Source organism: Sphingobium sp. AP49, assembly GCF_000281715.2.
Taxonomy (GTDB): Bacteria; Pseudomonadota; Alphaproteobacteria; order Sphingomonadales; family Sphingomonadaceae; genus Sphingobium.
Map to the genome: position 1 here is coordinate 4403997 of NZ_CP124576.1, position 57289 is coordinate 4461285.

Annotated in this window: 52 protein-coding genes (2 of these 52 only partly in view); 20 read left to right on the forward strand and 32 right to left on the reverse strand. The window is 65.3% G+C overall.

Annotated elements, in window-relative coordinates; genetic code table 11:
• Positions 1-1592: the 3' portion of a PD40 domain-containing protein gene (locus PMI04_RS20790; protein WP_007704313.1), read on the forward strand. 268 nt of this gene lie to the left of the window's left edge; the window shows 1592 of its 1860 coding nt (coding positions 269-1860); its start codon lies off the left edge, out of view; it ends in the stop codon at positions 1590-1592.
• 3 nt (positions 1593-1595) lie between these two features.
• Here the strand turns inward: PMI04_RS20790 and PMI04_RS20795 are convergent, their stop codons facing one another.
• Positions 1596-2510, reverse strand: a complete 915-nt coding sequence (locus tag PMI04_RS20795) for an acyl-CoA dehydrogenase family protein (RefSeq protein ID WP_283184826.1) — start codon at positions 2508-2510, stop codon at positions 1596-1598.
• The gene (locus PMI04_RS20800) at positions 2510-3655 is read right to left on the reverse strand and encodes an acyl-CoA dehydrogenase family protein (RefSeq protein ID WP_007712413.1); all 1146 of its coding nucleotides are present in this window, start codon (positions 3653-3655) and stop codon (positions 2510-2512) included. Before PMI04_RS20800 ends, PMI04_RS20795 begins: the two co-directional genes overlap by 1 nt.
• Before the next feature lie 143 nt (positions 3656-3798).
• Between PMI04_RS20800 and PMI04_RS20805 the strand changes: the two genes are divergently transcribed.
• The 4 genes from PMI04_RS20805 to PMI04_RS20820 all read left to right on the forward strand — a co-directional run bounded on the left by PMI04_RS20805 (position 3799) and on the right by PMI04_RS20820 (position 8546).
• Positions 3799-4113, forward strand: coding sequence for a non-heme iron oxygenase ferredoxin subunit (locus PMI04_RS20805; protein WP_007712414.1), 315 nt, complete (start codon positions 3799-3801; stop codon positions 4111-4113).
• A 107-nt stretch (positions 4114-4220) separates the two neighbouring features.
• Positions 4221-5414 carry an acyl-CoA dehydrogenase family protein gene (locus PMI04_RS20810; RefSeq protein WP_238535959.1) on the forward strand — a complete coding sequence of 398 codons (1194 nt, stop codon included), beginning with the start codon at positions 4221-4223 and terminating at the stop codon, positions 5412-5414.
• Positions 5411-6391 (forward strand): acyl-CoA dehydrogenase family protein, encoded by a 981-nt coding sequence (locus tag PMI04_RS20815; RefSeq protein ID WP_007712421.1) that lies wholly within the window; start codon positions 5411-5413, stop codon positions 6389-6391. The genes PMI04_RS20810 and PMI04_RS20815 overlap by 4 nt, the downstream gene beginning before the upstream one ends.
• A gap of 19 nt (positions 6392-6410) precedes the next feature.
• Entirely contained in the window at positions 6411-8546 is a 2136-nt protein-coding gene (locus tag PMI04_RS20820) for a PKD domain-containing protein (RefSeq protein WP_007712423.1), read from the forward strand.
• Between the two features lie 57 nt (positions 8547-8603).
• Here the strand turns inward: PMI04_RS20820 and PMI04_RS20825 are convergent, their stop codons facing one another.
• The 5 genes from PMI04_RS20825 to PMI04_RS20845 are packed head-to-tail and all read right to left on the reverse strand — an operon-like array spanning position 8604 to position 13159.
• Positions 8604-9572, reverse strand: coding sequence for an alpha/beta hydrolase (locus PMI04_RS20825; protein ID WP_007712424.1), 969 nt, complete (start codon positions 9570-9572; stop codon positions 8604-8606).
• A gap of 14 nt (positions 9573-9586) precedes the next feature.
• Positions 9587-10333, reverse strand: a complete 747-nt coding sequence (locus PMI04_RS20830; RefSeq protein ID WP_037486865.1) for a DUF2889 domain-containing protein — start codon at positions 10331-10333, stop codon at positions 9587-9589.
• Between the two features lie 5 nt (positions 10334-10338).
• Complete coding sequence (locus PMI04_RS20835; RefSeq protein WP_007712429.1) at positions 10339-11505, reverse strand: thiolase family protein; 1167 nt, start codon at positions 11503-11505, stop codon at positions 10339-10341.
• The gene (locus PMI04_RS20840; protein ID WP_007712431.1) at positions 11502-11906 is read right to left on the reverse strand and encodes an OB-fold domain-containing protein; all 405 of its coding nucleotides are present in this window, start codon (positions 11904-11906) and stop codon (positions 11502-11504) included. The genes PMI04_RS20835 and PMI04_RS20840 overlap by 4 nt, the downstream gene beginning before the upstream one ends.
• Complete coding sequence (locus tag PMI04_RS20845) at positions 11906-13159, reverse strand: cytochrome P450 (RefSeq protein ID WP_007712433.1); 1254 nt, start codon at positions 13157-13159, stop codon at positions 11906-11908. Before PMI04_RS20845 ends, PMI04_RS20840 begins: the two co-directional genes overlap by 1 nt.
• A gap of 235 nt (positions 13160-13394) precedes the next feature.
• Here PMI04_RS20845 and PMI04_RS20850 point away from each other — a divergent pair, with 235 nt between their 5' ends.
• The 4 genes from PMI04_RS20850 to PMI04_RS20865 are packed head-to-tail and all read left to right on the forward strand — an operon-like array spanning position 13395 to position 17515.
• Positions 13395-13625 carry a ferredoxin gene (locus PMI04_RS20850; protein ID WP_007712435.1) on the forward strand — a complete coding sequence of 77 codons (231 nt, stop codon included), beginning with the start codon at positions 13395-13397 and terminating at the stop codon, positions 13623-13625.
• 23 nt (positions 13626-13648) lie between these two features.
• Entirely contained in the window at positions 13649-14482 is an 834-nt protein-coding gene (locus tag PMI04_RS20855) for a coniferyl-alcohol dehydrogenase (RefSeq protein ID WP_007712437.1), read from the forward strand.
• Between the two features lie 5 nt (positions 14483-14487).
• Entirely contained in the window at positions 14488-16698 is a 2211-nt protein-coding gene (locus PMI04_RS20860; RefSeq protein ID WP_007712439.1) for an acyl-CoA dehydrogenase, read from the forward strand.
• 10 nt (positions 16699-16708) lie between these two features.
• Positions 16709-17515 carry an enoyl-CoA hydratase/isomerase family protein gene (locus PMI04_RS20865; RefSeq protein ID WP_007712440.1) on the forward strand — a complete coding sequence of 269 codons (807 nt, stop codon included), beginning with the start codon at positions 16709-16711 and terminating at the stop codon, positions 17513-17515.
• Between the two features lie 99 nt (positions 17516-17614).
• Here PMI04_RS20865 and PMI04_RS20870 read toward each other — a convergent pair whose 3' ends face one another.
• From PMI04_RS20870 to PMI04_RS20885, 4 genes are all read right to left on the reverse strand, one after another.
• Positions 17615-18364, reverse strand: a complete 750-nt coding sequence (locus tag PMI04_RS20870; protein ID WP_007712442.1) for a hypothetical protein — start codon at positions 18362-18364, stop codon at positions 17615-17617.
• 31 nt (positions 18365-18395) lie between these two features.
• Positions 18396-19865: an aldehyde dehydrogenase family protein gene (locus PMI04_RS20875; protein WP_007712444.1), complete on the reverse strand. Its 1470-nt coding sequence runs from the start codon at positions 19863-19865 to the stop codon at positions 18396-18398.
• Positions 19866-19929: 64 nt separating this feature from the next.
• Positions 19930-20667 (reverse strand): SDR family oxidoreductase, encoded by a 738-nt coding sequence (locus tag PMI04_RS20880; RefSeq protein WP_007712446.1) that lies wholly within the window; start codon positions 20665-20667, stop codon positions 19930-19932.
• Between the two features lie 100 nt (positions 20668-20767).
• Positions 20768-21550: a hypothetical protein gene (locus PMI04_RS20885; RefSeq protein ID WP_007712449.1), complete on the reverse strand. Its 783-nt coding sequence runs from the start codon at positions 21548-21550 to the stop codon at positions 20768-20770.
• A gap of 186 nt (positions 21551-21736) precedes the next feature.
• On the opposite strand from PMI04_RS20885, the gene PMI04_RS20890 reads away from it, so the two are divergent.
• On the forward strand, positions 21737-22270 hold the full coding sequence (locus tag PMI04_RS20890) for a hypothetical protein (RefSeq protein ID WP_007712450.1): 534 nt from the start codon (positions 21737-21739) through the stop codon (positions 22268-22270).
• A 42-nt stretch (positions 22271-22312) separates the two neighbouring features.
• Here PMI04_RS20890 and PMI04_RS20895 read toward each other — a convergent pair whose 3' ends face one another.
• From PMI04_RS20895 to PMI04_RS20930, 8 genes are all read right to left on the reverse strand, one after another.
• Positions 22313-22732 carry a nuclear transport factor 2 family protein gene (locus PMI04_RS20895; protein ID WP_007712452.1) on the reverse strand — a complete coding sequence of 140 codons (420 nt, stop codon included), beginning with the start codon at positions 22730-22732 and terminating at the stop codon, positions 22313-22315.
• Positions 22732-23493 (reverse strand): SDR family oxidoreductase, encoded by a 762-nt coding sequence (locus tag PMI04_RS20900; RefSeq protein WP_007712455.1) that lies wholly within the window; start codon positions 23491-23493, stop codon positions 22732-22734. The genes PMI04_RS20895 and PMI04_RS20900 overlap by 1 nt, the downstream gene beginning before the upstream one ends.
• Positions 23494-23520: 27 nt before the next feature.
• Positions 23521-24402 carry a sugar phosphate isomerase/epimerase gene (locus tag PMI04_RS20905; protein ID WP_007712457.1) on the reverse strand — a complete coding sequence of 294 codons (882 nt, stop codon included), beginning with the start codon at positions 24400-24402 and terminating at the stop codon, positions 23521-23523.
• Positions 24399-24812: a nuclear transport factor 2 family protein gene (locus PMI04_RS20910; RefSeq protein ID WP_007712459.1), complete on the reverse strand. Its 414-nt coding sequence runs from the start codon at positions 24810-24812 to the stop codon at positions 24399-24401. The genes PMI04_RS20905 and PMI04_RS20910 overlap by 4 nt, the downstream gene beginning before the upstream one ends.
• A complete protein-coding gene (locus PMI04_RS20915) occupies positions 24809-26485 on the reverse strand; it encodes a class I adenylate-forming enzyme family protein (protein WP_007712461.1) in 1677 nt (558 codons plus the stop codon). Before PMI04_RS20915 ends, PMI04_RS20910 begins: the two co-directional genes overlap by 4 nt.
• 4 nt (positions 26486-26489) lie before the next feature.
• Positions 26490-27473: an MDR family oxidoreductase gene (locus PMI04_RS20920; RefSeq protein WP_007712463.1), complete on the reverse strand. Its 984-nt coding sequence runs from the start codon at positions 27471-27473 to the stop codon at positions 26490-26492.
• Positions 27474-27515: 42 nt separating this feature from the next.
• The gene (locus PMI04_RS20925) at positions 27516-28196 is read right to left on the reverse strand and encodes a TetR/AcrR family transcriptional regulator (RefSeq protein ID WP_007712466.1); all 681 of its coding nucleotides are present in this window, start codon (positions 28194-28196) and stop codon (positions 27516-27518) included.
• 219 nt (positions 28197-28415) lie between these two features.
• Complete coding sequence (locus PMI04_RS20930) at positions 28416-30848, reverse strand: TonB-dependent receptor (protein ID WP_007712469.1); 2433 nt, start codon at positions 30846-30848, stop codon at positions 28416-28418.
• Positions 30849-31139: 291 nt separating this feature from the next.
• Between PMI04_RS20930 and PMI04_RS20935 the strand changes: the two genes are divergently transcribed.
• Positions 31140-31952 (forward strand): SDR family NAD(P)-dependent oxidoreductase, encoded by an 813-nt coding sequence (locus tag PMI04_RS20935; protein ID WP_007712472.1) that lies wholly within the window; start codon positions 31140-31142, stop codon positions 31950-31952.
• A 59-nt stretch (positions 31953-32011) separates the two neighbouring features.
• Here the strand turns inward: PMI04_RS20935 and PMI04_RS20940 are convergent, their stop codons facing one another.
• The 4 genes from PMI04_RS20940 to PMI04_RS20955 all read right to left on the reverse strand — a co-directional run bounded on the left by PMI04_RS20940 (position 32012) and on the right by PMI04_RS20955 (position 35024).
• Positions 32012-32395 (reverse strand): VOC family protein, encoded by a 384-nt coding sequence (locus PMI04_RS20940; protein WP_007712475.1) that lies wholly within the window; start codon positions 32393-32395, stop codon positions 32012-32014.
• Between the two features lie 11 nt (positions 32396-32406).
• The gene (locus tag PMI04_RS20945; RefSeq protein WP_007712477.1) at positions 32407-32874 is read right to left on the reverse strand and encodes a VOC family protein; all 468 of its coding nucleotides are present in this window, start codon (positions 32872-32874) and stop codon (positions 32407-32409) included.
• Between the two features lie 4 nt (positions 32875-32878).
• On the reverse strand, positions 32879-34030 hold the full coding sequence (locus PMI04_RS20950) for a sulfotransferase (protein ID WP_007712479.1): 1152 nt from the start codon (positions 34028-34030) through the stop codon (positions 32879-32881).
• A gap of 127 nt (positions 34031-34157) precedes the next feature.
• Positions 34158-35024, reverse strand: coding sequence for an AraC family transcriptional regulator (locus tag PMI04_RS20955; RefSeq protein ID WP_007712480.1), 867 nt, complete (start codon positions 35022-35024; stop codon positions 34158-34160).
• Positions 35025-35175: 151 nt separating this feature from the next.
• On the opposite strand from PMI04_RS20955, the gene PMI04_RS20960 reads away from it, so the two are divergent.
• The 8 genes from PMI04_RS20960 (at position 35176) to PMI04_RS20995 (ending at position 43627) form a co-directional block, all read left to right on the forward strand.
• Positions 35176-35997 (forward strand): SDR family oxidoreductase, encoded by an 822-nt coding sequence (locus PMI04_RS20960; protein WP_007712482.1) that lies wholly within the window; start codon positions 35176-35178, stop codon positions 35995-35997.
• Positions 35998-36018: 21 nt separating this feature from the next.
• Positions 36019-37032 carry a zinc-binding dehydrogenase gene (locus PMI04_RS20965; protein ID WP_007712484.1) on the forward strand — a complete coding sequence of 338 codons (1014 nt, stop codon included), beginning with the start codon at positions 36019-36021 and terminating at the stop codon, positions 37030-37032.
• Positions 37029-38297, forward strand: a complete 1269-nt coding sequence (locus PMI04_RS20970) for an alkyl sulfatase dimerization domain-containing protein (protein ID WP_007712486.1) — start codon at positions 37029-37031, stop codon at positions 38295-38297. Before PMI04_RS20965 ends, PMI04_RS20970 begins: the two co-directional genes overlap by 4 nt.
• A 22-nt stretch (positions 38298-38319) precedes the next feature.
• Complete coding sequence (cysD, locus tag PMI04_RS20975; RefSeq protein WP_161733842.1) at positions 38320-39225, forward strand: sulfate adenylyltransferase subunit CysD; 906 nt, start codon at positions 38320-38322, stop codon at positions 39223-39225.
• 127 nt (positions 39226-39352) lie between these two features.
• On the forward strand, positions 39353-41272 hold the full coding sequence (gene cysN / locus PMI04_RS20980) for a sulfate adenylyltransferase subunit CysN (protein ID WP_007709140.1): 1920 nt from the start codon (positions 39353-39355) through the stop codon (positions 41270-41272).
• An 8-nt stretch (positions 41273-41280) separates the two neighbouring features.
• Positions 41281-42030 carry a 3'(2'),5'-bisphosphate nucleotidase CysQ gene (locus PMI04_RS20985; RefSeq protein WP_283184827.1) on the forward strand — a complete coding sequence of 250 codons (750 nt, stop codon included), beginning with the start codon at positions 41281-41283 and terminating at the stop codon, positions 42028-42030.
• Between the two features lie 21 nt (positions 42031-42051).
• Complete coding sequence (locus tag PMI04_RS20990) at positions 42052-43215, forward strand: sulfotransferase (RefSeq protein ID WP_007715439.1); 1164 nt, start codon at positions 42052-42054, stop codon at positions 43213-43215.
• 4 nt (positions 43216-43219) lie between these two features.
• Positions 43220-43627, forward strand: coding sequence for a nuclear transport factor 2 family protein (locus PMI04_RS20995; RefSeq protein WP_007715443.1), 408 nt, complete (start codon positions 43220-43222; stop codon positions 43625-43627).
• A gap of 4 nt (positions 43628-43631) precedes the next feature.
• Here PMI04_RS20995 and PMI04_RS21000 read toward each other — a convergent pair whose 3' ends face one another.
• From PMI04_RS21000 to PMI04_RS21015, 4 genes are all read right to left on the reverse strand, one after another.
• On the reverse strand, positions 43632-44549 hold the full coding sequence (locus tag PMI04_RS21000; protein ID WP_007715445.1) for an SDR family NAD(P)-dependent oxidoreductase: 918 nt from the start codon (positions 44547-44549) through the stop codon (positions 43632-43634).
• An 83-nt stretch (positions 44550-44632) separates the two neighbouring features.
• Positions 44633-45850, reverse strand: coding sequence for a CoA transferase (locus PMI04_RS21005; RefSeq protein WP_238536016.1), 1218 nt, complete (start codon positions 45848-45850; stop codon positions 44633-44635).
• Positions 45851-45918: 68 nt separating this feature from the next.
• Positions 45919-47067 (reverse strand): MaoC family dehydratase N-terminal domain-containing protein, encoded by a 1149-nt coding sequence (locus PMI04_RS21010; protein ID WP_007715451.1) that lies wholly within the window; start codon positions 47065-47067, stop codon positions 45919-45921.
• A 17-nt stretch (positions 47068-47084) separates the two neighbouring features.
• Positions 47085-48650 (reverse strand): AMP-binding protein, encoded by a 1566-nt coding sequence (locus PMI04_RS21015; protein ID WP_007715453.1) that lies wholly within the window; start codon positions 48648-48650, stop codon positions 47085-47087.
• A gap of 158 nt (positions 48651-48808) precedes the next feature.
• On the opposite strand from PMI04_RS21015, the gene PMI04_RS21020 reads away from it, so the two are divergent.
• Positions 48809-49642 carry an IclR family transcriptional regulator gene (locus tag PMI04_RS21020; protein ID WP_007715455.1) on the forward strand — a complete coding sequence of 278 codons (834 nt, stop codon included), beginning with the start codon at positions 48809-48811 and terminating at the stop codon, positions 49640-49642.
• Here PMI04_RS21020 and PMI04_RS21025 read toward each other — a convergent pair.
• From PMI04_RS21025 to PMI04_RS21045, 5 genes are all read right to left on the reverse strand, one after another.
• Entirely contained in the window at positions 49628-51226 is a 1599-nt protein-coding gene (locus PMI04_RS21025) for an SMP-30/gluconolactonase/LRE family protein (RefSeq protein ID WP_007715457.1), read from the reverse strand. The two genes, PMI04_RS21020 and PMI04_RS21025, sit on opposite strands and share 15 nt — an antisense overlap.
• A gap of 1 nt (position 51227) precedes the next feature.
• Positions 51228-52643, reverse strand: coding sequence for an aldehyde dehydrogenase family protein (locus tag PMI04_RS21030; protein WP_037487533.1), 1416 nt, complete (start codon positions 52641-52643; stop codon positions 51228-51230).
• A gap of 74 nt (positions 52644-52717) precedes the next feature.
• Positions 52718-54502: a thiamine pyrophosphate-binding protein gene (locus PMI04_RS21035; RefSeq protein WP_007715460.1), complete on the reverse strand. Its 1785-nt coding sequence runs from the start codon at positions 54500-54502 to the stop codon at positions 52718-52720.
• On the reverse strand, positions 54499-55875 hold the full coding sequence (locus PMI04_RS21040; protein ID WP_007715461.1) for an aromatic ring-hydroxylating dioxygenase subunit alpha: 1377 nt from the start codon (positions 55873-55875) through the stop codon (positions 54499-54501). Before PMI04_RS21040 ends, PMI04_RS21035 begins: the two co-directional genes overlap by 4 nt.
• 167 nt (positions 55876-56042) lie before the next feature.
• Positions 56043-57289, reverse strand: partial view of an NAD(P)/FAD-dependent oxidoreductase gene (locus PMI04_RS21045; protein WP_007715462.1) — the 3' portion only. The gene runs 583 nt beyond the window's last position; 1247 of the gene's 1830 nt are visible here — the last part of the coding sequence; the start codon falls outside the window, past its right edge; the stop codon is at positions 56043-56045.

Sequence of the window (57289 nt, forward strand, 5' to 3'; positions counted from 1 at the left end):
TGACGTTTGCCGGGGCATCCGATCCTGCCAGTCCCTATCGCGGCGAGCAGTTGATCCTGGTCAAGACCGATGGCAGTCGTTTCGCCAATGGCGATGCTTGGAAATGCCTCAGCTGCGGCATGACCGATCCGATGCCGCGAGACATGAGCTATCCCCAAAGCTTTCATGACGGTCGCCGCGTTCTGGCTGGCAGCACCATATTCGACTGCGGCACACTCGCGCTGACCGATGATCGCTGTACGCCGACCGGGATCCGCGCCTATCCGGTCCACTGGCAGGTCAGCGCCGACGACAGCGGCCGACCCGGCATGATGCGGGAGTTGCGCCTCCATCCCGACAATGACCATATCGGCTTCAATGCGGTGGCGATCAACGACGGGCGCATGGACCAGTTCGGCTATACCGCCCGGCTGCACTTCAATGCCCCTAAGGCACGTTATGATCTGGAACAGGTCAACCTGCTGTTCCGGCCGGGAATCGAGAATCGCACGTTGCGGCCCGTGCCGGGCAAGCCGGGACAATTGGAGATCAACAAGGCGGGGATCGAGGTCGGCGAATTTCGCGGCTTCACCGCCGACGGCCGCGAAGCCGTCTATGTCGGTTATCCATGGGAATCGTCGAACATCGACATTTTTGCGGTTGGCCTGGCCGACGGCAGGGTGCGCCGCCTGACCAGCCACCCCGAATATGTCGACCCGGTCGATTTTTCGCCCGACGGCCAATGGATGGCGATAGAGGATACGCGCGGCACAGATCGGCAGATGTTCCTGGCGGCGATGCGCGGCATTCCGCCGATCACCGACCTGCTCAGTTCCAGCGCCGTATCCTCCACTCGCAACAATATGGATCGACGTTTCTTCAACCTGGTGCTGCTCGACGCGCAGGGCGATCGTGGCGCCTATATGGGCCAGATATTGACCGATCAGCCCGGCGTACCGGGATCGGCGGGCGATCCCAACTGGAACGCGATGGCCGACCCACGCTGGTCGCCCGACAGCCGGGCCATCGTCTATTGGCAGGCGCTGGCAACCACGCCGGCCTGCGGCGGCGCCAATCCGCTGCCCTGTCCGACCTCGACCGAGCCGGGCGGTCGCCATGCTCGGCTGATGATCGCCCGCTTGCCCGATCGCAAGGCAAGCGCCGCGGTAAAGCCGGTTGCCCTGCCCGACCGGATCGGCTGGGCGACGGCCTATGTTCCGGGCATGCCTACCCCCAAGAGAGCGTTACTGCCGGCGGGCGACTATGTGCTGCATGGGCTGAAGTCCGGAACGGCACAGGTGCGCGTCGTCCAGCGCGCCGACGGCAAGGCGATCGATAGCATCTCTGCCCGTTACCAGAATTATTCCGACGATGGACGCAGCCAGATCAACGGCGGCGAGTCGGTCAGCGAAAAACGCGCCAATCCGCAGACGACACAAATATTGTGGAAATCCGACCTGCGCCAGAGCGGCGCAGTATCCGGCAGCAAGACATCAAGTCCGGATGGTTTCGCCCTATCGATCGACGTGATGGTGAACAAGCTGGAAGCAGCCGGCACACTCAGCACGATGATCGACGGCAAGACCTATAAACAACCTGCAAACGGTACCTGAGGATCAGCCCCAGAGCGCATCGGCGGCGGCGAGCGCCTGCCCGCCACGTCCGCCCAGATCGCCGATCAGCGCCTTGAGCCGATAGGTCCACAGGTGCAGCGGATGCTCCAGCGTCACCCCCATGGCGCCGAGGAACTGGTGGAAATCATAGACGCTCGTCCGCGCCGATTCCTGAGCATAGAGCGCGGCCAGCGCCGCGTCGCCCGCGTCCAGTGTGCCGGCTGCTTTCATCGCCAGCCAGTACAGGCCGTTCGCGCGCACCTGTGCCTCGGCCAGGCGGTGGCGCAGCGCCTGGAAGGTGGCGAGGGGCCGGCCGAACTGCTGGCGGTCGGTGACATAGGTGGCCGTGCTGTCCAGCGCGGCGGCGAGCAGGCCCGCCGCCTCTGCCGCCAGCGCCACGCGCCAGCGGGTGCGGATATCGCCGGCCGACACGTCATGATCGGTCAGGTCGTCGGGCTGAGCGATCAGGCTGCCCATCGGATAGGCATAAAGGGCTTCGGGTTCGGTCCGGACATGCTCGGGACCTGCGACGAAGCTGCGCACCCGGTCCGGTCCGACCAGCAGCACCGTCGCGCCCGGCGCAAGGAAACGGATCGGACGATGCGCCTTCCCTTCCTCCCCCAGGCAAAGCGGACGCGGCGTCGCATCACCCAGCAATGGGCGGATGAGAGCGCTGGCCGCAGCCTCCACCGCCTGCGGCAGGCGGGCCAGCCGTTCGACCACCAAGGCGGCGCTGATCGCGCCCAGATCGGGATCGAAGCCGATGTCGAGGAAGCCGCCCTCCGCCAGGTCGCGGTCGAGCGCGTCACTGGTAAGGGCAAAGCCCGCCTCATGCAGCGTCGCGCCGGCATAGGGCCGGGTCAGCGTGTCGATCGCGTCGAGGATCGCGATCTGGTCGTCGGTCAGGGACAGGTCCATCAGCGCGGCTCCCGCGGCAGTTTGAGCACATCGGTCGCGATGATGTTGAGCTGGATCTCCGCCGCGCCCGCCGCGATGCCGGCCACGATCCCGCGCTGATGGTGCATCTTGAGATAGGGATGCGCGTCGGCCAGCGCCTGCGGCAGATATTCGACCACGAACTCGCACACGCGCCGCTCGGCCATCACCGTGGCAAAGCGGGCGGAACTGGATTCGGCGCCGATCGCCTCGCCCCGACAACGGCGATCGACGATCGCATAGCTGGCCATCCGCGCGGCTTCGCACAGGGCGGCGGCATGGGCGGCCTCGATCCGTACCGCTTCACCGGCAAATTCGCCCTGCGCCTGGAGCAGCGCCACCGCCCGGTCGAGCGCCGCGCGGGCAAGTGCATAGCGGGGAATGCCAAGCCGCTCATTGGTGAGCGAATAGCCGATAATCTCCCAGGCCTGGCCTTCCTCGCCCAGCCGTGCCTCGACCGGCACGACGACATCGTCGAAGAAGACCTCATGAATATCGCCCTCGCCGATCAGCGAGGGGATTTGCCGCACGGTGATGCCGGGCGTGTCCATCGGCACCAGCAGGATGGAAATGCCCTTCTTGCGATCGTCGCTGGTGCGGCAGACCAGGAAACAGGTGTCGGCCAGCCCCGCATAGCTGGTCCAGATCTTCTGCCCCGACACGCGATAGACATCACCGTCGCGGGTTGCGCGGGTGCGCAAGGAGGCCAGGTCGGAACCGGAACCGGGTTCGGAAAAGCCCTGACACCACAGCGCCCGGCCGCCGGTGATCGCAGGCAGATATTGCGCTTTCTGCGCTTCCGAGCCGTAGCGGATCAGCGTCGGCCCGACCCAGTTGACGTTCATATATTGGCCGCCGCGCGGTTCGCCCGCGATCCACATCTCCTCGGCCAATATGGTCTGGTGCCAGGGATCGAGCCCCTGGCCGCCAATCTCCTTCGCCCAATGCGGGGTCAGCAGGCCTTCGTCGGCGAGCCGTCCGCAAAAGGTGCGGGCATAATCGGTCAGCGCCGGGGAAGCCGGGCCATGCTGCGAGAAACGCTCCCAATCGTCCGGCAAAGTCGCGGCGAGAAAATCGCGCAACCGCTGGCGAAAAGCCTCTTCATCCTGCGTCCATTCAAAGTCCATCAGTCCACGCATCCCCTGCCGAACAGGGATGCGATACTTAAGAGCGACGCGGCGCGACAGGGCAGCGGGCAAGAGAACGCCCCGGTGATGGGCTTGGGCCGGCCCTTGCCGCGACCGGCGCGCTTGGGGCAGCCTTGCACGGCATGAGCGACCAAGATTTTATCGCCACTGTACCGCTGGACGCGGTGCCACCGGGCAAGACCAAGGCCGTGACCATCGCTGGTCGCGACCTGTTATTGTGCAACAGCGACGGGCAAATCCACGCCATTGCCGCGCTGTGCTCGCACGCCGACGAGCCGCTCGCCTGCGGCCGCATCCGCCTGGGCTGGATCGCCTGCCCGGCCCATGGCGCCCGTTTCGACCTGGAAACCGGCGAGCCGCTGACCGGTCCCGCAAGCGAACCGATCGCCACCTATCCCGTTCGCATCATTGACGGGATGATCGAGGTCGCCGCCTGATCCTCCATCGCCTTGGGGATATCGCCGCCCGCCATCTTGCGAGCAGCGGCGCAATTGGGCCTAGCGTCAGGCATGAGAGGAACCGGAATGGGATGGAGGCAGCAGGCTTGACCGACGCGCTCGACACGCTGCGCCTTGAGGTGCGCCAATGGCTGGCGGACAATGCCCCCCGGGGCTGGCGCGACCGCAGCAGCAGCGAGGCCGCCTTCCTGCAGATCCAGCGCGACTGGTTCGCGAAACTGGTCGAGGGCGGCTATGCCGTGCCGCACTGGCCGGCCCAATGGCCGGGCGGCGGCCGCAGCCTCGCCGAACAGAAGATCCTTTATGAGGAACTGGCGCGCGCCGACACGCCGCGCCTGCTGCTGTCCTTCATGTCGACCTATCATGCCGCCTGCACGCTGTTTGAATGGGCGAGCGCAGAACAGCAGGCATTGTATATCCCGCGCATCCTGGCCGGCGAAATCTGGTGCCAGGGCTTTTCCGAGCCCAATGCCGGGTCCGACCTCGCCAATGTCCGTACCCGCGCCGAGCGGATCGGCGACCATTATGTCGTGAACGGCCAGAAGCTCTGGTCGACCATGGGCCAATTCGCCGACAAATGCCTGTTGCTGGTGCGCACCGGCAATGACGGGCCGAAGCAGGCCGGCCTCACCTATCTGCTGCTCGACCTCAAGGCGCCGGGCGTCACCGCGCGGCCGATCCACCAGATTCATGGCGACGAGGAATTTGCCGAGCTGTTCCTCGACAATGTCGAGATTCCCGTCGCGGACCGGCTGGGCGAAGAGGGACAGGGCTGGGCCGTGGCCCAATCGACCCTGTCGTCCGAACGCGGCCTCACCCTGCTGGAACTGAGCGCCCGGCTGCGTGGTGCCTTGTGGCGGCTCGCCGACCTGATCCGCGCGCAAGGGCGGCAGGGCGATAGCGGCATCGTGCGCGACTTCGGCCGGCTGAGCGCCAAGGTCGACGCGACCTGCGCCGTCGCCGACCAGTTCCTTGCCAACCGCATCGCCGGGATCGAGCGGGTCGGTGACGCATCGATCGTCAAGCTGTCCTATTCGCGCACCCTGCGGGACTATACATCGCTTGGGCTGCGACTGGGCGGCATCGAGGCGCAATATCACAGCCCGATCACCTTTGGCGGCGGCATGGAGACCGGCAACTGGATGGCCGATTTCATGAACAGCTATGCCTGGACCATCGCCGGCGGCAGCGACGAGGTGCAACGCAACATCATCGCGGAACGGCTGGTGGGCATGCCGCGCGAACCGAAAAGCTGGACCTTGAAGGAGGGCGCGGCATGAACATGACCCGCGCGGAAGTGCAGGATGCGGCCGACAAGGCCTTCGGTCAGAGCGATCTGGCCCCGGACGCGGCGCAAAGCTGGGCGCTGATCGCCGAGATGGGCTGGCTGATGATGGGCGTGCCGGAGGAACTGGGCGGCCTTGGCCTTGGCCGCGAGGCGGCGGGCGTCATCCATCAGGGCATGGGCAAGGCGTTGGTGCCGGGTCCGGTGCTGGCGCAGATGCTGACGATCGAGGCGCTGGCGGCGGCCGATGACCTGCCCGGACGCGACGCGCTGATCGCCGACGCCATGGCGGGCGAGGTCATGACCGCATCGCTGGCGGGCGGGCTGGATGGCGCTGACGGCCTGACCTGCGTGCCGGATGCCGATACTGCCAGCCATATCCTGCATGTCACGGCGGATCGGGTGACGCTGGTGCCGACCGAGCAGGTCGCCGTCACCTATCGCACCGGATGGGACAAGAGCCGGCGCCTGTTCGACGTCGCGATCAAGGGGCCGGGCCTGACGCTGGCACAGGGCGACGCCGCCCGCGCGATGGCCGATCGGATCGAGGCGCTACGTCTCTATTGCCTGGCAGGCGACAGCCTTGGCGGGGCCGAGGCGGCACTGGCGATGACCGTCGCCTATCTCGAAACGCGGCAGCAGTTCGACCGGCCACTGGCGCTGTTCCAGGCGCTCAAGCATCGCGTCGCGGACATGCGAACGCAGCTCAGCGCCGCCGACGCGCTGTTCTGGAGCCGGGCGCAGCAGGCCGACGCCGATGTCATAGCGCTTGGCGCGCTCAAGGCGCTGGCCTGCGCCGTCTATCGGCTGGTCGCGGAAGAGGCGATCCAGCTCCATGGCGGCATCGGCCTCACCATGGAACATCCCTGTCATCTGTTCCTGAAGCGCGCGATGCTCAATTGCGTGCTCGGCGGCGACGCGGATCATTGGGACGAACAAGCGGGCAGGGCGGCGCTGACAGCGGCGGCCTGACACCATCACGGGAGAGAAGATGATGCGCCGATCGATTGCCCTCTGCATGACAGCCCTGTCACTGGCTCTGGTCGGGACGGCAGGGACCGGCGCCGACGCCCAGCCGGGCAGCGCCCCGGCCGCTGCAGCCGAAGACCCGCTCTTCACTCAGCCCTATATCGATATCGACGAATGGCGCGATGCGCCGGTTCGGCACCGCTATGTCCATGGCGGGTTCAAGGGGACGGAAACCCGCTTCTCCTTCTATTTTCCCGACAAGAAGCAATATCAGGGCCGCTTCTTCCAGCACATCACGCCTGTCCCCGATGACGAAAATCTGGCGCAGAAGCTGACCGACGGCGAGGAAAATTATATCGGCTTCTCGATCGCGTCGGGGGGCTATTATGTCGAGACCAATGGCGGCGGCCGCGACCAGGTGGGTATGCCGGGCAAGCCCAATGACTTCACCATCGCCGCCTATCGCGCCAATGCCGCTTCGGCCCGCTATTCGCGCGTCGTCGCGCAGCAGATGTACGGTGGCAAGCGCCCCTATGGCTATGCCTTTGGCGGCAGCGGCGGCGGTTTCCGCACCGTCGGGTCGATCGAGAATACGACGGGCGTGTGGGACGGCGTCGTCCCCTATGTGCTGGGATCGCCGATGGCGCCGCCCAACATGTTCTCGGTCCGGATGCGCGCAATGCGCGTGCTCAACGACACATTCCCGCAGATCCTCGATGCGGTCGAACCGGGTGGCAGCGGCGATCCCTATGCCGGGCTGACGCCGCAACAGGCGTCGGTGCTGCGCGAGGTGACGGCGATGGGTTTCCCGACGCCCAGCTGGTTCGGCTGGAAGACGATGGGCATCCATGGCTTTGCCGCCCTCTATGGCGGGATGGTGATGGCGGATGCCGGCTATTTCACCGATTTCTGGACCAAGCCGGGCTATCTTGGCCATGATGATCCCAAGAGTTTCGAGGGCTATCGGCTGCAGCATGACGCCACCGTCGCCGCGCCGATCAGCGCGGCACAGGCGGCGGAACTGAAGCTCGACACGCGCATCACCGATGGCGCGGCCAATGTCGACAATGCCTTTGCCGCGCTGCAGGGCCGGGCGGCGCAGCGCATCGTCGCCTTCCGCCTGTCCAGCCCGCCACCCGCCACCTATTTCGTTGGCGGCGACCTGATCGTCGGGTCGGGCGCGGCACAGGGCAAGCGGCTGACGATCAACCGCATCGTCGGCGATGTCGTGATCCTGGGCGTGGTGGATGACGCCATCGTCGACCTGCTGAAGGTCGGCGACAGGGTTCGGGTCGACAACAGCAATTTCCTGGCCGCCGAAACCTATCACTGGCATCAGGTGCCACCGGCCGATGCCGGCTATCCGGTCTGGGACCAGTTCCGTGGGGCCGACGGCAAGCCGCTTTATCCCCAGCGTCCCTTCCTGCTGGGGCCGCTCTTCACCGCCGCGACCACGGGCAAGCCGATGGGTCAGCCGCCGATGACCGGCCAGTTCCAGGGCAAGATGATCCTGGTCGAAAATCTCTGGGATCGCGAGGCCATGCCCTGGCAGGGCGACTGGTATCGCCAGCGGGTGATCGCCGCCCAGGGCGCGAACGCCGACCAGAATTTTCGCATCTGGTACACCGACCATGCGCTGCATGGCGACAGCAGCAAGCAGGAAGATCCGACCCGCACGATCAGCTATCTGGGCGTGCTGGAACAGGCGCTGCGCGACCTGTCCGCCTGGGTGGAAAAGGGCGTCGCCCCGCCTGCCAGCACCGCCTATCGCATCGACAATGGCCAGGTGATCGTGCCGGCCGATGCGGCAGCACGCGGCGGCATCCAGCCGGTCGTCAGCGTCACCGCCAATGGCGGCGCGAAAGCGGTGGTGAAGCCCGGCGCGGCCGTGACTTTCCGCGCAACCATCAGCGTGCCGCCGGGCACCGGCCAGATCGTGTCGGCGGAATGGGATTTCGACGGCAGCGGCGCCTTTGCCGAAAAGGCGAAGCTGCCTGGCGGTTCGGGTAGCAGCCTGACGCTGACGACCCGTCACAGCTTCGCCGCCCCTGGCACCTATTTCCCCGCGCTGCGCATCGCCTCCGAACGCAAGGGCGACGCCACCACCCCCTTTGCCCGCATCCAGAATCTTGGCCGGGTGCGTGTCGTGGTGGAGTAAGGCGGGACAAGGCAGGTCCGGGATGGTCGCGTCAGGGCGAAACGACGGCCGATGCGGTCATCCCAATGCAAAGACATGGCGAAGAGCCGCAAGGCGCATGGTCTGGAGCGCCTGCATCTGGGGCGTGTCGGGGCCGGCAAGGCCAAAGCCATGATAGGCACCGGGCGTGACATGCAGTTCCACCGCGATGCCCAGCGCCATCAGCCGGCGAGCGAAGTCGATATCCTCCTCCAGGAACAGGTCGAGTGCGCCGACGCTGATGAAGGCGGGCGGCAGGCCGGACAAGTCTGGGCAGCGAGCCGGGACGGCTTCGGCTGGAACCCGGTCGGTACCGGCCTCCTGCCCCAGCAATGCGCCCCAGCCATAGCGGTTCTGCGCCGGGGTCCAGACGAACCGGCCAGTGACGGGGTGGAGCGGTGCGCTGCTGCCGGTGCGATCGTCCAGCATCGGCGCGTCGAGCAGCATGAAACGGATCGGATAGTCGCCAAGGTCGCGGGCATGGATCGCCAGCGCCACGGCATGACCGCCGCCCGCGCTCTCGCCGCCGATCGCGATGCGGCTGCGGTCGATGCCCAGCGTTTCGGCTTGTGCGTGCAGCCAGGCGAGCGCTGCATGGCAATCGTCGCGCGCGCCGGGAAACGGGGTTTCGGGCGCAAGTCGATAATCGACCGACAGGACGACGCAATCCAGTTGGGCCACCCAGGCTCGGTTGGACAGGTCGCTCATGTCGGCCATGCCGAGCACGAAGCCGCCGCCATGGATATGGAGATAGGCCGGGCGCAGCAGGTTGCCCTTCCCCTCCGCCGGGCGATAGAGGAGCACGCGGACATCGGGCGATCCGGGTGCGCCGGGCAGGAACAGCTCTTCGCGCTGCACGGCGGCCAGCGCTTCGGGCAACGGTTCGGCCGGTCGCGTGGCAAAGGGCTGGCGGAAGGCGGCGATCGTCTGGTCGCTAAGGTCGAGTGGTGGAAAGAGGTCGAGCGCCGCGCGCAATTCCGGGGCTACCATCTGCCGCGCCTCGTCCATCGTCCCTTGTCCTTCTATTGTGGGTCGCGCGGCCGGTCATAGGCGGCGCCATCGAAATGGTCGAGCGGCACCAAGGGTTCGGCGGTGAAGTCGATCACCCGGCCGACACGCTGCGCCTTGACCGCATTTTCCGGCTGGAAGGTGAAGCAATTGGGTGGCACGCGGGTCGCGGTCGATTGTCGTTCCATCGGAATCAGCCGGCCATTGGCGAGGATCGTGCCCCATTGCAGCAGCCGGGCGGCCTCGCGTTGTGGCTCCGGCAGCGCATCGATCCACGGCCGCAGCTTCATCAGCGACTGGCCGGCAATCTCGGCCGGCGCGGTCATGACATGGCTGCGATGGGCCACCTGTATCAGCGGCATGCCATCGCGCCTGATTTCCGCAACCGCCTCACCCTCGATCGGGTCGCAGGCGAGAATCTCATAGCGGGTCGGCGCTGCGTCGCCAGCATGCGCCGCAGCCAGCACGGCGAGGTCGTGGAGATGGGTGCAGTTCGCCTTCTTCTCGCCGCGCGCCGCGACATCGGCCAGCGCGATGCCAGTGAAGGTCGCCTGCAGCACGGCCGGCGCGCCCGGACAGGTGGTCCAAGGCACCCGCTCCATGATCGCGTCGACGCCGCTGATGCGCGCGCTGTCATGATGCAGGATGACGGCCATGCTGTGATAATCATCCTCGACCGCGGCGGTCACCCGGCCCGGTAGCGGCGTCACCAGGAAACGACGGCGAAAGCCGGGCAGCAGGTCGAGCATGCCGCTGTCCAAGGCGCTCAGTCCTTTGTGAGCAGCAGCGCGGCCGCCATAGGGCCACCGCCCGAGGTGGCGACCGCGACACGCGGATCGCCGGCGACCTGCCGTTCACCGCCCTCACCGCGCAACTGCACCACCGATTCATAGGCAAAGCCAAAGCCGTGCAGCCGGCCCCAGCCGAGCTGGCCACCACCGGTATTCATCGGCAATTCGCCGTCGAGCGCGATGCGCTTGCCCCCTTCCAGGAACTGGCCACCCTCGCCCACATCGCAGAAGCCCAGTCCTTCGAGCCAGGTGATCGGCTGGAAGGCGAAACCGTCGTAGAATTGGACGGTATCGACATCCTTGGCGGTGTAATCCGTGTTCTTCCACAGGTCGCGCCCGGTCGGATAGGCGCTCGCCCATTCGGCCTGGTCCCAGCTGTAGCGCTCGACCGAACCGGCGCTGGCGGCGATGCGGATCGGCGTCGCCTTCACCTCGTCCAGCGCGTCGCCGGCCGACACGATCACCACCGTCGAGGCGTCGGTGAAGCGGTCGCAATCATAGAGGCAGAAGGGCGAGCTGATCATCCGCGCCGACATGTAGTCGTCCATGGTCAGCGGCTTCTTGACGATGGCGCGCGGGTTGCGCGCGGCATTGGCATGATCGTTCAGCGCCACCTGGGCGAGCTGTTCGCGGGTCAGGCCATAACGCTTCATATGACGCATCGCGAATTGCGCGGTCCAGTTGGCCGCCGAGAAGGCGCCGAAAGGCGAGACCCATTGGGAGTTGCCCGACACATCCTTGCGCCGTTCCATCGGCGGGAATTCGTCGGGACGGGCCAGCGCCGCCGCCTCATAGACGGTGCGGAAGCACAGGACATGGCGGGCAAGGCCGGCCTTGACCGCCATCGCCGCCTCGGCGATCGCGCCCAACTGCGCCGTCGCCTCCGCCGCGCCGATATGCCAGCGCGTGTTGAGGCCCAATATCTCGATCACATCGTCAGAACTGACCGGCGAAAAGCCGAGGAAGGTCGACATCTTGCCGGGATAGGTGGCGACCCCGTCAATCTGGTCAAGCGTCAGGCCGGCGTCGGCAATCGCCTCGCGCACGGCGTCCAGCGTCAGGCCCAGCGCCGACCGGGTCAGCCGCACGCCGACCTCCGACATGCCGATGCCGGTGATATAGGCTTCGCGCGCCATGCTCATGCGACCTTCTCGAACAAGGGGAACCAGATGCCGTCCTGTTCCTCGAAGACGACGCGGACGCGGTCATCCATGTCGACGGCATCGACCGGGCAATTGACGATATTGGTGGTCAGATAGACCCCCGGCACATCGTCCAGCCGGACGCGCGCGATGACGAAGGGCACCTCCATATCCTTGGCCCAGGCCTGATAGTTGATCGTGTAGGTGTCGACCGCGCCGGTGCCGGCGACCGCATGGGGGCCGACATTTTCCGACTGGCAATGGCGGCAGATCTCGCGCGGCGGATGGGTGAACTGGCCGCAGTCGTCGCAGCGGGTGATGTTGAGCTTCCCCTCCGCCCCGCCGGTCCAGAAGGCACGGTTTTCCCGGTCCAGCCGGGGACGCGAGCGTTGCCAGACCATCAGACGTCCCAGACCAGATTGAGCCTTTCGATGCCGATCACATGGCCGCCATGGAAGACGGTCGGCTTGTCGGGATCGAGCCGGAACTGCGGCATGCGCGCCAGCATCTCCTCATAGAGAACCTGCAACTCGATGCGGGCGAGGTGCGAGCCCAGGCAGCGATGCGGGCCAACGCCAAAGGCGATGTGAACATTGTTCTCACGGTCGAGATCATAGCTGTCGGGCTGCGGAAACTCCTTGGCGTCGAGATCGGCAGCGGGCAGGAACAACTTGAGCATGTCGCCCGGCAACAGCGTCGCGCCGGCCAGTTCGGCGGGCTTCTTGATGACGCGCATCGGCACGGTGAAGGTGAAGCGGCGCAGCATTTCCTCGGCCGCTTCCGCCACCAGCTTGGGTTCGGCGCGCAGCTTGTCCTGCAGCGGCAGGTCGAGCGCCAGACCGCGCATGGCCAGGCCCATGCCGTTCATCACCGTGTCGAGGCCGGCGATGAACAGCAGCACGCCGTAATTTTCCATGTCGGCCAGCGTGCTGGGCTGGCCATCGACTTCCAGCTTCCACAGCATCGAAATGATGTCGTCGCGCGGATTGTCCTTCCGGTCGAGCACGGTGTCGCGCATTGCCGCGGCAATGCGCTGGAGCCGGCGCATCGATCCTTCGCGATCGGTGTCGATCGCCTCCATATGCTCCTTCACGATCTGGCGATATTCGGGCAGGCGATCGAGCGGCAGACCCAGCATCTTGAGGAAGACCTGCACCGGCAGCGGTTCGGCCACCGTGCTCATGAACTCGCACTGGCCATCGGCCTTGATCGCGTCGATCAGCTCACCCGCCAACTCGCGGATGCTGTCCTTGAGCGCCGCGATCGTCTTGGGCGAGAAGACCTTCTGCAGCGGCTGGCGATATTTGGTATGTTCGGGCGGATCGAGCGTGATCGGGATCGGCTGCGGGATATGCGGTGCGCCCGGCGGCAGCGAGGCGAGCAGCGCCTTCATCTTGTCGGCCGGCACGAACTCGCTGGAATAGGTCTCCGTATCGCGCGACGCCTCATAATTGGCGGCATGGCTGAGCGCGACCCAGCCACCACCGTTGCGCGGCGTCCAGAACACCGGCGGCGCATTTTTCAGCATGTCGAGGATGCGTGCATGCGGATCGGCGAGCAGGCCGGGATCGGCATGGATGTCAAAATCGTAGACGAGCGCATCGGGCACATGGGCCGGCTGCGGCGCGGCGGGGCTCAAGGTGGCGTGGGCCATGATTCTCTCCGTCTGTCCCTGCTTGGGCGGGCGCACGCAAGGCGCGTCCCTTCTTGTCGGACCCGTTTTGCCCGGCGGCCCGGCAAAGGCAAAGGGTCAGGGCATGGCGGCGCCAGATAACGCACCGACGATCCACGCCAAAGACCCGCATCGCGATGGCGATTGTGGCGCAGGTCACGTTGATCGGTCGCGTAATCTCCTTTCTAAGGAAGGTCAGAATAGCCGGAGAGGGCCGATGAAGATCCGCATCGAAAAATCAGGTTGCGTGGGCAATGCCCGCTGCGCCGCCGTGTCCGAGGACATGTATCCGCTGGACGAGGACGGCTATATCGCGACCGAGGGTTTCGACGTGGCAGACGGCGAGCAGCAGACCGCCAAGCGCGGCGCGCGCGCCTGCCCCGAACGCATCATCTTCGTCGAGGAAGATGATGGCAGCATCAGCTGGCCGCCCAAGGCCAAGGCATAATCACAGAATTCCAGGAGAGCGAGATGAGCGACATTTTGGGCTATAAGGGCAAGCGCGTGATCGTGAGCGGCTGCTTCTCCGGCATGGGGGAGGCAACCGCCAAGCTGCTGCTGGAGCTGGGCGCCGAGGTTCATGGCCTGGACTTCAAGGACAGCAGCCTGCCGCTCGCCTCCTTCACCAATGTCGACCTGCGCGATCCCGCCTCGATCGAGGCGGCGGTGGCCGGTATCGGCGGCAAGGTCGATGCGCTGTTCAACTGCGCCGGCCTGCCCCAGTCCTTCCCGCCGCTCGACGTCATGAAGGTGAACTTCATCGGCCTGCGCCACCTGACCGAACAGGTATTGCCGCTGATGGGGCCGGGCGGCGCGATCGCCAGCATCGCCTCCACCGGCGGGCTGGGCTGGAGCCGCCGCATCCCGACCAACATGGAATTCGTCACCACCAAGGGCTATGACGCCGCCGTCGCCTGGTGCGAGGCGCATCTGGATGATGTGGTCAAGGAAGGCTACAGCTTCTCCAAGGAGAATGTGATCGTCTGGACCCAGTTCATGGGCGCGCATCTCATCAAGAAGGGCATTCGCATCAACTGCACCCTGCCCTCGCCCACCCAGACGCCGATGATGGCGACGTTCGAGGCCGCGTCGGGCAAGGATGTGGTCGCCGCCGCCGCCGAACCGATGGGCCGCTATTCCACCCCGGCCGAACAGGCGAGCGGCATCGTGCTGCTGAACAGCGACCTTGCCTCGATCGTCAATGGCGTGGTCTTCCCGGTCGATGGTGGCTTCATGGGCGGCGTCGCCACCGGCCAGGTGGACCTGAGCGTCATGATGCGGCGTTCGGCGCCCGCCGAGGCCTGACCCCGATGAATTTCGACCTGACCGACGATCAGGAGATGATGCGCGACATGTTCGCGCGCTTCCTGGACGAACATAGCAGCATGGCGCGGGTCCGCGCCGCCGGGCCGACCGGCTTCGACCCCGCCCTGTGGCAGGGGCTGGCGGAGCTGGGCGCGCTGTCGATCCGCGTACCCGAAGAGGCCGGCGGCCTTGGCCTTGGCCTGTTCGACGCGACCATCCTGATGGAGGAAGCGGGCCGGACGCTGGCATCGGGACCGCTGGCCGAGGCGCTGGTGACGGCGCGGCTGCTGGCACAGCTGGGTGGTGAGTCAACGGCTGACCTGCTCGGCCGGGTTTTGGTGGGCGATACGGTCGCCAGCTTCGCCTTCGAGGATGTGGCGGACACGCCCGTCCAGTGGATCGGCGGCGGTCTGGTCGCCGAAGCGGTGATCGCCCGGTCCGGTGACGACATCATCCTCGTCACCGTGCCGGCAGAGGCGCGCCAGGCGGAGGACAATCTGGCCTCCACCCCGATCGCCGAGATCAACCTGTCGGCGCATCAGCATATCATTTTGGCATCGGGTGCCGCGGCGCTGGCGACTTTCGCTGCCGGGATCGAGGAATGGAAGCTGCTGATCGCCGCCGGTCTGGCCGGCATCGGCCGCGAGGCGCTGAAGCTCGCCGCCGCCTATGCCTGCGAACGCAAGCAGTTCGACCAATATATCGGCCAGTTCCAGGCCATTTCCCATCCGCTGGCCGACATTCTCTGTGAGATCGACGGCGGCAAGTTCCTGGTGTGGAAGGCGATCCGCGATCTGGCCGATGGTGCGCCCGAAGCAGGCGGTGCAATCTCTATCGCCGCCTGGTGGAACGCGCAGAGCGCGGCCAAGGCGGTGGCGCAATCGCTCCACACCTTCGGCGGCTATGGCCTCACCACCGAATATGACATCTTCCTCTATAATCTGCGCGCCAAGGCCTGGCCGCTGGTCGGTGGCGATCCGCAGCGCTGGCTCGACGAGGCCGGGCGCCGGCTCTACGCCGATGAGGCCGCCGCCCTGCCCGATGCCGGGCCGATGCCGGTCGATTTCGACCTGGGCGAGGCGGCGCAGGCGATCAAGGACGAGATCAACGCCTTCTTCGCGGCCAATGTGACGCCGGAGATGCGGGCGACCTTCCACTATAGCTGGGAGGGCTATAACCCCGAACTCAACCGCAAGCTGGCGGCGCAGAATCTCCTTTATCTCGGCCTGCCCAAGGATGTCGGCGGCCGGGGCCTGTCCGCCTATGAGAAGACGGCGGCGATGGATGCGTTCGAGGAGCAGGGCTATAACAACCCCGCTGCCAATGTGACGCAGATGGTGTCGCTCATCATCCACCGCTTCGGCACGGACGAGCTGAAGCAGGCGGTGCTGCCGGAAATCATGCGCGGTGAGGTGATCTGCTCGCTCGGCTATTCCGAACCGGGCTCGGGCTCCGACGTGTTCGCCGCGCAATGCCGCGCGACGCAGGAAGCCGACGGCAGCTGGCGGATCGACGGCACCAAGATGTTCACGTCCGGTGCCAACCTGTCCACCTATGTGCTGATGCTCTGTCGCACCAACCCGGATGTGGCCAAGCACAAGGGGCTCACCATGTTCATCGTGCCGCTGAAGGCCGATGGCGTGACGGTGCAGCCGGTCCACACCTTCCAGGACGAGCGCACCAACATCACCTTCTATGATGGCGTGCGCATCCCCGACAGCTGGCGGCTGGGCGAGATTGACGGCGGCGTGCGCACCATGAGCGCCAGCCTGGAGCTGGAACATGGCGGCGGCTTCGCCAAATATCAGCGCAAGATGCTGCAGGCCGGCGAAGCGCTGTGCCGGGACGTTATCCACAGGGGCAAGCCGCTGATCGAGGATGGCGGCGCACAGGCGCGGCTGGCCCGTACCGCTGCCAATCTGTGGGCGTCGGAACTCATCGCGTTCCGCGCGCAGTGGGTGAGCATGGAGAACAAGCCAAACCTCGCTTATGGCCCGATGGCCAAGATGTTCAGTTCGGAGAAGTTCCTGACCGACGCGCGCGACCTGCTCGATCTTACCGCCCCGGCCTCGCTCTCCAAGCGCAAGGGGCCGGCGGAGGAGATCAACATGTTCTATCGCCACGCCCAGGGGGCAACCATCTATGGCGGCACCAGCGAAGTCCATCGCAGCATGATCGCGGAAAAGGGCCTGGGCCTGCCGCGTACCCGCGCCTGAGGAAGATCGCATGACGGACGACGCGCCCCATCTGCTGACCGACGTTCAGGATGGCATATTGATTGCCACGCTGAACCGGCCGGACAAGCTCAATGCCCTGTCGGCGGAGACGATGGCGCTGTTCGAGGCGGCGTTGATCCGCTTTCGCGACACGCCGGACCTGAAGGTAATGCTGATCCGCTCGACCGGCCGCTATTTCTGTTCCGGCGCGGACATGAAGAGCGGTGGGTCGCCCAGGGAATATCCCCGCACGCCCAGCGGTATCCGCGAAAATCACCGGCTCCAGCTCAACGGGATGCAGCGCATCTATGACGAGATGGAGCATGTGGAAAAGCCGATCGTCTGCGCCATCCACGCCACCTGCGTCGGCGGCGGGCTGGAAATGGCGCTGTCCTGCGATTTCCGCCTGGCGGCCAAGTCGGCGGCCTTCTCTTTCCCCGAAGGGCTGTTCGGCGTGCTGCCGGCGTCCAACGGGGTCAGCCGCCTGACCCGCATCTGCGGCCCCCACTGGGCGCGCTGGCTGATCATGGGCAACCAGAAGGCCGATGCCGACCGCGCGCTGATCATGGGGCTGGTCCATGACGTGATGCCCGACGAAGGGTTCGAGGATGCGGCGCTGGCCTTCTGCCGGCACCTCACCAAGCAGAATGGCGAGCAGATGGGCGCCGCCAAGATCGCGATCGAGCTGGCGGCCGAGGTCGGCCCGTCCATGGGCCGCCATGTCGAGCGCATGGCCAACAGCGCGCTGATGCTGAACCCCGCCTATCTGGAGGGGATGGAGCGCTATCTGAAGGGCATTGGCGGCAAGAAGGATTGATATCCTTCATCTGCCCACAGACTTATCCACAGCTTTTCCCACAGATGCCTGTTGGACTGGCTGTGGATAACTTGCGTTGATAAACCTGTGGATAAGGTTTCAGGCGCGCGCGTCGCGCAGCATCGCGCGATAATCGCGGATGCCCAATTCCATCAGCCGCGCCTCGGCCCGCAGCAAATGGGTGCGCGCCAGCGGATGGGGGGAATGGAGGATATTCTGCAGCGCCATGTCCGTCGTGACAGTGACAACACGCTCCAGCCCGGTCATCAGCGCAGTACCCATGCTGAACACCGGCGATCCGGCCGCCTCGGTGCCGCCATCCATCTGGTCGACCAGCAGCCGCATCACCGGCTGGGCGGCATGGACGCGATGCAGCATCATCCGCTCATTCTGGCGATCGGCCATATTGTTGCGCAGATGGAGCAGGCGCGAATGCTTGACCCAGAAGCCATGATAGGCGGTGACGAAGGCAAGCGCCTTCTCGCCCAGTTCCTCCTCGGTCCACCTGGTCCGCAGCAGGCCGACATATTCGGCCTCCGCCGTCGCCATCACCGGGTCCAGCACAGCAAGCAGCAATTCGGTGAGGTCGGAAAAATAATTATAGAGCGACGTCATGCCGAGCGAGGCCTGGCGCGCGACTGCGCTGAGCGACAGCTCGACATCGACCGGCCCGGCCAGCAATTCATTAGTCGCCGCCAGAATGCGTTCGCGCGTGTCGCGCCCCTTGCGACCCAGGCGCTGGCCATTGAGGTTATGGCTGAGCGTCTTGGGCGGCGTAGCCAGCTTGGCCTTTCCCCGCCCCTTGGGTTCCGACGGCCCTTCCGCCGCGATCGATGCCTTTGCCGTCAAAACCCGTCCTATCCATATCCTGTCGCGCGGCTCAGGCGGCGCGCCAGGCGATCAGCTTGGTCTCCAGGAACTCCTCGATCCCTTCGAGGCCCCATTCGCGGCCTACACCACTGGCCTTGTAACCACCGAAAGGCAAGTCGCCGGCGATGCACATGCCGCCATTGACGCTGATCGATCCGCTGCGGATCTGCTTGGCGACGTTGATCGCCCGGTCAAGATTGCCCGAGCTGACGCCGCCCGACAGGCCATAGCTGCTTTCATTGGCGATGCGCACGGCATCGGCGTCATCCTCAAACGGGATCACCACCAGCACCGGTCCGAAAATCTCTTCCTGCGCGATGCGCATGTCGTTGGTGACATCGGCGAAGCAGGTCGGCTCGACGAAATAGCCGCCGCCCTTGTCCGGCCGCGCCTTGCCGCCGGCTAGCAGGGTCGCGCCCTCGGCCTGGCCGATATCGACATAGGACAGCACCCGATCCATCTGCCGCTTCGAGATGACCGGCCCCATGATATGCTGGGGATTGTCGAAATCGCCCCAATTGTCGCCGAAGCTGGCATAGGCATGCTTGAGGATCGCCTTCGCTTCCTCATAGCGGCTGCGCGGCACCAGCAGACGGGAATGGACGGCGCAACCCTGGCCGGCATGGAAGACCAGCATGGTCTGGGCGACGTCCATCGCGAAATTGGCGGAATCGTCGAGCACGATCTTGGCCGACTTGCCGCCCAGTTCCAGGAAGACGCGCTTCAGCGTGGCGGCGCCCTGTTCCATGATGCGCTTGCCGACGCCGGTCGATCCGGTGAAGGAAATGAGGTCGACGCGCGGATCGGTGACCAGCATCTCGCCGGCCAGCGCCGGATCGCTGCCGAACACGACATTGATGACGCCGGCGGGGAAGCCCGCCTCCGCCGCCAATTCGCCGAAGATCGCGCCCATGCCCGGCGTGTTGGGCGCGGGCTTCAGAATGACGGTGCAGCCGGCCAGCAGCGCGGCCACGACCTTGCCGACATTCACATAGAGCGGGACGTTCCAGGGAGTGATCGCCGCGACCACGCCAATCGGTTCATAGACCGCCTTGCGCAGGCTTTCGAAGCCATAGCCGGTGCGGCCGCCATAATCCTTTTCCCATTTGAGCTGGGGGAAGACGGCCAGATAATCGTCCCAGCCGTCGAGCGCCATGTCGACATGGGCACGGCCGACTGCGCCCATCGCGGCACCGGCCTCATGACGGGCCAGATCCGACAGCCGTTCCTTGTTCGCCTGGAACAGGTCGCGCAGCTTCGTCACCAGCGCCACGCGCAGATCGACATTGGTCGACCAGTCGGTTTCATCGAAGGCGCGGCGGGCGGCGACGATCGCGGCCTCGACATCCGCGGGCGAGGCATCGGCGGCGATGCCGACCGGTTCGCCGGTCCAGGGGCCGATCACCTCAAAGGTCTTGCCGCCTTCGGCATCGCGCAATGCGCCGTCGATATAGAGCTTGGCTTCGGGAAGAGTGGCCATGATCGCCTTCCTGTGGATAACTTCTGTGGATAACTTTTGTCGACGTTGTGGATAAGTCGCCCGGTCAGCGCTTGCGCGCGCTCAAGGCAACCGATCCGATGTGCAAGTCCGCCGGCATGTCGAGCACGGCACGAAAGACGTCGGTGACCGAATTATAATGGCTGATGCCGCGCTCGCGCAGATTGAGGCCGACCTTGGCATTTTCCTGGGCGAAGCGGATCGACACATCCATCGGCCAGCTGCTACCGGTCTTGGTCTCGTCCATCATCATGCCCGCCTGCACCACGGTGACGCGCACGCCTTCGGGCTCCAGCTCGCGCGCCCACATGTCCGACATCAGTTCCAGCCCCGCCTTGCCGCCGGCATAGAGCCACAGCATCGGCATCTTGAGCGGCACGGATTCGCTGGTGACATTGATGATGTGCCCGCCGCCACGCAGCAGCGGCAGCGCCTCGCGCGCGCAATAGATTGGGCCGGCGACATTGGTGGCGAGCGAGGCCTGGATCTGCTCGTCGCGTACTTCGGCCAGGGTGAACGGCTCGTAGATCGCGGCATTGTTGATCAGCACGTCGATCCTGGGGTGACGCTGCGCAATCGCGGCAAAGGCCGCGCGGACGGAATCGGGATTGCCGACATCGCATTCGACCGCAAAATGGGGTTCGCCCAGTTCCTGCGCGACCGCCTCGACCTTCGACAGGGTGCGGCCCAGCAGGATGACGGTTTCACCGTCGCGCGCAAACCGCCGCGCCAAGGCGCGCCCCAGCCCGTCGCCCGCACCGGTAATGACGATGACCTTGCTCACCTCTCGCTCCACCTGTTCTTGTCCTGTTGGCGTTTACTTGCGCATGTCGTCTGCGGCGCGGCAAGATGGCGCCGCATCGCGCGCGCGATAGTTGGGAAATTCAGGCCGCCGGCCGGGCGAAATCAGCCGGATAGACGGACAGGTCGCCATCATAGGCAATGCCGCCGGGCCAGAAGCGGGTACCGCTGACCTTGGCGAAATAATGGACCGTGCGGGCAAAGGAGCCGGCCGAGGAGCGTGGCTGGAAGGCGACGCCGCTGGGGCTGACGCCCCGGGCGCGGGCGCTGAAATCCTTGACGGTGAAGAGCAGGTCGTCGGTCTGCTGGGCGCAGAAGACCAGGTCGCTGCCCGGGCAATAGCGCCGCGGCTCGACCTGGAGCGGCGACAGCCGGCCACGCTTCATCGCCACCTTGCCCGGCACGCGGGTCACTTCGGGGCCATGCACCGTGTCGTACCAGTGATGATATTCCGCCTCCCGCCCGGCGACAAAATTGGCGAGGATGATCGAGACCCCGGAAAAGGGCTGGTCGGCCTGGTGATTGGGGCTGGAAACCCAGTCGGAATACATCGCATAGCTGTGGATGCGTTCGCTCTCGTCGCTGTCGTCGATCAGGCCGGAGTCGCGCGCATCGGCCAGCAGCGGAGAGAGCGCGGGCAGGTCGATCTCCGGCGCCGCATAATCGAACTCATAGACCGACAGGAAACGCCAGGGCTGGGGAATGTCGGGCATGATCTGCTGCGGCGTCACCTCGTAGCGGTCCGCCGAGCGAAAACCGCGCAGCCGGGCCAGGTCCGCCTGATGCGTGCCGTCGAACCAGCGGGCATAGTCATCCTCGCGGCCGGCCGCGACATTGTGCAGATGGATGGTGGTATACAGGCTCATTCCTCGTCCCCGGCTGCCCGGCCGGCTGGTCCCGGCCCTGTGTGCGGGCGGCAATCCAGCATGGATGAGAGGGGGATGCCAGAGCCACCGTCCAATGATCGCCGGGGCATTGACGCGCCCGCGCGAATTGACCCTGTCGGCAGCGCTGCGCATCCTGCAACGGCAATCATGCCGGAGGGATGCGTGATGACCGAGCCTGCCGCCCCGCCCCGCTTCGCCCTGTTCCGCGCGAAGGACGCGACCGATTTCGAGGCCAGCGGCCTGATGGAAACGGTGCCACCGACGCCGATCGAGATGGCAGGATCGATCGCCGCGGTCGAGGCGGGCATGCTGGAAGGCACGCGGGTGAAGCTACTCTTCGCCATGCCGGGCCTCAGCCTCACCCATGCCTGGTTCCGCAGCGGCTTCCCGCTGCCGCGTCACAGCCATGATGTCGACTGCCTCTATTTCATCCTGGCGGGATCGCTGCGCATCGGCACGGAAGAGCTGGGCACGGGTGATGGCTTCTTCGTCGGCGCTGGTGTGCCCTATACCTATGTGCCTGGCAGACAGGGCGTCGAGGTGCTGGAATTTCGCGGATCGAACAGCTTCGACATCAGGATGCTCGCCAACAACCCCGCCTATTGGGATCGAGCGGTGGCGCAGGTCACGGCGCAGCGAGACCATTGGGCACAGGAGGCACCCCCATCCGGATTGATGTTCGGGAAGGATGGGCGATAGGCCAGCGTTATTTAGGCGACCCGAGCCTGATTAGAAAACGCGCTAGCCCGGCGCCTTCATGTCGATCGCCAGCCGGGTAAGGCGCGAGGCGGCAATGCGCCAGTTCCCGTCATCCCGGCGATAATCTTCATGATAATGGCCATGGCCCAGCAGCGTGCGACCATCGGGCCAGGCCAGATGATCCTGCATCGCCCAGATCGCCATCGCATCATCACCGGCGATGGATATTTCGGGCGAATGGACATGATGGACGGTGCGCGCCGCGTCGATCGAGGCACGGACGCTGGCGATCGCGATATCGCGCCCCTCCAGCAGCGGACCGCCCGATCCGGTCGCGTCGAGCCGGAAGTCGGGCGTGAACAGCGCCGCGAAGCCGTCCCAGTCCTTGGTATCGAGCAGGCGGCAATAGCGCGCCTTGACGTTGGCGACGGCCAGCCAGTCCGCGAAATCGGGCGCGGCCATCAGAAACGGAAGCCGCGCATCTGGTTGCCGCCATCGCACAATATCACCTGATTATTGACGAAGCTGCCTTCATCCGAGGCGAGGAACAGGCCAAGATTGGCGATGTCGGCGGCGGTACCCTGACGCTTGACCGACTGCATGGCTTTCAGCCGTTCCCAATTTTCGGGCGCAACGCCGTCCAGCGCCGCTTCGGTTTCCATCAGGCCGGGCGCTATGCCGACACAGCGTATCTCGTCCTGACCAAACTGCATCGCCATCGCATGGGTGAAGATGTTGAGCGACGCCTTGGTGATGCCATAGGCCGTGGCGGGATTGTAGCTGGCCATCGACGATTTGTTGATGATGACGCCCTTCGCCTTCGCCAGCGCCGGCCGCAGCGCTTCGGCCAACAGCAATGGACCGATGGTGTTGACTGCGAAATAATGCTGCCACTTGGCCTGGCCGAGGCCGAAGAAACCGCGCGCAATCTCACCCAGATGCAGGCCCGCATTGTTGATGAGCACGTCGAGCCGGTCGTGCGCGCTCAGCACATCGGCTGCAAAGGCATGGATATCGGCCTCGACGCTCATATCGACGCGGTGAACGGAGGCGGTGGCACCAATCTGCTCGACCAGCGCCTTGCTCTCGGCAAGGCCCGCTTCGTTGATGTCAGCCAGGATGAGATGCGCGCCTTCGCCGCCAAAGGCCAGCGCATAGGCCCGGCCCAGCCCCGCCGCACCGCCCGTCACCAGCACGGTCTTGCCCACGAAACGTTCCGCCATCCTCTGTCTCCTATTCTGATTGAAACCTTATTGCCCGCGCAGATAGGCCATGGCGCCCCGCGCAGCGGCCAACCCGTCCTCGGGATTATCGACCTCGACATAGCCGGTCGCGCGGGTGCGTTGGCCGATGCGCGGCATCAGCGCGGCATAGTCCATCTCGCCTCGGCCGGGCGCGACCGCATGATCGGTGATCGCCGTGCCTCGCGTCCGATCGATATCCTTGAGATGAATCGACACCACCCGTGGCCCCAGCGCCTTCAACAGGTCGAGCGGCGCCACCCCGGCATACCAGGCCCAGGCCAGATCGACCTCGAACGAGAGCAGGTCCGGCGCGATCCGGCTGGCCATCAGGTCGAGCGGGCGATCACCGTCAAGCGGCAACAGGTCATACCAATGATTATGATAGGCAAGCGTCAGGCCGGCCGCCTTCGCCTTTTCGCCCAGTGCCGCAAGTTGGGGGATATAGGTGTCGAGCGCGGCACGGGTCGTCTGCCCCAGGGTGCGGCTGGCGATGAAGATCGGCGCGGTGGTCAGCGCGACGATGCGGGCACCGATCGCCGCCGCTTGATCGAACTGTCGGTCATAGTCACCGCCGCGCACGCCGAGCCGGACCACCCCCACCGCCATGCCCGCGTCGCGCACCATCTGCGCCTTGTCCTGCGGCGTGGGTTCGGACGGATCATTGGCGACATAGGAGGCCAGGCGAAAGCCGAATAGGCCATAGCCCATGGCCGCCACGGCGCGCAGCGTGCCGGCATAATCGCGCGTCAGTTCCTTGCGCACCGTCGTATCCGCCAGCCCCAGCATCGGGGTGCGAGGTTTCGCCTGTGCATACCCGGCCAGCATCAGCGATGCACCACCGCCCAGCAGCAGCGCGCGGCGTTCGAGAGGATAGGCCTTCCCGGTCATTCCACCCGCGCAAAGGCGATGCGCGCGATGCGCCAGCCCGCCGGAGTCATGCGAAAGGCATCGGCATAACGGCCCATCACCGTATCAACCATGCCGCCATCGCGCCGCTTGAGCTTGACCAGCACGGTCCAGTCACCCGTCGCCCTATTCCCGTCGACCTCGATCCGGGGCGAATGGAGCATGTGCAGCAGCCAATGGCTGTTGCCGGCAATGGCCGTGCAGAGGAAATCGATGATCGCGTCGGCGCCATGCAGCGGGACGAGGCCATAGTCCCCGGCGAAATCGGCCGTGAAGATATCCGCAAACAGCAACCGTGCCCGGTCCGGGGCCTGCGCCGCCAGATCCGCCGCCGCGCAATAGCGCGCCTTGAGATTGGCGATCGCCAGGGCCTGCCCGGCCGGGTCGGTCACGCCGCCTCGACCTCCAGCCGCTTGACCACCAGCGCCTTCAAATCGGCGGTCTTGATCTTCGCGCTGCCGGTCAGGGCCAGATCATCCTCGGCAAAAAACAGGACTCGGCGGGGTACCTTGAAGCTCGCCAGCTGTTCCTTGGCGAAGCCGCGAATGCCGTCCTCGTCCAGTGCGGCATCGTCATGCGGGACGATGCAGGTCACGACCAGTTCGCCCAACGTCTCATGGGGCACGCCGACGGTCTGGGTGACCTTGACGCCCGGACAGGTCTTGATGACGCTGTCGATCTCGATCGGCGAAACATTGGCGCCACCGGTCTTGATGATGTCGTTGAGCCGGCCTTCCCAGTGCAGCCGACCTTCCGCGTCGAACCAGCCGCCGTCGCCGGTGCGGAAAAAGCCCTCGGCATCAAGCGATTCATCGAGCGGGATGCCGACATAGCCGAGCATCAGCGTCGGTCCCTTGACCGCGATCTCGCCCCGTTCGCCAAGCGGCACGACCGCGCCGGTCAGCGGATCGACGATCTTGAAGACATTGCCGGGCAACGGCGCCCCATGGCTGCCGGCGATCCGCGCCTCAGGCGTGCCCGAGGGGAAGATCGAGCTGATGGTGAAAGTCTCGGTATTGCCATAGGCGGCCATCGGCTCCTGCCAGTCGGTACTGACGCTGGGATGGCGGCCGAGCGGATTGGCCGGGTTCACATAATAGAGCGAGGAGAGATCGACATCAGCCCAGTTGGCCGCTGCCTCCAGCTGCGCCCATTGGTGCGGCCAGGCGAACGCCATGGTCGCCTTTTCCGTTTCCATCAGGCTCAATGCCTCGGCCGGCTGGAAGGTCTGCTGCAGAATCAGGCTGCCACCGCCGGTCAATGCGCCCCCGATCGCCATGCAGAAATTACCCGACCAGAAGAAACCGTTGGCCGACCAGGCGCGGGCATCGGGCTTGGCCTGAAGGAAGCGCTTCCAGCGCCAGAGCTGCAGGGTCGGACCACGATGGGCGCTGATGATGCCCTTGGGCTTGGCGGTAGAGCCGGAGGAAAAGAAGAGCACGCCCGGATCGGCCGGCATGACGGTGGCGGCAGTCGCATCGACCAGCGCCTGGTCGACCGCGTCACCGTGCGCGAGGAAAGCGTCCCAGCCCTCAATCCGGCCCATCGCCCCATCGACGGCGGCAAGATGGCGCAGGAAGGGGAAGCGGGTGGAAACCAGCCGCCCTTCGCCCGCGCCACCGATCGCCGGCTCCAGATCGGCCAGGATCGCGCCGAAATCCTTCTTGAGCACGCTGCGTTCGAGCAGCAGCACCGAACAGGCTGAGGACTGGACCAGATGGTCGAGTTCGGCCGGGGTCGAGAAGGTGCTGAGCGTGGCGGCAACGCCGCCCGCCAGCGCGACACCGAACACGGCAGACAGAAATTCCGGCCGGTTCGTCATCAGCACGCCAACGCGGGTACCCTTGCCGACGCCACAGGCGATCAGCGATCGGGCAACGGCATTGGCCTGCGCCCACAGATCGCCATGGGTCCAGCGGACCACGGCATCGGGTCCGTGAAAGACCAGCGCCTCCCGCTCGGCATGGGCCTGCGTGACCTCACGCAGCCAGCCGCCGAGCGTCAGCGTGCCGAGGCCTTCCTCTTCAGTCAGAGGCGGGCCGGCGACGATCGAGAGCGCAGTCATCGGCTTAGCGGTTGACGTCGACGATGACGCGGCCGCGCACCTTGCCCGCGAGCAGATCGGCCGCGACGCCGATCGACTCGCCCAGGCTGACTTCCTGCGCGATCACTTCCAGCAATGCCGGGTCGAGATCGCGCGCCAGCCGCGCCCAGGCGGCCAGGCGCGACGCCTTGGGTGCCATCACGCTGTCGACGCCGAGCAGGCGCACGCCGCGCAGGATGAAGGGCATGACGGTCGCCGGGAAATCGGCGCCCTGGGCGAGGCCACAGGCCGCGACCGCGCCACCATAGCGGGTCTGGGCGCAGGCATTGGCAAGGGTGAAGCTGCCGACCGAATCGACGACGCCGGCCCAACGCTCCTTCTGCAGCGGCTTGCCCTTTTCCGACAGTTCGGCGCGGTCGATCACGCCATCGGCGCCCAGCGTCTTGAGATAGTCGCCCTCGGCCGACTTGCCGGTGGAACCGATCACGGTGAAGCCCGCCTTCTTGAGCAGGGCGACGGCAACGCTGCCGACCCCACCGGTGGCGCCAGTGACCAGGATCTCGCCCTGGTCCGGGGTCACGCCCGCCTTCACCAGCGCCTCGACGCAGAGCGCCGCCGTGTAACCGGCCGTGCCGATCGCCATCGCCTGCTTGGGCGTAAAGGCAGTGGGCAGCGGTACCAGCCAGTCGCCCTTCAACCGGGCAACCTGAGAGAGGCCACCCCAATGGCCTTCACCCACGCCCCAGCCGTTCAGCACCACCTTGTCGCCGGCCTTCCAGTCGCCATGGTCGGAGCTGCGGACGGTGCCGACCAGATCGATGCCCGGCACCATCGGGAATTTGCGCACCACCGGTGAGGCGCCGGTGATCGCCAGCCCATCCTTGTAGTTCAGGGTCGAATAATCGACATCAATCGTGACATCGCCCTCGGGCAGCTGGGCCTCATCGACCCGGGCGAGCGAGACGCTCTGCTTGTCGTCGGTCTTTTCGATCAGGATGGCAGAGAACATGCGGTCGGTCCTTTTTGATGATGGAGCGGGAGACGGTCGCGGCTAAGCCTTGGCAACCGCCGGAAGCGGGTCGGGGATGCGGCCCAGCCGCTCCATGATGTCGGGAAAGGCCTCGCTGCGCATCGATCCGAACATGCACAGGCGCAGGCATTCCTGGGCGAGGCGACGGCCAAGCGTCCGGCGCTCCTTGTCACCCTTGGCATGCGAGCGTGCCCAGATCGGCCAGAGGAAGGCGCCGGCCAGCATCAGCACCGACAGCACCTCGGCATCGACATTTTCTTCGGCGAGATCACTGTTGGCAAAGCGCTGCAGCGACCCCTCATATTCGCGCCAGAAGGGATCGGCCATTGGATCGGGCGAGGCGAGCAGTTGCAGCAGCCAGATGCGGCACAACTCGGGATTTTCCATGGCGAACAGCGCCAGCCGGTCGGTGGTGTCGGCAATGTCGACCTCCTCCACCCGCCGCTCCCCGATCGTCCCGGGATCGCCAAAGACGGCACGGAACATCCGGTCCGACACCCAGTCGGCGGTCGCCGCGATCAACTTTTCGCGCGTTTCAAAATGCTGGTATGCGGTACCGCGATTGACGCCGGCCAGATTGGCGACTTCGGACAGGCTGATCCCCTCCGGTCCGTCCTTGGCGAGCAGCGCGCGGGCCGCCTCCAGGATGGCCTCGCGGGTCGCCGCCGGGTCGCGTGCGCGCCTCTTCCGATTGTCCGTCATGCTGCCTTACCTCGATCGATCATCCAGCACCTATAATGATCAGCGCTGTTGATCGGCTCCATCCCTGCCTGCTCCGGAGCGAGAGTCAATCGCCGCCCCCGATGGCAGCGCCCGGGCGTAGGGTTCATCGCTCCCGCGAAGGGAGCCTGCCCTGAAATGCCAATCGGCCGGGCAGCTTGAGCTGCCCGGCCGATCTGGAATTTCCTTGGGATGCGCGGATCAGCGCGAGCCAAAAGCGAAGCGCAGATTGACACCGATTTCGCGCGGCGGCGTGACCGTGGCACCGGTATAGGTGCTGGTATAGGTCGCCGCGACGGTCGGCGGAGTGCCGCCCGTAACCTGCTGATAGGGCGTGAACAACGGCGTCGTCCGGGTCAGAACCTTGGTCGTGTCGAACAGGTTCTTGGCGAACAGGGAGATTTCCCAGCCGCCATCCGGCGATCGGATACCGGCATAGAGATTGACCAGTGCATAGGCGCTGACATCGTCATAATTATTGCCCGGATCACCCTGCGACTTGCCATTATAATTGAGCAGGCCACGAATGAAGCCATCCATGGCGCTCGAAAGGCTGGCGCGATATTCGGTCTGCAGCGTCGCCGTGATCGGCGGCAGGAATGCCGCACGCTGGCTCACCTGACATGCCGACAAATTGTCGGAGCCGACCGCCGCCTGCAACTGCGCCAGGCTAGGCGCATTGCCGACTGGATCGGGGATGCCGTCGCCGTTCAGGTCGTTGCACGGGATGGTCCCGTTCTTGATCTTGCCGAGCGAATAGCTGCCGGTCAGATTGACGTTCCAGCTGCGGGTGATGTCGAAGCCCAGTTCGCTTTCCACGCCGTTCACCTCGACCGGGACTGCGCCCACGAAGTTGAACGAGGCGACCTGCTGCGCTGTGCCGGTCACCTGGCCGGCCGCATTGCGGACGGCGACGGTGTTCACATAGTAAACGCCGGTGTTGGGCACGCGATAGGGGAAGTTCTTATACTTCTGATGATAGGCGGTGACGTTGAAGCGCGCGCGGCCACCCATCAACGTGCTCTTGAAGCCCAGTTCGTAGGATTTGGACGTTTCCGGCGGCAGATTGGTGAAGGATTGCTCCAGCGCCGACGGGGCGATGTTGAAGTCACCCACGACGTTGATGCCGGGACGGAACGAGCTTCCGGTCGAGGCATAGACCAGGAAGTTGGGCGAGAAATTATGCTTCAACGACGCATTGTAGATCAGCTTGTCGGTGTCCTGCACATCCGAAGAAATGGTGTTGCCATTGACGATCGTCTGGGCGTCCGACTTGTAGCTGATCTGGCGCAGACCGCCCGACAATTCGGTCGCCTCGCCAAAATGAGCGGTCAGATTGCCGAAGAAGGACTGTTCGTGCGACGTGCCGGCGCGTTCGACATTGGTCTGCACCACCTGCAGGATCACCGGCGGCGCACCGGGGCGCAGCACGCCACCAACGATGGTCGGCGAGGTCAGGTGGGTCGGCGGATCGAGCTTGTCGTCGAAGAAGCCGACCACATAGTCGAACATGCCCAGGACACGTTCTTCGTTCTGCAAGCGGATTTCATGCGAGGTTTCCTTGGCGATCGTATCGGTCACCTGGTTGACGTCGCGGCCGACGAAGAAATTGCCATCGTCGACATTGTCGGTCGAATGGAATTTCTGCTTCGTATACATGCCCTGATAGATCAGGCGCTGACCCGCAAAGCCGGCTTCCGCACGCCAGTTGAAAATGTCGAAACGCTGATTGACGATGCGCGGCTGCTCCTGGATCGACTGGCGATCCTTGGCGGTGATCAGGACCGGGCTGGGCGCTGCATCCGGATTGGCTTCGCTAAAGGAAATCGCCTGATCATAGGTCCGCGCGTCGCGGTCCATATATTGATAGGTGCCTTCAAACTTCAACCAGTCGGTTGGCTCGATCGTGCCGACGACGCGGGCGCTTTTCGTGCGCGACCAGGGGTTGGCGGCACCGGCCGTGCGGACCAGCGGGGTGATGCGGTCGGCATCATCCTCGTTCCAGACGCCCGACACGCGGATGCCCGCCACGCCCTCGATGACCGGCACGTTCAGGCCGCCCTTGAAGTTCAGCGTCCCGATATTGTTGCCGGTCCAGTCGATGAAACCGCCCAGCTGGTTGAGGTCCGGCTTGCGGGTGGTGATGGTGATCGAACCCGACGGCGAGGCGCGGCCGCGCAGCGTACCCTGCGGTCCGCGCTGCACTTCGATCTGGCCGATATCATACATCTGCTGCAGCACCGCGCCAGGAGACAGCGGGGCGTCGTTGAAATAGAATTGGATGGTGCCGCTGTTGCCGCTGGCATTGGCATCGAAATTGACGCCGCGCAGTCGGGCATTGCCGCCGATGCCATTGGCATTGGTGGTGAGCTCCAGGCCGGGCGCCAGCGCCTGCACTTCGTTGAAGGTACGGATGTTGAGGTTGCCGATCGCCTGCTCGGTGACGGCGTTCACAACGGCCGGAACGTCCTGCACGTCCTCGCCGCGACGGCGGGCTTCGACGATGATGGTGGGTACGTCATAGGTTGGTTCGGTCGCGGCGGCCTGTTCAGGCGCCTGGGCCAGCGCCGGCGTGGCCACGGCCATCGCGGCGATGCTCGCACCGACCAAATAATAAGCGGACATGCGATTCATATAAAAAGCCTCCCCATAATGAACATCACGTTGACTATTTGGTCAACCGCAATGCAGTGCTGTTTTTTTGGTATCGTTGATTCGCGTTATGCCCGATATCGACGGGACTAGAAGCCCAGAGCCCATGAAATGGCGGACATATCGCCATCGCGATTCTCAGCATCATCACTGATCCCCAGGGCGATTTGCTTCCCCGCCATGTGGCGCTCATCGGCTGCGCCGGACATGATCGACCCCGTGCCGATATGGCGACGACGTCCTGGCGGGCGCGACACATGATGGGAGAGGAAGATGGATCTGGGCCTGGCGGGCAAAACCGCGATTGTCACCGGCGCGACCGCCAATATCGGCCGCGCCATCGTGCTGGGCCTCGCGGCGGAAGGCATGATCGTCATCGCGGTGGGTCGGGACGCCGATGCCGGCGCAACATTGGTGGCCCAATGCCAGGACATAGGGGCGGCCAGCGCCCATTTCGTGCAGGCCGACCTGACCGATCCGCTGGCTCCGGCGCATATCATGGCTACCGCAGCAGCGCTGGGCACCGTTTCCGTTCTGGTCAATAATGTCGGCGGCAATGTCGGCGCGGGCTTCTTTGCCGATTCCGACCCGGCGACATGGGCCGGCGACATCGACCTCAATCTCGGCACATTGCTGCGCATGACCCATGCCGTGCTGCCCGGCATGATCGCGCACAAGACAGGCGCGATCGTCAATATCGGGTCGACGGCGGGACTGGTCGGCGACTATATGCTACCTGTCTATTCGGCAGCCAAGGCAGCGGTCCATGGCTTTACCAAGGTGCTGGCCAAGGAAGTCGGCCAGCATGGCGTGCGCGTCAATTGCGTCGCCCCCTATGGCACGATCTCGCGCGACCCCGCTGCCTTCTCCAAGGGCAGCCGCTTCCACCCCGACAGCAATTTCTTTGCCAAGGCCTTTGCCGGCACCAGCCCGGAGGACATGGCCAAAAGATCGCGCCAGACCGTGCTCGGCCGCCCGGTCGCCTTTGCCGAGGAGGTCGCCTCGCTCGCCATCTATCTCGCCTCCGACCAGGCGGGCTTCATCACCGGCCAGGTCTATCCCGTCGACGGCGGCAGCCTGCTCTGACGAAAAAGGCCCGGCTCCCGCGCGGGAACCGGGCCTTTTGCCCAGACCGTCCGGTTGCCTCAGGCGTCGGGCGGGCCGAAGCGGAAGATCGTCATCTTGTTGCCATCCAGATCGCGGAAATAGGCGCCATAAAAGCCGTTGGGATCTTCGCCGCGAATGCCCGGCTTGCCCTCGCACTTGCCGCCCAGTTCGAGCGCGCGGGCATGGACCGCATCGACCTGCGCCCGGCTGTCCGCCTGGATGCCGACCTGATTGCCATTGCCGGGGCTTGCATCCCCCTCGAACGGAATGCCGATCAACAGCATGCCGCCCTCGGCGGTCTTGTAGGCGACCAGATCGGGCCGGTCATAGGCGCGCACCGCGCCCAACAGTTCGGCAATGCCGTCATAGAAACGCTTCGCGCCATCCAGGTCGCGCGTGCCGAAACGAGCCATACTGATCATATTTCTCTCCTTTACAGGCCACCCATGCCGCGCCAGCGGTCCGGGCCCATCCACACATATTCGACATAATGGCCCAGCCATTCGCGCGTATCGAGATAGACGAACTCCAGCATGCCCGGCGTCCCGCCCTTCAGCACCACCGGATAGGGCTGCTGCTCGACCCGCGCCATGAAGGCGGCCCAGTCGTCGACCCGGTTGCAGATATGGTGGAAGACAAGGCGATCATCGTCGGGCAACGCATCGCGATAGAGCGCCAGCACATCGCCCGAAATCGGCTGGATCAGTTCGAACTGCATGTCGTCGACCCAGACGAAGGCGAGCTTCTGCACCCCCTGCCCCTCGCCCTGCGGCGTCCAGAGCTGCACCGGCACCTCGATTTCGGACAGGGTACGGACATCCGCCTGGTCGCGGAACTGGGCGACGGCCTTGTCGACATTGCGGGTGACATAGGCGTTCTGGAAATGATGACCGGTCAGCATTGGCTCAGCCCTCCCGCGCGACGTCATAGCGCGACAGATAGCGCTCGAAATGGGGGGCCAGTTGCTCGACCGACAGGCCATATTGGGCGAGCTTATAGTCATGGCTGCCAAACTTGCCCTGCGGATTATCGTCCAGCCAGGCCTGCATCGCCGCTTCTGCCTCCGGCGTGAAATCATCGCCCAGCGCCGTATAGAGTCGCCGCATCGTGCCGATCGGATCGGTGGTGAGATCGGCATAATGAACGTCGACCATGCTGTCCTCGCCCAGCTTTTCGCGCACATCCATGATGCGGTCGGCGTGGAGCCGCGCCTGATAGGTGCAATTTTCCGCCAGCCATTCCCCGTCCACCCGGCCGGTAAAGGCCATCTGGCCCAGGCTGATGATCGAGCAGAAACTGCCCATGGCGGTATAGGGATCGCGATGGGTCCAGATGAAGCGGGCGTCGGGATAGACCTTGCGGATCGTCTCGATCCACAGGCTGTGGCTCGGCATTTTGAGGTTCCATACGCCCGGCGCATCGGCCTGCAGCAATTGCAGGAAGCGTTTGTGATAGTCATAGGCCGACGTCATGTCGGTCGAGAAGAGCCAGTCGCGATAATTGGGCAGCTTGCCCCGCGATTCCAGCGCCAGCGCCTTGAAATCATGCGCCATGAAGAAGATGCATTCATTGGGATAGATGGCCGAATTGCGATAATATTTGCCCATTTCCGGCCGTGCGGCGAGCATCGCCTTTTCCTGTTCCAGCCGGGCAATGGCACGCGGGTCGCTCTTGAGCGTGGCGCTGGTCGCGGGCGGCACCGGCGCGTCAATCTCCCAGGTCAGCGGCGAGCGCCGGGCCGGGTCGCAGGCGAGCAGATTGCTGAGCAGGGTCGTGCCGGTGCGGGGAATGCCGAACACGAAGACCGGCCGCTCGACCGGCCGTTCCAGCAATTCGGGCCGCTGCGCCAGATAGTCGGTGGTCCGCAGTCGCTGCGACAACAGGTCGACGACATTGCCCTCCATCCGCGCATGGCCGCTGTCCGACAGGCCGGCCGCATTGGCGTCAGCGAGCAATATCTCCAGCCCTTCGCGGAAACTGTCGGAATCGAAGCGATCGAGGCCGGTGGCCTTGATCGCACGGTCGATCAGCGCGTCGGCAACCAAAGCTGCGCCCATGGCATGTCTCTCCTGATGTGTTTTGCCGGCATCATGGGCAAGCGACTGCGACAGGCCAATGCCACCCGATGCAGTCACCGGGACGGACTATCGATATCCAGCCATATCAGAAACCGCCCGTCCGCCGCTATCGCGGGCGCGATGTCAGATGCTGGCGAAACTGGCGCGGCGTCGCCCCTGTGGCGCGGCGAAAGGCGAAAGCGAAGCTGGAGGGCGAGGCGAATCCGAGCGCGAAGGCGATCTCCTTGATGCTCTCGCTCGATCCCAGATAGCGTTTGGCGACATCGATCCGGCACTGGACGATATAGTCGCCGATCGAACAGCCCCGGCTGGCGCGAAAGCCGCGCGTCAATTGCCGCACCGACAGGTTGCACAGGGTCGCCAGTTCCTCCAGCGAGGGCGCCGCGCCGCCCAGTTGCAGCCGCTCGTCGATCCGCCGCAGCCGCCAGGTGGCAAGCCCCCCGGTCGCCGGTCCCTCGGCGATCGCCTGGCAATAGCGCGCCACCTCGATCGCCAGTTGCCCGGCGATCAGTTCGGTCAGCACGATGCTGCCCGGCCCCGGCCGGTTCACCTCCTCCGCCAGGCGGAACAGGCAGGCGCGCATATGCGGATGGGCGATGTCGAGGCAGGCCGCCAGCCGACTGTCGGTCCATTCGATCGGCCCGTCGAGCCAGCGGTCGATCGCCTCCGCCTTGATCTCGCACACGACCGAGGACTGGGCGCCCTGCCCTTCGGTCCGCAATCGCAAGGCCTGCCCCGGCGGCACCAGGAAGATCTCGCCCAGCCGCTCATAGCGATGCGGCCCCCAATGGTCGGCATAGCAGCCGCGCACCCGCTCGGGCCGGGGGGTCAGGCACATGTCGAGCCAATAATGGCGCTCGCGCCGGAAAATGCGGTCGGTCGGCCCAGCCAGATCGAGCCGCATGATCCGCGCCTGCGCCTGCGGCACGGCGATCTCGGCTTCAAAAACCGACCTGGCATAGGATTCCGACATCGCTCCCCCGCTCTCTGGCCATGTTTGGCCCTATCGCAGCACTATGTCCCATTCTCGATAGTGTGGTCAATTGCATCGACGCCGGAGTCGCCCCCATCCTTGGGCCATCAGGCAAGCCGCCAACGATGCGGCGCCACATGGAGAGAGATGAATGGCTAAGGGTCTTTTCGACTGCACGGGCAAGGTCACGCTGGTCACCGGCGGCAATGGCGGCATCGGCCTGGGCTTCGCCATGGGCGTCGCCAAGATGGGCGGCGACATCGCCATCTGGGCACGCAACGCGGAAAAGAACGAAGCCGCCGCCGCCGCCCTGCGCGAAGCCGGCGCCGGCCGGGTCGAAACCTATCAGGTCGATGTCGCATCGGAAGAGGCGATCATCGATGGCTATGCCAAATTGCTCGCCGATTTCGGCCGGATCGACTGCGTCTTCGCCAATTCGGGCCGCGCCTCGCGCTCGCGCTCGGTGCTGACGCTGGATTCGGCGGAATGGCATGATCTGCTGGCGGTCAACCTGCACGGCGCCTTCTTCACCCTGCGCGAAGGCGCCAAGGCGATGGTCGCTCGCGCCGAAGCCGGCGAGCCGGGCGGCAGCCTGGTCTATTGCGGCAGCCTGTCGATGTTCCACGGCATTGCCGGCATCAACAATTATGCCGCATCGAAGGGCGGCATGGGCGCCGCCGTGCGCGGCATGGCATCGGAACTGGGCAAGTATGAGATCCGCGCCAACAGCATCGCACCGGGCTATATCAAGACCGGCATTGGCGGGGATGGCGAGATGAGCCCGGAGATGCAGGCCCGCATGGCCGCCGTCGACGCGCATTTCTCGGCCAAGACGCCGATCCACCGCCCCGGCGCGATCGAGGATTTCGAGGGCATCGGCGCCTATCTCGCCTCCGACGCCTCGCGCTATCATAGCGGCGACACGATCGTCATCGATGGTGGCAGCCTCGTCCATCCGCCCTACGCCTTTTGAGCCGATCGAAGGAGCGCCCCGATGCACCTGCTCAACATCCATGATGTGAACGATGTCCGGCTCGACGCCTATCAGCGGCCCGAACCTGGCCCGAAGGATGTCGTCGTGAAGATGAAGGCCTGCGGCATTTGTGGCAGCGACCTTTCCTATATCAAGAATGGCGGCATTCCCGGCCCCGGCAAGCTGACCGCGCTCGGCCATGAGGGCGCGGGCGAGATCATGATCGTCGGCGAGGAAGTGGCGGGCGTCAGCGTCGGCCAGAGCGTCATCATCAACCCGATGATGACCCCCAGCTTCATCGGCAGCGGCGGACCGGAAGGCGCCTTTACCGAGGAATTGCTGGTCCGCGACGCGCGGCTGGGCGACAGCCTGCTGCCGATCCCGCAGGGCATCCCCTATGACGTCGCCGCCATGTGCGAGCCGCTGTCGGTGGCGATGCACGGCGTCAACCGGGCACAGGCCAAGTCCGGTGACAAGGTCGTCATTTTCGGCTGCGGCCCGATCGGGCTCGGCATGGTGCTGTGGGCGATCGACCGGGGTTGCCAGGATGTGATCGCGCTCGACCTGGCCGAGGAACGGCTGGAACGCGCCCGGGCTCTGGGCGCCCACACGATCAACCCGGCCAGGGAAGACGTGATCGCCCGGATCAAGGCGATCCACGGCACCACCACCGTCTTCGGCCGCGAGAAATCGCAGACCGACGCCTATATCGACGCGGCCGGCGCGCCCTCCATCCTTTCCGACGTGATCGCCATGGCCAAGACCCATGCCCGCCATGTCATCACCGCCGCCTATATGAAGCCGATCGAGCTGCCCGCAGGCCCGATGCTGACGACGGAAATGACGATCACCACGGCGGTCGGCTATCCGACCGAAATGCCCGACGTGATCGCCGCCATGCCGCGCCTCAAGGACAAGATCGCGGCGCTGATCAGCCATAAACTGCCCTTTGCGCAGGTGCTGGAGGGGCTGGACATCGCCGCCCGTCCGCAATCCGCCAAGGTCATGATCGAGTTCGAGGGAGCCGACGCATGAGCACGCCATCGACCGCCGAGAAGCCGCAGACGCCGCAGACGCCGCTGGGCGCTCTGGTGATGGCCGGACAGGGCCAGACCGACGCCGAAGCCATTACCGACAGCATCTTCATGGTGAAGGATATTTCCAACGCCTATCTGGTGACGACGGCGGACGGCGACCTGCTGGTCAATACCGGTTTCCTCGGCAATGGCGCGCGCAACAAGGGGCTGTTCGCCCCGCATCGCACTGGCGCGCTCAAACGCATCATCGTCACCCAGGCCCATCCCGACCATTATGGCGCCCTGCCCGATCAGACGGAGCCGGGCACCGAAGTCATCACCGGCGTCAACTTCGTCGACACGGAGGATTATTTCGACCGGCTCGGGCCGTTCCTCGGCATCCGGTCGGGCAAGCTCTGGGCGTCGATGACCCGGCGCGACGGCCCGCCGCCCAAGCCGCCCCGCATCATCCCCGACCGCATGGTCGAGACCGTTCATGCCTTCGAGCAAGGCGGCCGCAAGTTCGAGGTGGTCAAGACCCCGGGTGGCGAGACGCTCTGCTCGGTGTTCGTCTGGATGCCCGAGGAAAAGACGATCTTCACCGGCAATCTGTTCGGCCCGGTCTGGCGCTCCATGCCCAATCTGGTGACGATGCGCGGCGACCGGCCCCGGCTGGTGCGCGCCTATCTCCAGTCGCTGGACCATGTCCGGTCGCTGGAGCCCGAACTGGTCATCACCGGCCATGGCGATCCGATCCGAGGTGCGGCGACGATCCGCGCCGATCTCGACCGGATGCACGCCGCCATCACCTATATCGAGCGCGAGACGATCGCCGGCATGAATGCGGGCCGCCATGTCCAGGATCTGATGCGCGAGATCAGTCTGCCCGAGGATATCCGCATCGGCGAATTCCATGGCAAGACCAGCTGGGTGGTCCGCGCCATCTGGGAGGAAAATGCCGGCTGGTTCCATTATGAGGATGGCACCACCGCCCTTTATGGCGTGCCGCGCCCGACCGTCTATCCCGACCTTGTCGAACTAGCCGGCGGCGCCGGCGCGCTGGCCGCCCGCGCCCATGTCCATGCCGCCGCCGGGCGACCGCTGGAGGCGCTGCACCTGCTCGACATCGCGCTGGGCGTCGCGCCCGACCATGAGGCGGCGCTGACCGTCAAGAAGGCCGCGCTCGAACAATTGCTCGCCCGCAGCGGCGGCACCAACCTGTCCGAAACCATGTGGCTGAAGGCGGAAATCGCCGATGCCGACAAGCGGCTCCCGGCCGCCTGACCCCATTTCAGGAAGCAAGATCATGGCACGCAGTCTTACGCATTTGGAGCGCCTTGAGGCGGAGAGCATACATATATTGCGGGAGGTAGTGTCGGAGGCGGAGCGGCCCGTGATGCTGTACTCGGTGGGCAAAGACAGCGCGGTGATGCTGCATCTGGCCAAGAAGGCCTTCTATCCCTCGCCGCCGCCCTTCCCGCTGCTCCATGTCGATACCACCTGGAAGTTCCGGGCCATGTACGACCTGCGCGACAAGGCCGCGCGCGACGCCGGCATGGAACTGCTGGTCCATCATAATCCCGAGGCCCAGGCGCGCGGCATCAACCCGTTCGACCATGGCGCGCTCCACACCGACATGTGGAAGACCGAAGGGCTGAAGCAGGCGCTCGACAAGTTCGGCTTCGACGCGGCATTCGGCGGCGCGCGCCGCGACGAGGAGAAGAGTAGAGCCAAGGAGCGCATCTTCTCCTTCCGCACCGCGTCGCACGGCTGGGATCCCAAGAACCAGCGCCCGGAACTGTGGAACCTCTACAACGCCCGCAAGGCCAAGGGCGAGAGCATCCGCGTCTTCCCGATCAGCAACTGGACCGAGCTCGACATCTGGCAATATATCCAGCTTGAGGGCATCGAGATCGTACCGCTCTATTTCGCCGCCCCCCGCCCCACCGTCGAGCGCGACGGCATGCTGCTGATGGTCGATGATGACCGCTTCCCACTCGCGCCCGGCGAAGTGCCGGTCGAACGCTCGATCCGCTTCCGGACGCTCGGCTGCTATCCGCTGACCGGCGCGGTCGAGAGCGAGGCCTCGACCCTGTCGGAGGTGATCCAGGAGATGCTGCTCACCACCACATCCGAGCGCCAGGGCCGCGCCATCGACAAGGATGCCGGCGGCGCCGGCATGGAGAAGAAGAAGCAGGAGGGGTATTTTTGACGCGCCACGGAATGCGTAGCGTTCCGAAGCGTCAACCCCGGCGAAGGCCGGGGCCTCAGGCCTCCGGGCTGCCCCTCACCAAGATCAACGAGATCCCAGCCTTCGCTGGGATGACGGGACAAAGCCAATGACCGACACGCTCGCCGACCCGATCTACCAGACCGATGCCCTCATCGCGCAGGACATCGACGCCTATCTCGACGTCCATCAGCACAAGACCATGCTGCGCTTCATCACCTGCGGCAGCGTCGATGACGGCAAGTCCACCCTGATCGGGCGGCTGCTCTATGATTCGAAGATGATCTTCGAGGATCAGCTCGAAGCGCTGCAGGCCGACAGCAAGCGCGTCGGCACGCAAGGGGGCGAGATCGACTTCGCCCTGCTGGTCGATGGCCTCGCCGCCGAGCGCGAACAGGGCATCACCATCGACGTCGCCTATCGCTTCTTCGCCACCGAGAAGCGCAAGTTCATCGTCGCCGATACGCCGGGCCATGAACAATATACCCGCAACATGGTCACCGGCGCGTCCACCGCCGACCTGGCCGTCATCCTGATCGACGCGCGCAAGGGCATCCTCACCCAGACGCGGCGCCACTCCTACCTCGCCCATCTGATCGGCATCCGCAACATCGTGCTCGCCGTCAACAAGATGGACCTGGTCGGCTATGACCAGGCCGTGTTCGACGGCATCGTCAAGGATTATGCCGAGTTCGCGCAGAGCATCGGCATCAGCGCCTTCACGCCCATCCCCATCTCCGGCTTCAAGGGCGACAATATCACCGCCCATTCGGAGAATACGCCCTGGTACAAGGGGCCGACCCTGATGGCCCATCTCGAAAGCGTCGAGGTCGATGCCACCACCGCGGCCGCCAAGCCCTTCCGCATGCCGGTCCAGTGGGTCAATCGCCCGAACCTCGACTTTCGCGGCTTTGCCGGCCTGATCGCCAGCGGATCGGTCAAGCCGGGCGACGCCGTGCGCGTCCTGCCCTCGGGCAAGACATCGACGATCAGTCGCATCGTCACGCTCGACGGTGACCTGGACGAGGCGATCGCCGGCCAGTCGGTGACCTTGTGCTTTGCCGACGAGATCGACTGTTCGCGCGGCGACGTCATCGCCGTGGCCGACAATCCGCCGGAGGTCTCCAGCCAGTTCGAGGCGACCATCGTGTGGATGGATGACGAGGCGATGCTGCCGGGTCGGCCCTATTGGCTCAAGATCGGTACCCAGAGCGTCTCGGCCACCGTCCAGGCGCCCAAATATGTCGTCAACGTCAACACCATGGAGCATCTGGCCGCCAAGACGCTGGACTTGAATGCCATTGGCGTGGCTGAACTGGCGACCGACAAGGCCATCACGTTCGAGCCCTATGCCGATAATCGCACGCTCGGCGGCTTCATCCTCATCGACAAGATCAGTAACCGCACCGTCGCGGCAGGCATGCTCCACTTCGCGCTGCGCCGCGCCCAGAATGTCCATTGGCAGGCGACCGACATCGGCCGCGACGCCCATGCGAGCCTCAAGAACCAGACCCCGCGCGTGCTGTGGTTCACCGGCCTGTCCGGCTCGGGCAAGTCGACCATCGCCAATGAGGTGGAAAAGCGGCTCGCCCTCATGAACCGCCACACCTTCCTGCTCGACGGCGACAATATCCGCCATGGCCTCAACAAGGATCTGGGCTTTACCGATGCCGACCGGGTGGAGAATATCCGCCGCGTCGGCGAGGTCGCCAAGCTGATGACCGATGCGGGCCTCATCGTTCTCACCGCCTTCATCTCCCCCTTCCGCGCCGAGCGCGAGATGGTGCGCCAGATGCTCCCCGAGGGCGAGTTCATCGAGATCTTCGTCGATACCCCGCTGGAGGTGGCCGAGGCGCGCGACGTCAAGGGTCTCTACAAGAAGGCCCGCTCGGGCAGCCTCAAGAACTTCACCGGCATCGACAGTCCCTATGAGGCGCCCACCGCTCCGGAAATCCGGGTCAACACCGTCGAGATGACCCCGGAAGAGGCCGCCGAGCATATCATCCGCAAGATCATGCCGCTCAAATGAGCAACGTCATGACAGACGCGGACCTCGCCGCCCATCTCGCCGAGACCGCCGGCCGCCTGCTGCTGGAGGTCCGCGCCTCGGGCCTGTTCAGCGCCAAGGCGCTCGGCAAGGCCGGCGACCAGACCGCCAACCAGTTCCTGGTCCATGCCCTCCAGGAACAGCGGCCCGACGACGGCCTCCTCTCCGAGGAGATGGCCTGTGACGGCGCGCGGCTCCAGCATAGTCGGGTGTGGATCGTCGATCCGGTCGACGGCACCCGCGAATATGGCGAGGCGCGCGCCGACTGGGCCGTCCATGTCGGCCTCGCCATCGACGGCGTCGCCACCATCGGCGCGGTCGCGCTACCCGGCCATGAGGACGGCATCGTCCTGCGCACCGACCAGCCGCGCATCGTGCCGCCCGCGCCCCAGAAACTCCGCATGGTCGTGTCCCGCACCCGCCCCGCACCCCAGGCGGTCGCGGTCGCAGAGGCGCTGGGCGCCGAACTGGTCCCCATGGGATCGGCCGGCGCCAAGGCCATGGCCGTGATCCTGGGCCAGGCCGACATCTATCTCCATGCCGGCGGCCAATATGAATGGGACAGCTGCGCCCCCGCCGCCGTCGCACTCGCCCACGGCCTCCACGCCTCCCGCATCGACGGATCACCGCTCACATACAACCAGCAAGACACATACATGCCTGACCTCCTCATCTGTCGCCAAGAACATGCCGACATCGTGCTGGAGGCCTTGGCCGAGATCGCGGCGCAGGCCGCCTGAAAAACAGAAGGGAAGAGGATCATGACCACCGACACCATCGGCCTCGACGCCGACGCCCTGGTCGCCGCCGCGCGCGAACAGACCGGCCTCACCGACCTGGGCGACGACGCCATCCTCGAAGGTCTGGACGTGCTGGTCGACGCGATCAACCGCGAGGCCAACCTCACCGAGGCGGCGCAGGGCCGCTGGGCACAGCAGCTGACCGCGACGCTCGCCAACCGCTTGCAGGTCGAGGACTGGCTCGCCCGCCATCCCGACCTGCTCGACGCCCCGATCGAGAAACCGATGTTCGTCTTCGGCCTGCCGCGCACCGGCACGACCCTGACGATCAACCTCTTGAACGCCGATCCCGCTCGCCGATCCTTCCTGCGCTGGGAGGCGTTCAATTCGGCGCCACCCGCTGCGGCCGGCACGCTCAGCAGCGACCCGCGCTATGTCGCGGAACAGGCGCGGCTCGACATGTCGCTCAAATATGCGCCGCATATCTCGGCGATCCATCATGAGGATGCCGACAGCCCGACCGAGTGCCAGTTCGCGATGGCGCCGTCCTTCTGCGCCCAATATTATGACTCGGTGCTGCATGTGCCGAGCTACCAGAAATGGCTGTTCGCCACGAGCTACCTGCCCGCCTTCCGCTATCACAAGCGGCTGCTGCAATTGCTGCAGGCGGAAAATGGTGGCCGCTGGACGCTGAAAAATCCCTGGCACCCGCTGTTCCTGGAAGACCTCACCACCGTCTATCCCGACGCCCAGCTGGTCATGACCCATCGCGATCCGGCCGATGTCGTCGGCTCGGCCTGCAGCCTCGTCTATCAGGTGCGCAAGATGTTCAGCGCCGATGTCGACCCGGTCGAGGTCGGCCGCTCGCAGCTGCGCACCTTCGACCTGATGATCGAAAGGATGATCGCCTATCGCGACAAGCATGGCCAGGATGCGATCCACGACATCCAGTATGACGACCAGCTGCGCGACCCGATCGGCGAGATGCGCAAACTCTATGCTCGCTTCGACGAGCCGTTCACGGCAGAAGCGGAGGCCGGGATGAGCGCGATGCTGGCCGCCAATCCGCAGGGCAAGCATGGCAAGCACAGCTATGACCTGGCCGATTATGGCCTGGATCGCGCGCAGATCCACGCCCATTTCAAGGACTATACCGACCGCTTCTCGATCCCGACCAAGGCCTGATCCCATGACGCAGGCGCATCACGACCTCGCCCGCCGCTTCTTCGCCGCCCTGTCGGCGGCGGCACTGCCGGACGAATTGCTGACCGACGACATGACCGCCTGGACGACGACGTCGGGCGTCGATGCGCCCGCCGCCGCCTATCAGCGCGGCGTGGCGATGCTGGGGTCGCTGTTCCAGGGCGGGCTGACCTTCACCGTCGATTCGCTGACGGCGCAAGAGGATCGGGTCGCGGCCGAGGTGCGGTCGGCAGGCACGCTGGTGAATGGCGAGCCCTTCGCCAATCGCTATATCTTCCTGCTGCGCATCCGCGACGGCCGGATCGCGTCGGTCGCCGAGCATTTCAACCCGGCGCCGGTGGAAGCCCAGATCAAGCCGCTGATCCAGGCGATGATGGCGGCCAAGCCGGGCTGAGCGATCAGCCCTGTTTCGCGCCCTGGCTGGCCATCGCGAAACTGTAACGCAGATGGTCGAGATGGCCGGTCGGCACCGGCGGGAAGAGCAACGCGTCCTGCGGGTCGCGTATTCCCTCCAGCCGATCGGCAATCTGTTCGATCGTCCAGTCGGGCTGGAACACGCCGACCGTTTCCATCGTGTAGGCGCGCGCGACACGCCCGGCCATGGCGATCAGCATCTCGCCACTGACCGCGCAATCCTGATGCGCCAGATAGCCCACGACCGGCGCGACCAGTTCCGGGTCCATCGGCGGATAGGCGCTGGTGTCGAGCCCTTCGGCCATGCGGGTGACGGCGCCGGGCAGGATGATGTTGCTCTTCACGCCATGGGCCGCCCCCTCGATCGCGGCGACGTTGGACAGGCCGATCATCCCCGCCTTGGCGACGCTGTAATTGACCACGCCGGCATTGCCATAAAGCCCGTTGATCGATCCGGTGAGGACGATGCGGCCATAGTTCGCCGCGCACATATGCGGGAAAGCGGCGCGCACGACATGGAAGGCACCGCGCAGATGAACGTCGAGCACCGTCTCGAAATCGGCATAGCTGAGCTCCGCCAGCCCGCCGCGTCGGACGATGCCGGCATTGTGGATAAGGATGTCGATGCCGCCGAAATGGTCGCGGGCGAGGTCGATCATCGCCTGCCCGCCCTGTGGCGTGGCGACGCTGTCGGTCGAGGCGATCGCCTGGCCGCCGGCAGCGCGGATTTCGTCCACCACCGATTGGGCCGGACCGGCATCGGTGCCCTCGCCCTGCATGCTGACGCCCGGATCATTGACCACCACTTTCGCGCCGCGCGCCGCCAGCAGCAGCGCATAGGCCCGCCCGAGGCCACGCCCGGCGCCGGTGATCAGGGCGACGCGGTCGTCAAATCGCAGCATGATAGTCTCTCTCCCGGATGATGATTGGCGGGGAGCTTAGCGGCGGCGGTGCCGTCGCCCCAAGCGTGCCGCCAAATGATCGCTCAGGCGACGATCCCGGCATCGCGCAACCGGGCGATGGTCGCGGCGTCCATCCCCAGCAACTCCGCCAGCACCATATCGCTATGCTCGCCCAGCACCGGCGGCGCGCTCGGCACCGGCTGCTCGGCGCCGGGAAAGCGGAAGGGCCGGTTGACGATCGGGATCACGCCCAGGGTCTTATGCTCGGTCTCGACCACCATGTTACGGACCAGCGTCTGCGGCTGGGCCAGCGCCTCGCTGATGGTCAGGATCGGCGCATGGGGCACCTGATGCGCGGCGAACAGGTCGGCGAGGTCGGCCACGGTGCGGGTTTGCGTCACCGCCGACAGCAGCCCATTCACCTCGGCCCGCCGTTCGCGCCTCTTGTCGAGCATGTCGTATCGCGGATCGTCGGCCAGCCCGTCGAGGCCCAGCGCCGCGCAAATCTTGCCCCAGAAATGATTGGTGAGGCAGGCGATGACGATCGACCCGTCGCTCGCCGGAAAAACGCCATAGGGGACCAGATTGGGATGCTGCGATCCCTGAGGCACCGGATCCTGCCCGGTGAAGAAGCTCAATTGTGCCAGATAGCCGAGCAGGCCGATCATCCCGTCCATCAGGCTGATATCGATCAGCCGGCCGCGCCCGGTGGCATGGCGCTCATGCAGGGCGGCGAGGATCGCGATCGGCCCGTTGATGCCGCCGACCAGATCGCCGAGCGGAATGCCGAGCTTGGTCGGCAACCCGCCCGGCTCGCCATTGACGCTGAGCGCGCCGGACATGGCCTGTAGCACGATGTCGAAGGAGGGCCGGTCCTTGAGCGGCCCGGTCATGCCGAAACCGGAAATAGCGCAATAGATAAGGCCCGGGTTGATCGCGGACAACGCCTCATAGCCAAGGCCCAGCCGGTCCATGACGCCGGGCCGGTAATTTTCGATGACGATGTCGGATTTCACCGCCAGGTCGCGCGCGATCGCCAGCCCTTCGGGGGCCTTGAGGTCGAGCACGATGCTCTTCTTGCCGCGATTGACGCTGAGGAAATAATGGCTCTCGCCCGCGCGCAGCGGCGGAAAGCTGCGGGTATCGTCGCCGCTACCGGGTGGCTCCACCTTGATGACTTCCGCGCCCAGATCCGCGAGCGCCAGTGCAGCCGAAGGGCCAGCCAGCACACGGGTGAAATCCAGCACCCGCACCCCGGCCAGCGGCCCCGCCCACTCACTCTTGTCGTGGCTGTCCATCATGCATCTTTCGGTGGGCCGTCCCATCCCAAATCCTCCCCAGGGGGAAGGAACGGCCCGTCGCGCCCGGATCAGGCCGGGCGGCTGGGCAGTTCGGCGATCGAGGTGCCAAAGGCCGAGATTTCGCCGCGATGGGTTTCCGCACGCTGCTGGATCTCGACATATTTCTTGCCGTTCTCCTCGAACTTGCGGATCACGCTGCCGTCGATGAAGATCACGTCGCCATCGGGATTGTGGCGGCGGATCTGGCACTTGCTCTTGTGCAGGAAGCCATCGTCGCCGATCCAGTTGGTGACCTGATGGGTCAGCCAGCTGCAGCGTTCCGGACCATAGTCATAGGCACCCGGCGCGCCGACTTCGAGCGCGAACGCCTCATCCCAATGGACGCGTTCCGGGCAGTCCGGCACGTTGAAGCGGTTCTTGATGCCGGTGCCGGGGTGCTTCTGCTGCATCTTCCAGGCGAGCTTGTTGGCGCGGATATAGAGGCCGCCCCAGCCCTGCGCGTAGCAGATGAAGCCGGTGACCGTCATCGGCCCCTTCATCATGCGCGGCAGTTCGTCGCCGACCTGCACATCTTCCCAGTAACGGGGCGTGGCGCCGCGAATCTCTTCCTTCTCGTACAGCTTGTACATCTCGGCCAGCTGTTCGTCGGTGAAGGGCTCCACGCGGCCACGGGCTTCGGTGTACTTGGTGCCACGCTCGCGCGCTTCGTCGCGATCGGTGCGGAATACCCAGCTGTCGCCTTCGGCCACCTTGTCGCCCGACTGGTTGAAGAAATCGACATGGTAGATCTGCTGGAAGCTGCGGCCGGCAAACTTGGTCTGATGCTCGATCAGATCCTTCAAATAGGCCTCGGTGCGGATCGTGTCGTTGCGCAGCACCGGCTTGTGCCAGGTCCAGTCGGCGCCGGCCCACATCGCATGGACGCCCGACAGGCCACCGCAATAGCCCGAGATGATGCGGCTGGTGGTGAACAGGAAGCTGGGCAGCGCAACCAGCGAACCATGCTTGGTCTTCTCGGCATAGGCCGGGTCGCACCACAGCGGATTATCGTCGCCGATGCCGTGCGCATAATGGCGGATCGCGTCACGGGTGGCTTCGTAATTCCACGGTTCGACGGTATTCTCGATCTTGACGCCGATGCGCTTGCGCAGGTCGTCCAGCCCCTCCTCGGTGATCTTGGGGAATTTGTTCACGGGCGCGTCGGCCAATGTTGCCATCTCTCTTCTCCTGATATTCAGTTGGCGAGTTCGACCGCCTTGGCGGCCTCACGGTCTCTCAGAATCTTGCGGTGAACCTTGCCGGCCGGCGTCTTGGGCAGGTCGGTCACGAATTCGACGATGCGCGGGAACTCATGCTGGGCCAGCTTCTCGCGGGTGAAGTCCTGCAATTCGCGGACCAGCGCATCGCTGCCGTCCCGATTGATGATAATGAAGGCCTTCACCACCTGGCCGCGCTTGTCGTCGGGCACGCCGATCACCGCGCATTCCAGCACCGCCGCATGCTTGAGCAGCGTATTCTCGATCTCGACCGCGCTCATCGTCCAGCCTGCCGAGATGATGACGTCGTCGGCGCGGCCGCAATGGTAGAAATAGCCGTCGGCGTCGATCTTCGCCCGGTCCTTGGTCGTTTCCCACCGGTCGCGGCGCCACAGCATCAGTTCGCCAATCTCGCCGGGATCGCAGGCGCTGCCGTCGGGGCGCTGCACTTCCAGTCTCTGGCCCGGCACCGCCTTGCCCAGCGAACCCGGCTTCACCATGAAATCCTGCGCGCCGGGATAGTTGACCAGCACCACGCCGATCTCGGTCGTGCCGTACATGGAACAGGCCGGCACCTTGAAATGGGCGTCGATGAAGTCCAGCGTCGCCGGGTCGATCGGCTCGCCGGTGTAGCTGAGCTTATCAAAATGGAAGGCGAAGTCGGCGGCCTGGCCGCTATTCTTCATCATCCGATAATGGGTCGCGGCGGCCGACATGTTGGTGATGCCGTATGCGTCCAGCGCCTGCATCAGCCGTACAGGATCGAACCGGCCGGCAAAGGTGCCCGTCGTCACGCCCAGCCCCAGCGGCGCCAGCGTGCCATGCCACAAGCCATGGCCCCAGGCCGGCGAGGAGGGGCAGAAAAACTCGTCGCCCGGCCGGATGCCGGTGCCGTAGAGGGCGGCGAACATCAAGGTCACCAGCGCGCGATGGCTGTGCTTCACCGCCTCGGGCAGTTCGCGCGTCGTGCCCGACGTATATTGGAAGACGGCCAGGTCATTGGCCTTGGTCTTCGGGCTGTAGGTCGCCGGGAAACGGGCTAGGTCGGCCAGCAGCGCATCGTCGGCGACGATCACGCGCGGCCCATCCATGCTGCGCGCCAGCTCCGCCTTTTCCGCATTGGTGATCAGGATGATCGGCTTGCAGTCGTCGACCCGCAACCGCAGCGCGTCCGGGCCGAACAGGGTGAAAAGCGGCACCGAGATCGCGCCGGTCTGCATCGCCCCGAACAGGCAGACATAGAAGGGCAGCGAAGGCTCCAGCATGAAGGCGATGCGTTCGCCCGGCTGAATGCCCTCGGCGTCGAGCCAATGGGCGAAGCGCGCAGCCCCCGCCGCGATCGCATCGAAGCTGAGGATCTCGTCCCGGCCATCGGCATGGGCGATGCGCACGGCGGCGCGGCCCGATCCGTCGGCATGACGGGTGACGCATTCATGGGCGATGTTCAGTTCGTCGCGATCACCGTCGAACAAATCCCACAGCGCCGCTGAGGTCGCATGTGCCTGTGCATCGGCATAGCTGCGATAGTCGGTTAGCTTCGCCATCATCCCATCCCATCGGTCCGGCATTCAACCGGGCGAACGGGTCGAAACCCCGTCGCTGCTTGCAACAAGCGATGTCACAGCGACTCATTTGTTGTAAATAGTGAATGATGTTCTATATTTTGAATGACAGACTATCGGCGTCGCGATAGGATGACGCCATGACCGACAGCCGCACCACGCCCCGCCCGCCCTCCACCGTCCGCAAGGTCGCCAAGGCCGTGCAGGAGAGCAAGGCGCCCGCCATCGCCCGCGCCGCCGCGATCCTGCGCCTGCTGGGCAAGAGCGACCGGCCGCTGGGCGTACAGGCGATCGCCAAGGAATTGGGGCTGGTGCCCAGCACCTGCCTCTATGTGCTGCGCGCGCTGGTGGAGGAGGAACTGGTCGCCTTCGACCCCGACACCAAACGCTATGCGCTGCAGGCCGGCGTGCTGACGCTGGCGCGCAACTGGCTGCGCCGCGACGCCTTCAACGACCTCGCCCAGCCGGTGCTCGACCGGTTGGCGCATCGCTTCGGCCTCACCATGCTGGGGGTGCAGGCGGTCGGCCTCGACCATATGATCGTCGTCGCCATGGCGCAGTCGGGCAGCGGCTTTCAGCTGAGCGCCCAGGTCGGCAGCCGCTTTCCCGCCCTGATCAGTGCCACGGGCCGCTGCATCGCCGCCTTTGGCGATTATGGCGAGAAGGAACTGAAGGCGCGGTTCGACACGTTGCGCTGGGACGATCCGCCGCCCTTCGCCGACTGGATGGAGCAATTGCGCCAGACGCGCGCGCAGGGCTTCGCGGTGGACGAGGGCCAATATATTGCCGGCGTCACCGTCGTCTCCGCGCCGGTGTGGAAGGGCGCGGGCCGCCCGGTCCATGCGCTGGTCGCGATCGGCATCGGCGCCGCTCTGCAACGCGAGGGGCTGGGCGCATTGCAGCTGGCGCTGGTCGAGGCAGCGGGTGCACTCAGCCACCAGCTGAGCGGCGACCGCCCCTTACCGGCGGCGTAGCGCCAGCACGCTCCCTTCGGCGTCGCCCGACACATAGAGCGTGCCGTCCGGCCCCGCAGTCACATCGGCGAAATTGATCATCGGCCCGGCCATGTCGCCGATCGGCCCCAAAAACTTGGGCGTCACGCCGGCGGGCGCGCCGACCGGCAAAGCGCTGGCAATCGTCTCGCGCGCGCCGCCCGACAGGTCGGTGGCGACCAGTGCCTTGGCCTGCGTATCGACAACGAACAATTGCCCGCCGGTAATCGCCAGCCCTTCCGGCCGACCGAGACCGTCGATGATCGTCTCGCTGCGGCCGCTAGCGACCCGTATCACGCGCCCCGCCCCGGCCTCGGCGACATAGGCTGTTCCGTCCGGCGCCAGCGCCACGCCAATCGGCTTGTCGAGGCCGGTGGCCAGTTCGCTGACCGCGCCATTCTCGATCGAGAGCAGCCGGCCGGTGCCATATTCAGCGACGACCACCGCGCCGCCCGACGCGACCGCCACGCCCATCAACTGGTCGAGGCCGGTGGCGAGGAAATCGCTTTCCCCCTGCCCCGGCCGATAGCGCGCCACCGCGCCGAGGCCGGTGCTGATGATCCACTCCCCCGCCTGCGCCCCGGCGGCGACACCGCGCATATAACCGGGACAGCCGGGATAGAAGATCATGCCGGCCAGGGTCAGCCCCTCACCGGGCCGCAGCGTATAGCCAAAGGCGCCGTCGGCAACGAACATCGCGCCATCCGCGCCCATGGCCAGGCCCAGCGGCCATTGCAACGCGCGCGGCACGACAGATCGCACCTTGCCATCGCCCAGCAATTCGGTGATTTCGCCGGGGATGCTCGACACGAAGATGCGGTCGCCGATGAAGCTCAGATTGTCGAGGCCAGGGCCAAGATCGGCCAGCACCTCGCGCGTGCCGCTCACCAAGTCGAGCCGCAGCACCTGCCCGCTCGCGACCTGGGTGGTGACGATCCGCCCCTTGCTGTCAAACTTCACCGCATCGGGCACGCCCAGATCGCCGGCCACCACTTCGGGCGCGCCGCCATCCAGGTCGACCCGCCAAATCTCGTTGGCGCCCATCACCGGGAAATAGAGCTTGCCGTCCGGCCCGACCTGAAAGGCATTAGCCATCGGGACATTGTCGAGGATGACGCGGGGCGCGCCGCCATCCAGATCCAGTTCCATGATCCGCGCGCCGATGCGGCATTCGCCCGCGATCAGCCGGCCCTGATGCCAGGTGATCGGGTTGGCGACCGGAATGTCGCCGCGCACCACCCGCACATCGCCCGATGGCGTGCGCATCGCGACACGCCCCTCGGTAATCTCGGTCAGATAGAGGTTGCCGGCATCGTCGAACACCAGATCGTCGGGCGCGACGATGGCGCCGCCCATCGCGCTGATCGTCTCGATCGCGCCGCTGTCGACATCGATCGCGCTGACCTGGCTGCCGCCGACCTGCGCCACATAGAGGCGCCCGTCCGGCCCGGTGGCCAGGCCATTGGCGCCGTGCAGGCGGCTGGGCGGGGTCAGCCGCGCGAGGGACCAGCCCTCGGCAGCGATAGCAGCACTGGCGGCGCCATAGCGCCCGGACTGGACCGCCATCTCAGGCGTAGCCCAGCAGCGACTTCACTTCGAGATATTCGAGGAAGCCATGCTCGCCCCATTCGCGGCCATTGCCGCTGCGCTTGTAACCGCCGAAGGGCGCATGGAAATCGAAGCCGCCATTGATGCTGATCCAACCGGTCCGCATCCGCCGGGCGACGGCACGGCATTGCTCGACATCGGTGCCGCTGACATAGCCGGCGAGGCCGAAATTGCTGGCATTGGCGATGTCGACCGCGTGGTCGATATCGTCATAGCCGATGATCACCAGCACCGGGCCGAATATCTCCTCGCGCGCGATCACCATGTCGTTGGTGCCGACGAACACCGTCGGCTTGACGAACCAGCCCTTATCGATCCCGTCCGGGCGACCGGCGCCGCCGGCGATCAGGGTCGCGCCTTCGTCCAGGCCTTTTTGAATATAGTCCTGAATGATGTTGTACTGGCTCTTCGACACGACCGGACCCATGGCGACATTGCCGGTCGGATCGCCGACCGTCACCGCGTCCGCTGCGCCCTTGGCCGCCGCAATCACCTCGTCCATGCGCGATGCCGGCACCAGCAGGCGCGATCCCGCGCTGCAGGTCTGGCCCGAATTGCCCATCATGCCGCCGGTCGCGCCCGCGACATTGGCGGCCAGCGCATCATCGTCCAACACGATGAAGGCGCTCTTGCCGCCCAGTTCCAGCCCGACCCGCTTGATCGTCGTCGCTGCATCCTTCTGAATCTGGACGCCGACCGGCTCGGAGCCGGTGAAGGACACCATGTCGACATCCTCATGGGTGGACAGCGCCGTGCCGATCACGCTGCCGCTGCCCTGGACCATGTTGAACACGCCGGCCGGCACGCCCGCCGTATCCAGAATCTCGGCCAGGATCTGGGCCGAGAAGGGCGCGAGTTGTGGCGGCTTCAGGATCATGGTGCAGCCGGTCGCCAGCGCCGGGAAAATCTTGACGCAGGTCTGGTTCATCGGCCAGTTCCACGGCGTGATGAGCGCGCAGACGCCGATCGGCTCGCGCGCGATCATCGTCGCGCCATGCAGCTCATCGAACTTGAAGTCGCGCAGCACCTCGATCGCGGTCTGCAGATGCCCCGCGCCCAGCCCGACATGGAAACCATGAGCGAGCGAGGATGGCGCCCCCATCTCCTCGATGATCGCGTCGCCCAGTTCGGTCTGGCGTCGCGCATATTCCGCCTGGATGGCGAGCAGCAGGTCGAGCCGCTGTTCGCGCGTGGTCTGCGACCAGCCGGCAAAGGCCTTGCGCGCGGCGGCGACCGCCTTGTTCACATCGGCGACACCGCCGAGCGAAATGGTGCCGGCCACCGCCTCGGTCGCCGGGTTGATGACATCCGCGGTCTTCGGTTCGACCGGGGCGACCCACTGGCCGTCGATATAGAAGTTCCGATAGTCGCGCATATCCTCACCCATGCAAAAGAGGGATTATCTTATAAAGGACCGGGCCGGCATGATGCCGGCCCGGAGATCATTCCTTACTGGGTGCCTTCGGCGTACCAGGTGCGGAATTCGGCATATTTGGGCATTTCTTCCGAATTGGCCTTGGGGTCGATCACGACATGGACGACGCCCGGCTTGCCGCTGGCATAGGCACGCGCGATCGCCGGCTTGATGTCTTCCGCGCGGGTCACATATTCGCCGTGGCAGCCAAAGCCCTCGCCGATCTTGTCGAAGCGGACTTCCTTGCTCCAATGGGTGCCGGTCTCTTCCGTGCCCTGACCGAAGGTGCGCTTGTAGACGCCCACTTCCAGGCCCCACTGATTATCCACGCCGACGACGCAGACCAGAGGCAGCTTGGTGCGGACTGCCACTTCCAGTTCGGCGATATGGAACATGAAGCTGCTGTCCGACGTCAGCAACAGGCCCGGACGGCTGACGCCCGTTGCAGCCCGATCCGCCAGCATCGCGCCGGTGGCATAGGGAATGCCGGTGCCGATATGACCGAAATTCTGGTTCCAGATGACGTCGTTCGGCTTGCACTGCGAATAGGTCCACTGGAAGATCACGCCCGCGCCGCCGTCGCGGATCAGGATGCCATCCTTGGGGAAGGCCTCGGTCGCTTCCACCGCCAGACGGGCCGGATGGATCGGCAGGTCGCCGGTGCCATCGCTCTTGGTGCGCGATTCCGCCGCCAGTTCGTCCAGTTCGGCCTGGCCGTCGCGCATGAAGGCTTCCAGACCGGGCGCGGGTGCGCGCGGCGTGTCCTTCAGCGCCTCGACCAACTGCGGCACGACGCCGCGCAGATCGCCGACCAGCGGCACGTCGATCGGGCGGTTGACGCCGATCGCGGCGGGATCCTGCTCGACATAGATCCACTTGCGGATCGCTTCATTCTTCATCCAGTAGCGCCACTTGCCGAAATGGACCGGCTCGCCCAATTCGGTACCCAGCGCCAGCACCAGGTCGGACTCGGTGACCGCCTCGATCGATGCCTTGGAGAAGACATATTGGAAGGTGCGGTCTTCCAGCCCCTTGATATAGCTGGTGCCGCCCGAGGTCTGGATCACCGGGCAGTTCATCAGGTCCGCCAGTTCCTTGACCGCCGCGCCCGAGCGCGAGGTGTGAACGGCATGGCCGACCAGCAGGATCGGGTTCTTGGCGGCGCGGATCAGGTCCGCCGCTTCCTTGACCCGGTCGATGTCCGCGCCCTGATTGACCAGGCGATAACGGTCCGGCGCCAGCGGCGCGGGCAGGTCCAGCTCTTCCAGAATGATGTGGCTGGGATATTCGATATAGACCGGGCCGGGGGTGCCGCCCATCGCCTTGCGAATGCCCTCGCGCACCACTTCGTCGGTCTGGTCGGCATATTCGATCGAGGCGGCATATTTGACGCTATTCTCGAACAAGGGCATCTGCTTGACGAACTGGATGCGGCCGCGACGGACGCGCTGTTCGGTCACGCGGGCGCGCTGGCCCGACAGGAAGATGACCGGCGAATTTTCGACCAGCGCGCACTGGATGGCGGGCGCCATATTGGCGATGCCCGGCCCCAGCGTGCCGATCGCAACGGCGGGCTTGCCGGTGATGCGCGAGGCGGCCTCGGCCATGAAGCCGGCTGCGGCTTCGTGATGCGGCGCAACCACGGTCCAGCCGCGACGCTCGGCCTCCAGGAACATATGGACGAAATTGGGGTCGGGAATGCCGAACAGCGTGTTGATGCCTTCGGCCTCGAACAGGTCCAGCATCCGCTTGTAGACCGGCGTGCCCTTCTTGTCGGTGGCGTTCACATTCACGGCGGGCTTGGGATCGTCATAGCTCATTTGAGTAACCTCGGTGCGCCCGTACCCATGTACGTGGCTAGGTTGCGGTGGAAATTGGTGATCTTGCGTTCCTGATGGGGGTTGGGCAGCGGCCCGCGGAACCCGCGCGACTTCATGCCCTTCTGCACCCATTCCATGTTGGAAAAGTCCTGGGCGAGGACAGAGCCCCAGCCCTCGGCGGTCGCCTCGGTTTCTTCCCACTCGGTGACCGGCGCCTGCCCTTCGGGAAAACGCTCGATCGCGTAGGATTCAAAGATGCACATGTCGGGATCGTCGCCATAGGGACGGGTGCGGTAGCAAAGGGCGAAGGTGATCCCCTGCAGCACCGACATGTTGGGAAAGACATGCCAGGCCAGACCCGCCTCGGCCATCACCTCGGGCGGGATTTCCGGCCAGATGACGCCCCGCGCGGCGTCGTCCGCCTTGGCGGATTTGAGCCAATGGGCGATGACGTCGCCAGCCGCCGTGCCTTCGGGCAGTTCGTCGACCAGCCGGCTGGCCGCATTGACCAAAGTCTCGGTCGAGGCCGCATAGTTCAATGTCTCGAAATTTTCGCGGATCAGCTCATAGGTGGAGCGGCGCGGATCATCGCCCTTGCCGGCCCGCGTCACGCTGCTGCTCTGGCTCATCTGGAAAGCCGGGTCGCGCTGGTCGAAGCCACTGACGCCATGCAGGCCATAGGCCGCGCTATAGGCATAATAATCGCCATAATCGAGCAGCTGGGTATGGGTGCCCGCGACATGGTAAGGCTCCATGAACGCTTCCAGCGCGGTCTTCCAATTGGCGGGATAAACCACCCATTTGCGCCATTTATAGCGCATCTTGTCCATCTCGAAGTGGGACAGGATACGCCCGGCATCGCCCAGGAAATCGGCCAGGGGCTCCGCATCGGGATCCATGTTGATCCAGATCCAGCCGCCCCATATGTCGATCTTGACGTCCGACAGGCGGGTGCATTCGGGCGTCAGCGCGCCCTGCCAGTCCTGCGGGTCGAGAATATATGTGTTGTTGCCCTCGGTATCGAAGGTCCAGCCATGGAAGCCGCAGACGAAGCTGCGCCGGTTCTTGCCGCGCACCGAATGGACACCCTTGGGCACATCGATCAGTTGGCGGCCCCGGTGCGGGCAGACATTGTAGAAGGCGCGCAGCGCATCGGGCGCGGTCCGCACGATGATGAAGGACTCATCGCAAATGTCATAGGTCATCCAGTCGCCGACATCGGGCAGGTCTTCGACCCGCTCGACCATCTGCCAGACATGCGGCCACAGCTTCTCCTTCTCGGCCAGGGCGTAGTCCTTCGACAGGAACGCCTCGGTCGGATAGGTCAGCGGCTTGGCCAGCGCCTCGACGTCGATGTTGCTCAATTTGCTCATGGCATCCTCCTGCAACGCCCCCGTTGCCCGACGGGTACGGCCCGCGAGTCCACTCGCCAGGTCCGCAAGGACAATATTTTCAATCTGACTATCGCAACTGGCGGGAGCGCCCCAAGGGAAGAGCGGCCCCCACCGCGAACCATCCCCGGGGCGATCCGGCCCATGGCTCAGGACCGCAATTCCATGCCGTCCAGATCGCCCTTGGCACGCCAGTCCTGGACCAGTTTCTGGAACGCGCCCCAGCCCGGACCATAGCCGCGGAACAGCGCCCAGGGCGCCTTCACCTGGCCTTCATTGGTGAAGTAGCTGGGGGTGCATTCCTGCTGGAAGGCGGTCATGTCGATCTCCATTTCCTCGAAATGGCGGACATAATCCTCCTGCCCCTGCAAGGTGGTCTCGACCACCTTGGCACCCTTATCCATCACCGCATGAATGATATGGGCGATATGCTCCGCCTGGCGGCCGAACTGTTCGGTCACGCTGGCGTTGAGGCCACCCTGGATATAGCCGATGAAGAACTGGTTGGGGAAACCATGGGTCATCGTGCCGTGCAGGGTGCGCGGCCCATTGGCCCAATGGTCATAGATGGATTGGCCATCGCGGCCCTCGACCGCATCGATGCCCCAGCGCCGCTTCAACTCGCTCGTCACCTCGAAGCCGCTGGCGAAAATGATGCAGTCGACCTCATATTCGACGCCGCCCGACACGAAGCCCTTCTCCGTGATCTTCTCCAGCCCCTTGCTGTCGGCAACGTCGATCAGCGTGACATTGGGCCGGTTGAAGGTCGGGTAGAACTCATTGCTCGACAGCGGGCGCTTGCAGAGGAAGCGGTACCAGGGCTTCAACGCCTCGGCCGTTGCCTTGTCCGTGACCATTTCATCGACACGGGCGCGCAGTCGCTCCATCACGCGATAATCGACCACCTCGCGCTTCGCCATGAACTGCTCGATCGACATCTCCGGCCAGCCCTCGGCTTCCAGCTCCGCCGACAGGTTGCGGGCGATCTCGGTCCAGATGTCGCAGATCAGGTCCGGTTCGCCCGGCGCGAAGGCTTCCATCGCGGCGCGGTGGAAATTGGCCTGGCGATCGGCCTGCCAGCCGGGCTGCAGCGACGCTGCCCAATCGGCATCGGTCGCCGGATTGGGGCGCTCGTCCACGGTCGATGGCGTGCGCTGGATGACATAGAGCTGCTTGGCGTAGCGGCCGAGATAGGGCACCGCCTGGATCGCGGTCGCGCCGGTGCCGATGATCGCGACGCGCTTGTCGGCCAGCCTGTCGAGCACCGGATTGTCGTAGCTGCCGCCGCTATAGTCATAGTCCCAGCGGGCGGTGTGGAAAATCTTGCCCTTGAAGCTGTTGATGCCGGCAATGCCGGGCAGCTTGGGCATGTTGAGCACGCCGCAGCCCATCACCA

Excerpts from the sequence above, each read along its gene's own strand:
- cysD (WP_161733842.1), top strand. The coding sequence starts at position 38,320 with ATGGCACGCAGTCTTACGCATTTGGAGCGCCTTGAGGCGGAGAGCATA.
- PMI04_RS20815 (WP_007712421.1), top strand. The coding sequence starts at position 5,411 with ATGAACATGACCCGCGCGGAAGTGCAGGATGCGGCCGACAAGGCCTTC.
- cysN (WP_007709140.1), top strand. The coding sequence starts at position 39,353 with ATGACCGACACGCTCGCCGACCCGATCTACCAGACCGATGCCCTCATC.
- PMI04_RS20985 (WP_283184827.1), top strand. The coding sequence starts at position 41,281 with ATGACAGACGCGGACCTCGCCGCCCATCTCGCCGAGACCGCCGGCCGC.
- PMI04_RS20835 (WP_007712429.1), bottom strand. The coding sequence starts at position 11,505 with ATGAGCATGGCGCGCGAAGCCTATATCACCGGCATCGGCATGTCGGAG.
- PMI04_RS21025 (WP_007715457.1), bottom strand. The coding sequence starts at position 51,226 with ATGGCGGTCCAGTCCGGGCGCTATGGCGCCGCCAGTGCTGCTATCGCT.
- PMI04_RS20895 (WP_007712452.1), bottom strand. The coding sequence starts at position 22,732 with ATGGCCGCGCCCGATTTCGCGGACTGGCTGGCCGTCGCCAACGTCAAG.
- PMI04_RS21030 (WP_037487533.1), bottom strand. The coding sequence starts at position 52,643 with ATGCGCGACTATCGGAACTTCTATATCGACGGCCAGTGGGTCGCCCCG.
- PMI04_RS20905 (WP_007712457.1), bottom strand. The coding sequence starts at position 24,402 with ATGACCGGGAAGGCCTATCCTCTCGAACGCCGCGCGCTGCTGCTGGGC.
- PMI04_RS20885 (WP_007712449.1), bottom strand. The coding sequence starts at position 21,550 with ATGAGCCTGTATACCACCATCCATCTGCACAATGTCGCGGCCGGCCGC.
- PMI04_RS20955 (WP_007712480.1), bottom strand. The coding sequence starts at position 35,024 with ATGTCGGAATCCTATGCCAGGTCGGTTTTTGAAGCCGAGATCGCCGTG.
- PMI04_RS20930 (WP_007712469.1), bottom strand. The coding sequence starts at position 30,848 with ATGAATCGCATGTCCGCTTATTATTTGGTCGGTGCGAGCATCGCCGCG.
- PMI04_RS20840 (WP_007712431.1), bottom strand. The coding sequence starts at position 11,906 with ATGGTCTGGCAACGCTCGCGTCCCCGGCTGGACCGGGAAAACCGTGCC.
- PMI04_RS20800 (WP_007712413.1), bottom strand. The coding sequence starts at position 3,655 with ATGGACTTTGAATGGACGCAGGATGAAGAGGCTTTTCGCCAGCGGTTG.
- PMI04_RS21020 (WP_007715455.1), top strand. The coding sequence starts at position 48,809 with ATGACCGACAGCCGCACCACGCCCCGCCCGCCCTCCACCGTCCGCAAG.
- PMI04_RS20900 (WP_007712455.1), bottom strand. The coding sequence starts at position 23,493 with ATGGCGGAACGTTTCGTGGGCAAGACCGTGCTGGTGACGGGCGGTGCG.
- PMI04_RS20820 (WP_007712423.1), top strand. The coding sequence starts at position 6,411 with ATGATGCGCCGATCGATTGCCCTCTGCATGACAGCCCTGTCACTGGCT.
- PMI04_RS20970 (WP_007712486.1), top strand. The coding sequence starts at position 37,029 with ATGAGCACGCCATCGACCGCCGAGAAGCCGCAGACGCCGCAGACGCCG.
- PMI04_RS20805 (WP_007712414.1), top strand. The coding sequence starts at position 3,799 with ATGAGCGACCAAGATTTTATCGCCACTGTACCGCTGGACGCGGTGCCA.
- PMI04_RS21010 (WP_007715451.1), bottom strand. The coding sequence starts at position 47,067 with ATGGCAACATTGGCCGACGCGCCCGTGAACAAATTCCCCAAGATCACC.
- PMI04_RS20965 (WP_007712484.1), top strand. The coding sequence starts at position 36,019 with ATGCACCTGCTCAACATCCATGATGTGAACGATGTCCGGCTCGACGCC.
- PMI04_RS21035 (WP_007715460.1), bottom strand. The coding sequence starts at position 54,502 with ATGAGCTATGACGATCCCAAGCCCGCCGTGAATGTGAACGCCACCGAC.
- PMI04_RS20935 (WP_007712472.1), top strand. The coding sequence starts at position 31,140 with ATGGATCTGGGCCTGGCGGGCAAAACCGCGATTGTCACCGGCGCGACC.
- PMI04_RS20860 (WP_007712439.1), top strand. The coding sequence starts at position 14,488 with ATGAATTTCGACCTGACCGACGATCAGGAGATGATGCGCGACATGTTC.
- PMI04_RS20915 (WP_007712461.1), bottom strand. The coding sequence starts at position 26,485 with ATGACTGCGCTCTCGATCGTCGCCGGCCCGCCTCTGACTGAAGAGGAA.
- PMI04_RS20845 (WP_007712433.1), bottom strand. The coding sequence starts at position 13,159 with ATGGCCCACGCCACCTTGAGCCCCGCCGCGCCGCAGCCGGCCCATGTG.
- PMI04_RS21005 (WP_238536016.1), bottom strand. The coding sequence starts at position 45,850 with ATGATGGACAGCCACGACAAGAGTGAGTGGGCGGGGCCGCTGGCCGGG.
- PMI04_RS21000 (WP_007715445.1), bottom strand. The coding sequence starts at position 44,549 with ATGCTGCGATTTGACGACCGCGTCGCCCTGATCACCGGCGCCGGGCGT.
- PMI04_RS20825 (WP_007712424.1), bottom strand. The coding sequence starts at position 9,572 with ATGGACGAGGCGCGGCAGATGGTAGCCCCGGAATTGCGCGCGGCGCTC.
- PMI04_RS21040 (WP_007715461.1), bottom strand. The coding sequence starts at position 55,875 with ATGAGCAAATTGAGCAACATCGACGTCGAGGCGCTGGCCAAGCCGCTG.
- PMI04_RS20890 (WP_007712450.1), top strand. The coding sequence starts at position 21,737 with ATGACCGAGCCTGCCGCCCCGCCCCGCTTCGCCCTGTTCCGCGCGAAG.
- PMI04_RS20850 (WP_007712435.1), top strand. The coding sequence starts at position 13,395 with ATGAAGATCCGCATCGAAAAATCAGGTTGCGTGGGCAATGCCCGCTGC.
- PMI04_RS20950 (WP_007712479.1), bottom strand. The coding sequence starts at position 34,030 with ATGGGCGCAGCTTTGGTTGCCGACGCGCTGATCGACCGTGCGATCAAG.
- PMI04_RS20875 (WP_007712444.1), bottom strand. The coding sequence starts at position 19,865 with ATGGCCACTCTTCCCGAAGCCAAGCTCTATATCGACGGCGCATTGCGC.
- PMI04_RS20940 (WP_007712475.1), bottom strand. The coding sequence starts at position 32,395 with ATGATCAGTATGGCTCGTTTCGGCACGCGCGACCTGGATGGCGCGAAG.
- PMI04_RS20795 (WP_283184826.1), bottom strand. The coding sequence starts at position 2,510 with ATGGACCTGTCCCTGACCGACGACCAGATCGCGATCCTCGACGCGATC.
- PMI04_RS20995 (WP_007715443.1), top strand. The coding sequence starts at position 43,220 with ATGACGCAGGCGCATCACGACCTCGCCCGCCGCTTCTTCGCCGCCCTG.
- PMI04_RS20920 (WP_007712463.1), bottom strand. The coding sequence starts at position 27,473 with ATGTTCTCTGCCATCCTGATCGAAAAGACCGACGACAAGCAGAGCGTC.
- PMI04_RS21015 (WP_007715453.1), bottom strand. The coding sequence starts at position 48,650 with ATGGCGAAGCTAACCGACTATCGCAGCTATGCCGATGCACAGGCACAT.
- PMI04_RS20960 (WP_007712482.1), top strand. The coding sequence starts at position 35,176 with ATGGCTAAGGGTCTTTTCGACTGCACGGGCAAGGTCACGCTGGTCACC.
- PMI04_RS20855 (WP_007712437.1), top strand. The coding sequence starts at position 13,649 with ATGAGCGACATTTTGGGCTATAAGGGCAAGCGCGTGATCGTGAGCGGC.
- PMI04_RS20925 (WP_007712466.1), bottom strand. The coding sequence starts at position 28,196 with ATGACGGACAATCGGAAGAGGCGCGCACGCGACCCGGCGGCGACCCGC.
- PMI04_RS20990 (WP_007715439.1), top strand. The coding sequence starts at position 42,052 with ATGACCACCGACACCATCGGCCTCGACGCCGACGCCCTGGTCGCCGCC.
- PMI04_RS20945 (WP_007712477.1), bottom strand. The coding sequence starts at position 32,874 with ATGCTGACCGGTCATCATTTCCAGAACGCCTATGTCACCCGCAATGTC.
- PMI04_RS20865 (WP_007712440.1), top strand. The coding sequence starts at position 16,709 with ATGACGGACGACGCGCCCCATCTGCTGACCGACGTTCAGGATGGCATA.